The organism is Streptomyces sp. NPDC048416 (assembly GCF_043200435.1).
Lineage (GTDB): Bacteria > Actinomycetota > Actinomycetes > Streptomycetales > Streptomycetaceae > Streptomyces.
The window spans coordinates 1-57,396 of record NZ_JBICXU010000011.1; the positions used below are offsets into that span (position 1 = coordinate 1).

Genomic DNA, 57,396 nt, shown 5'->3' on the forward strand with positions numbered 1-57,396 from the left:
TAGCTCCGCTATCACGACGTTCCGGCGCCTTGCGATGCACCGCACCAGGCGCCGCACCCTGACCGACCCTGATCCACCAGACACCCCCTAGTGGCCGAGGGCCTGCCAGATGGCGAACGAGAGCGCGCCCACGGCGGCCAGCACGGTGAGGGCGGGGAGCGGCCACCTCAGATGTTCGAGGGCCGCCACCCGTCCCGCCGTCTCGGTCAGTTCACGCTCCGTCTGCTCGCCCCGCTGGGCGAGCAGCGCGAGCTGTCCGTCCATGTGGGCCATGCCGACTTCCAGGCAGCGGCGTAACTCCGCCAGTTCGTCGACGCTCGTCGAATGTCCCGAGTGGGTGGACACGGTTGCTCCTTAGTCCTGTTCCGGACGCGCCATGGATGTGCTGGCTCAGAGTCAACTCGCCGTGTTCCAGGGGCGGGAGCGTGTGCGATGGGCATATGCGGGCTCGCCGCGCACACCCGGTGTGCACGGCGCGAACCCGGCTCACGCCTTTGCGGCGTACACCCGCGTACACGGACGTACGCCGTCGCACTCAGGCGTACGAGTAGAAACCGGACCCGGTCTTGCGGCCGAGGCGTCCCGCGTCGACCATCCGCTGGAGCAGCGGGGGAGCGGCGTACAGCGGCTCCTTGAACTCGTCGTACATCGAGTCCGCGACCGAGGCGACCGTGTCCAGGCCGATGAGGTCGGACAGCTTCAGCGGGCCCATCGGGTGGGCGCAGCCCAGCTCCATGCCGTTGTCGATGTCCTCACGGCTCGCGATGCCCGACTCGAACATCCGGATCGCCGAGAGCAGATACGGGATGAGCAGCGCGTTGACCACGAAGCCCGAGCGGTCCTGGGCGCGGATCGCGTGCTTGCCGAGCACCTTCTCGACCAGGACCTGGGCGCGGCTGATGGTGCCCTCGGAGGTGGTGAGGGCCGGGATCAGCTCGACCAGCTTCTGCACCGGGGCCGGGTTGAAGAAGTGGATGCCGATGACCTGGTCGGGACGCGAGGTGGCGACCGCGAGCTTCACCAGCGGGATCGAGGAGGTGTTGGAGGCCAAGATCGCGTCCGGGCGGGTCACCACCTGGTCCAGGATCTGGAAGATCTCGGTCTTGACCTGCTCGTTCTCCACCACGGCCTCGATCACGAGATCGCGGTCGGCGAACTCGCCGAGGTCGGTGGTGAAGCTCAGGCGGGCGAGCGTCGCGTCGCGCTCCTCCTCGGTGATCTTGCCGCGCTCGGCGGCCTTCGAGAGGGAGTTGTGCAGCCGGGTACGGCCGATCTCCAGGGCTTCGCCGGTGGTCTCGGCGACCATGACGTCCAGGCCGCTGCGCGCGCACACCTCCGCGATGCCCGCGCCCATCTGGCCACAGCCCACAATTCCGACGCGTTCGATGTCGGTCACATCGTGCCTTTCGCTCTACTGCAGTCCCCGGCAGGTCCCCCGTGTGATTCCGGCGCCCGCCTCCGGCCCCTGACGTTACTCCGAACGCGCGCGTGCCCGTGGGGCCGGGGCGGGCCCGCCGTCCGGTAGACCTGGGCGCATGCGACCTGAGCGAGGGGCGAACGTGGGACGAATCACGCGGCGGGGCTTCGTGGCGGGCACGGCGGGAGCGCTGGGCGGCCTGATCGCGGCGGGTGGCGCGGGCGCCGCGGACCGGGCCGGGACGCCCCCGCCAACGGGGCCGGGCGCGGCGCCGTCCCCCGCCTTCGGCCGCGTACGGTCCGACACGGACCCCGAGCGGGACTTCCGCGGGGTGTGGCTCGCCAGTGTCGCCAACCGGGACTGGCCCTCGCGCCCGGGTCTGAGCGCCGCCGCCCAGCGCGCGGAACTCCTCGGGCACCTGGACACGGCGGCCGAGCGGCGGCTGAACGCGGTGGTCTTCCAGGTCCGCCCGACCGCCGACGCGCTCTGGGACTCCCCGTACGAGCCCTGGTCGCAGTGGCTCACGGGCGTCCAGGGCCAGGACCCGGGCTGGGACCCGCTGGGCACGGCCGTCGAGGAGGCCCACCGGCGCGGCCTCGCACTGCACGCCTGGTTCAACCCGTACCGGGTCGCGAACCACACCGACCCGACGCGCCTGGTCCCCACGCACCCGGCCCGCGTCCACCCCGACTGGGTCGTCCCCTACGGCGGGAAGCTCTACTACGACCCGGGCCTGCCCGAGGTCCGGCACTTCGTCCAGGACGCCATGCTGGACGCGGTCCGCCGCTACGACGTCGACGGCGTCCACTGGGACGACTACTTCTACCCGTATCCGGTGGCGGGCCGGAGCTTCGGCGACGACGCGGCCTATGCCCGGTACGGCGCCCACTTCGAGGACCGCGCCGCCTGGCGGCGCGACAACATCGACCTCCTGGTGCGCGAGACGGGCGCCCGGATCAAGGAGATCAGGCCCCGAGTCCGGTTCGGGATCAGCCCGTTCGGGGTGTGGCGCAACGAGGCGAGCGACCCGCGGGGCTCGGCGACGAAGGCCGGTGCCCAGACCTATGACGACCTCCACGCCGACACACGGATGTGGGTGCGCGAGGGCCTGGTCGACTACATCTGCCCGCAGCTGTACTGGAACATCGGGCTCGCCGCCGCCGACTACGCGGTCCTTGTGCCGTGGTGGGACGAGGTCGCCCGGGGCACCGGGGTCGACCTCTACATCGGCGAGGCCCTGTACAAGGCGGGCGACCCGGCGCAGCCCGCCGCCTGGCAGGACCCCGCGGAGCTGTCCCGCCATCTGACCCTGGCCCGGCGGTACGCCTCGGTCCGCGGCCACTGCTTCTTCGCCGCGAAGGAGGTCGCCGAGGACCACATCGGGGCCATGGCCCGCGTGGTGGCCGACCACTACACGAGCCGGGCGGGCGGCGCCTGATCTGCGGGAACGGGCCGACTGGGAGCGCTGCGAATCGGGCGGCCGGTCAGCAGGCCCATGGACGGCCGGGCGGTCAAGTGCCGTACGGTGTACGGGAGTCGGGCCCGCTCAGGTCCGGGCCCGCTGGGTCACCGCGATGCACACCAGGACACCCGCCGCGGCGAGCGGGGCGGCCAGAGTCAGCCGCTCGCCGAGCAGCAGTACCGACCAGACGAGCGTGAGCAGCGGCTGTGCCAGCTGGAGCTGGCTGGCCTTGGCGACCCCGATGGCGGCCATGCCCCGGTACCAGAGGTACAGGCCGAGGAAGGTGGAGGCGGAGGCCACCCAGAGCAGACCCACGACTCCGTGGACGGTGAGGCGCCAGGGCTCAAGGGTCAGTCCGATGACGGTGCCGGTCAAAGACAGCGGGACGCAGATCACCAGTGCCCAGCCGACCACGTGCCAGCCGGGCATCAGGCCGGACAGCCGCCCGCCCTCGGTGTATCCGGCCGCGCACAGGAGCAGCGCCGCGAACAGGTAGAGGTCCGCACGCGAGAGCGTGCCGCCGCTCTGCTGGACGGTGAAGGCGACCACGACCGCCGCGCCGGCGAGCGCCGCCGCCCAGAAGGCGCGCGAGGAACGGCGCCGGGTACGGAAGGCCGCGAGGGCGGCCGTGGTGAGCGGCAGCAGCCCCACCACGACGGCCGCGTGCGAGGTCGTCGCGGTCCCGAGCGCCAGGGTGGTCAGGACCGGGAAGCCGATCATCACTCCCGCGACGACCACCGCGAGCCCGGCCCAGTGCGACCGGTGGGGGAAGGGCACGCGGCCCCGCCACAGGAAGACCCCGGCGAGCAGCGCGGCGATCAGCAGCCGCAGCGACACCATCGACCACGGGCCGAAGCTCTCAAGCCCCCAGGCGGTACTGGGAAACGTCAGCGAGAACGACAGCACGCCGAGCAGGGCCAGAGCCGTGCCGCGCGGCCGTGCGGGGCGATGGTCGTCCTCGCGCGGCTCGGAGGGCCGGTGGCCGGCGTCGACCGCTATCGAGGCGAGGGGAGTAGCGCTATCCTGTGCTGTCATGCATGAGCGTAGCAGTGTGGCTGAACTGGCGGAATCCCTCCGGAACGAGATCAACCGCTACTCGGTGGGCGGAAAGCTCCCGTCGAGCCGGGCCCTCGTCGAGCGCTACCGGGTCTCACCGGTGACCGTCTCCCGCGCGCTCGCCCAGCTCGTCGCGGAGGGCCTTGTCGTCACCCGTCCCGGTGCGGGTGCCTACCGCGCGGAGCCGCGCACCGTCGCGGCCCGCACGGGCGACACGTCATGGCAGGAGGTCGCGCTGAGCGCCGACGGCGCCACCGATGCGGCGCCGCGCGCGGTGGACGCCGCCGGGGTGCTCGGCGCCATCGCCGTTCCGCCGACCGGAGTCATCGACCTCAGCGGCGGCTACCTCGACGCCGGGCTCCAGCCCGAGCGGGCCATGGCCGCGGCCCTCGGACGGGCCGGCCGCCGCCCCGGGGCCTGGAGCCGCCCGCCCGTCGACGGGCTCACCGAACTGCGCGCCTGGTTCGCCCGTGAGATCGGCGCCGCCGCCTCCGCCGCCGACGTCCTGATCACCGCCGGTGGCCAGGCCGCCCTGACCACCGCGCTGCGCGCGCTCGCCGCGCCCGGCGCCCCCGTCCTCGTCGAATCGCCCACGTATCCCGGCACGTTGGCCGTCGCCCGCGCCGCCGGTCTGCGGCCCGTCCCGGTGCCGGTCGACCCCGACGGCGTACGCCCCGAACTCCTCTCCCGCGCCTTCCGTGCCACCGGCGCCCGCGTCTTCTGCTGTCAGCCCCTCTTCCAGAATCCGACCGGCGCCCTCCTCGCCCCGGAGCGCGGCCGCGAAGTGGTCCGCATCGCGCACTCGTTCGGCGCGTTCGTCGTCGAGGACGACTTCGCCCGCAGGCTCGCCCACGAGGACGCGGGCCCGCTGCCCGCCCCGCTCGCCGCCAACGACCCCGACGGCGTGGTCGTGCACGTCTCCTCCCTCACCAAGGTGACCTCGCCGAGCCTGCGGGTCGGCGCCCTCACCGCCCGCGGGCCCGTACGGGAACGGCTGCGCGCCATCCAGGCCGTCGACTCGTTCTTCGTGCCGCGCCCCCTTCAGGAGACGGCCCTCGAACTGGTCGGCTCCCCGGCCTGGAGCCGCCATCTGCGCGCCGTCCGCGCCGAGTTGACCGCCCGCCGCGAGGCGCTGGCCTCCGCCGTCCTGCACCACCTCCCCGAACTCGCCCTGCCGCACATCCCCTCGGGCGGCTACCACCTCTGGCTCCGCCTGCCCGACGGCACCCCCGAGAGCGCCGTCGTCTCCGCCGCGCTGCGCGCGGGTGTCGCCGTCGCCCCCGGCCGGCCCTACTTCAGCGCCGAACCCCCGGCCGGACATCTGCGCCTCAGCTTCGCGGGCGTGACGGGCCGCACGGAGATCTCCGAGGCGGTACGCAGGCTGCGCGCAGCGCTCGATGCCCTGCGACGGCAGTCGTGAACGGCGGCCGCCCCGCGGCCCGGGGTGCCTGGCCCTCTCGGGCGGGTCGCGAGACGTGGCGCGGGGCCGCGGGCATCAGGAGTGGCGTGCGCCACTGACAGCGGGGGCCGCCGCCTGCCAGGCTCCGGCCATGAGCGAAGTGATCTTCCGCGAGTACGCGATGTCGAGCGACCCGGCCCGCCTCGACCGGGCGCGGGTGCACCACTGGCTCTCCACGGACGCGTACTGGGCGCTCGGCCGCACCCGGGAGAAGCAGGAGGCCGCCATCGCCGGATCGCTCAACTTCGGCGCGTACGACGTGAGTTCGGGCGAGCAGGTCGCCTATGCCCGGATCGTCACCGACTGTGCCACGTTCGCCTGGCTCTGCGATGTGTACGTCGAGCCCTCGGTGCGCGGCAAGGGCCTCGGCACGGCCCTCGTGGCGGCCGTACGCGATCATCTGGAGCCGCACGGCCTGCGCAGGATCCTCCTGGCCACGGCCGACGCCCACGGGGTCTACGAAAAGCTCGGCTTCCGCACCCTGGACAACCCCCAGAAGTGGATGGCGCTGGGCGTGCAGTAGCGGTTCCGCCGGGCCCCTGTCGTCACCCCTGGCCGGGCACGGGCACCGGCATTGGCCTGGACAGGGCCGACAGGGGCAGCAGGCTCCCGCTCCAGCGCGCCTCACCGTCCTCGGCGGGTGTCACGCGCAGACCGAAGGCGTTCTCCGCCAGACACAGGACGCTGTCCGTTCCGCGCTCGGCCTCCTCGGGTATCAGGCCGAGCGGGTGCATGAATGCGTCGAGGCGCGAAGGGTCGAGCCCGGTCGGCCGGACGCTGTCGAGGGTGTTGAAGTCGACGACGACGTCGCCGTCGACCGCGTACTTGAACCAGTGCATCGGCTTCTCGTTGTGATACAGCACGACAGCCTCCGTCCCCCGCGAGACCGCCGACACAATGCGCTCGTCCAGTCCGTGCTCGCCGCTCAGCTCCCATGCCCAGGCCCATGCGCCGTCGACGCCGGTGACCACGACCGGCTCGTCCTCGTCGTTGACGGACTCCCCGAAGTGCCCGTACACCTCCGCCGGATCGCGCAGCGCGAGGGTGTCGGGATCGGCTCCCATGCGGTACAGCAGTTCCGTGGGCGACAGCCCCTTGGCGAAGGTCAGCGTGTAGATCGGAATGTCCCCGCGGAACAGATCGAGTCCCGCCCCTGTGTGCGTCATACGGGAAATGCTGTCATGCGGGACTGACATTCCTGCCGGGCCGGACGCCCGGGCCTTCTCTGCCGGGTCGTACGCCCGGGCCGCGGCCGGAGGGGTCCGTCGCCGAAGCCCCACGTTGTCAGGACGACCGGACGACAGGCGCCCGCCAGGGGCGGATCGGGCTGCGTGCCCGGGGCGAAAGTGACACCCGGGTCATGCTCGTTGCGCTGCCGACGTGGCCCACGCGGCCTCGATCATCGGGAAGATCTCGTCGAGGGCGGCCTCGGGGTCGTCCGCCTCGCGGGCCACCGAGTAGGCGTCGATCACGAACCGGGCGATCGTCCGTGAGGCCGTGGCGGTCCGCCCCAGGCCGCGGTCGGCGGCGATGGCCGTCGCGAGCGAGTCCGCGTGGCGCAGCCTCATCGACTCCTCGTACTCCCGCAGGGGGGTCGACGCCTCGATCATGTTCCAGATCGGCGCCGCACCGTCCGCCGTGCAGTGCCGCACCAGGCCTTCGACCTCGCGGCGCAGCGCGGGGATGAGCGGGTCGTGCGGGGCCCGCTCGACGACCGCCCGCGTGAGGCGTTGCTCGAAGTCGTCGTCCTGCTCGAACACCAGGGCCTCCTTGGAGGCGAAGTGCGAGAAGAGCGTGGTGACGGCCACGTCGGCCTCGGCGGCCACGTCACGGATGCCCACTGCTTCATAGCCGCGCTCCAGGAAGAGCCGCAGCGCCGTCTCGGCGATCTTCTGGCGGGTCGCGGCCTTCTTGCGCTCACGGCGCCCGGACGGAACGGTCATGAGCTGACACTACCAAACCCTAAAACGCAACCGTTCCAAAACGCTATCGGTTAGTGCTACTGTCTCGGCATGAAGAAAGTGAGCTTCGCCGAGTTCGGCGGTCCGGAAGTCCTCCACCTCATCAATGCCGAGGAGCCCCATGCGGGCCCCGGCCGCATACGTGTCGCTGTGCGGGCGGCGGGTGTGAACCCCGTCGACTGGAGAGTCCGCGAGGGCCAGGTCCTTGGCGCCCATCCGCTCTCGCTGCCTGCCGGGGTCGGGCTCGATGCGGCGGGCGTGGTGGACGAGGTGGGTGAGGGCGTCGAGGGGGTCGAGCCCGGAGACCGGGTGTTCGGCGAAGGGGCGAGCACATACGCCGAGTTCGCCGTGCTGTCGGCCTGGACCCGGATGCCCGAGGGGCTGACGTTCGAGGAAGCGGCCGGTTATCCCTCCGTGGTGGAGACCGCGCTGCGCATCATCCGCGAGGTCGGCGTACGTCCCGGACAGACGCTGCTGGTCAGCGGCGCCTCAGGGGGAGTCGGATCGGCGGTGCTTCAGATCGCCCGCGAACGGGGCATCACGGTGATCGGCACGGCCGGCGCCGCGAACCAGGACTATCTGCGCAGCCTGGGTGCACTCGCCACGACATACGGCGAGGGCTGGGTCGAGCGGGTGCGGCAGCTCGGCCGTGTCGACGCGGCGCTCGACCTGTCGGGCTCGGGCGTGCTGCGGGAACTGGTCGCGCTGACCGGGAACCCGGACCGCGTGATCTCCATCGCCGATCTCGACGCGCCGACGTTCGGTGTCCGCTTCTCCGGCGTGGCCGGGAGCGTGCCGGACGCACTCGCCGAGGCCGTCGGCCTCATCTCGCGGGGCAGGCTCCACATCCCGGTCGAGAAGACGTACACGCTCGCCGAGGCCGCGGCGGCGCACATCGACAGCCAGGCCGGCCACACGCGGGGACGCCGAGTGATCGTCGTCTGACCCGCGCGGCCCGCCCGTGGGGCCGGCCCCCGTCGGCGCCGCGCCCTGCCGGGAGGCCCCGCGCCGTGGCCTCCCCGGGGGCGGCTGTCGGCTCGCGGCGCCTTCAAGTCAGGCGCGGCGCCCAGCAGTTGGCGTCCGGCAGTTGGCGTCCGGTAGTTGACGGGCGGCAGTTGGCGGGCGGCCCGGAGGTGCGGGCGGCCCGGAGGTGCGGGTGGGCCGGAGGTGCGGGTGGGCCTTACCCCTGCCGCGACCTCCCAGCCGCCCCGGCCCGCCCCGGGTGGACCTGTCGACGCCCCCCGCCGGAAGGTCCTCGCGGATGCCCGCGCGAACGTGGCGCGCCGGGCGGCCCGCAGCGCGGGACCCTTCAAACGCTCGGCATCGGCAAGCGCGGCACCGAACCGCGCGGCGTCCGCGTCCAGCATGACCCGGGCCGCGTCCAGCGTGACCTGAGCCGCGTCCAGCGTGACCTGAGCCGTACAGCCGTCCGTCGCGGTCGGCGCCCGCCGAGTGGCGGGCGTCGGCCACCTCACGGCCGCGCGAGTCGAGGACCGCGTCGTCAAGGAGGGGGTCGCCTCGCCAAGGGGCGGCGCCTCAGGGGGTCACTCCGGATGGAGCCCGTACTCCGCGAGCTGCCCGAGTACGTCCTGGCGCGTCGCGGCGACGAGGCGCCCGCCCGTGAAGCGGATGTCGTCGGTCACCTCTGCCACGCACTGCGGAGGAGGCATGAACGATCGCAGTTCCTCGTCGGTGGCGAACTCGGCCTCGGCGAGGACCAGTCCGCGCAGGTGGCCGTCGAAGACGTCGACGCCGAGCGGAGGGACGCTGAAGCGCGTCTTGGACAGGACGGAAGCCGGCAGCGAGGCGAGCAGGTCGTACTCGGCCCGCGACAGGTACGTATTCGTGATCAGGCCCTGGACACCGCCGGGGAGGGGAAGCGGCACCTTCTGGGTGAGCTTGAGTTCGCCTTCTCCGTCGGGGAGTTGGACGCGCCGCAGACGTAGACGTGTTCCCGTCAGATATCGGTCGGTGATCACACGGGTGGCCGTCACCGATGACGGCGCGGGCGGTTCGGCCAGCAGGAACCGCCTCTCCCGCTCGACCCGTGCGTACTTCCCCGGACGAACCGCCCCGCCCTCTGTCCCGCCAGTTCTGTCGCTCATGGGGACAGCATCACAGCTGGGGGCATCGAGACCATGGTGACGAGGGCGCTCAGCCCCCTGCGCGTCACCGAAAGCCGCGACGACCTGGTCACGGCCGACCGTCGACCGCCGCATCGGCGTGACGTTCTCGGACCGGGCCGGGAGCGCGCAACCGGCGGACGGGGTCGCCACCGGGGCCGCCGGTGAGCCAGGACCCGTCGCCGAGGGGCACCAGCTCGTACGGGTTGCTCGCCTCGACGCCGAGTTCGCCGCTGAGGGTGCCCGTGCGTACGTTTACCAAGTGGTGGCGGAACCACTCCTCCCCGTCCTGATCCTCACCGCCCAGGGTGACGATGGCCGTGTCCTCGGTCAGGTAGCCGCCGCTCCATTCCACGAAGGACTCCTCCGGGTCGTACCCGAAGGCTTCGACGGGGAGGGTGAAGAGCACGTCCCCGTCGGGGTGGTCGTGGAAGGCGACGTCCGCCTGGCCGTGGTCCACGGTCATGAACTGCTGCCCGGACGGAGCCAGGTCGATCAGACAGCGGTCCGACCACGGGTACGTGACGAACTCCGGCTCGCCGTCCGCCCCGCCCGTACCCCGGAGAATGACGGAGCCGTCCTGGCCCTCACCGATGTCGAGGTAGATGCTGCCGTCCACGGGATGCACGTGGTGAAAGGCACCGTGCCCGACCGTCTCCAGCTCCCGGCGGGCGAGAACCACACCGCTGTCGGCGTCGTGCACGACCCACTGGTCCCCGCCCCCGCGTTCCGCCATCGCATCCGGCCGGTAGACCCACACCGTCCGGCCGTCCAGAGACAGCGCACAGCCGGGCTGGTGGCCATGGCGTGTGTCGGAGTGCGGCTCGAAGTCCGAGGCCCACCTGAGGTCCCCGGCACGCGTGAGGCAGACGACTCCGTCAAGCGTCGTGTACACCACCCGCTCCAGATCCTGCCGGACCACCGACGCTACGACCTCGTCGCCATCGCGCGGCTGGAACACCGCTGCGGGCTCCAGAGTCCCGTAGACGCCGGCGCCCACGACGTAGGCGTGGATCCGCCCGTCGCGGTGATGTGTGATGACCTTCGGCGGCGGCTCAGGAATCATCCGATGAGACTAACGGCCAGGTCAGGCCGCTCAAGGCCGGGGGCGGTGCGCGCCGCCCCCGTGGCTTGCCCGAGCCGGTGCGGTGCAAGTCGCACGTCCGGTTCTGAGGGGAGCCGGGGAGCAGCAATGGTCTCCGGCCACCCGACCACAGCAACTGTGACCGAGGAAGCTAGTTGGCGGATCATGGTCCGCGCCGTGCAGGTCAGAAGAGCTTGGAGAATCCTTGTTGGCGGATCTTGAGAGGCGCAGTTGGCGGATCATGAGCCCGGATGCTCACTGTGCGTGAGTGTCGGAGTGTTGATGCCCCGCTCCGCACCTGAATCGATGTCCCAGGCGAGTCGCTGCGCGTATTTGGTGAGAACGCGGCGCAGATCCGCATAGTGAGGCAGCGGATCGGGGCGGGAGAACTGGAACCACGTGGTGTTTCGCCGCCCGGCCCATCGTCGCTGGATTTCGGTGGGTTGCGCGGCTTCGAGCGGGCGCGGAGCGAAGAGATGCTCGCCTCGCGTGACTAACGTCCAGATGAACACGGAGGCGTCCTGGCGCTTGCGGTCATCGGTCAGGGTTGGGAATCGGTAGAGGGTGGGCAGGAGTTCACTGCCCAGCGCATTCCAGACATCAATGCTCAGTGCCCACTCGTGAAGTGCTTGTCGCCTGCGCCAGTAGTCAACGGGTGGCTGACGTGGTGACTGCAGTTCCGAGGCGAGAGCGCGGAGAGCTCTGTCGAGCTCAAGTGGGTTGCAGCTCGTCCGTGTCGAGCGCCTGGTCTCGCGTCCGGTGAGTAGGCGTGTCTGGACTGGGGCGATCCCGAGGAACTTCGCGGCGTCGTCGTAGGCTCCGCCCATGGCCCACTGGACGAGTCGGACCGCGGCGGCCCTCCGCACGGTCTTGGATTCCGAGCCCGCGCAGCTGGCCAGATAGCGCTGGTACCAGACCGGCTCCAGGAATGCTGGGATGTGCTCGGCCTGGTAGCCGCTGAGGAGTGGTGCTCGTGTGCCCCCGCGGCCGTCGATTCGGGGAAACGCCCGGGTCGCGGGTTCAGCGACCCGGCGGAGCCGCTCTGAACAATCGTTCTTGTGCTTGTCATAGAGGACAGCCCACGGTGTTCGGCTTGAAGGGTTACCGAAGGTGGCGCGCGTAAATTCTGACAGGAGATCAGCCAGGTCGTCTCGCCCAAGCAGGTGATCTGCGGCCATCAGCAGAGCTCCGCAGGCAACGGGGTCACGCGGTGGCGCGTCTCGGGCTTGTGGGTTGCTTCTCCCGCCCGGATCGCCGTGCAGTTCCTGTAAGTAGGGGTCGATTCGCTCAGCTGCGTCGGCGTCAAGGAGGTGCCGGGCATGTGGCCATGTCGTGCTGATCAGCGCGGTGGTCAACCGGAGATCCGAGAAGTACTCGGACGCGTCCGTGATCCGCGTGGGTGACTGCAGGTGGCCACGGAGGGACAGCTGGAAGCGGAGGATGTCCGGAGTCGGTTGTGGCCGGTCATCACGCGAAGGGGCGATGTGGTGATCGAGTCTGCCGCCGCAGGCACGGGACTTCCGTTTCTGCATCTGAGCGTCGACCGTCCACCGGCATTGCGCTGGATGCAGCGTATGGTCGTTTGCCCGCTGAATCAGAGGCCCTTGTGCGTCGTGCGGCTGACCGCAGTGCGGGCAGTTGGCTTCCAGATAGATCCGATGCTTGGTGCAGGCGAAGACGATCGGCAGGTGCCAGAGTTTGAGCCATGGCCCGCCGTGCAGTTGCTGGGCCGGAGTGCCGTCGCCCGCCAGGCAGGAGGGGCAGAAGCGCGGCCAGCCGGTGTAGAGCCATGCGTCGGGCCTCATCCGTCCCGGGCCGGGCAAGGACCGGGCGATCGGCGGATATCGGTCCCGCCACTGCATCAACGTCAGTGCCGAGACATCCCTGGCCGTCTGTCCCGTGAGCCGGGCGAACGCTTCGGCCTGAGACTTGGGGAGATGCAGCAGCAAACTGCCTGGGACGTGATGAGCGTGCTCGGTCCAGCCTGCCGCACGGATCAGGTGCAGAGGCGAAAGGCCGAGACGGTGCCCAAGCCGAAGCAGGTAGCTGACCAGGGATTCTCCCTCCAGGGGCTCAAGACTCCGGGGCAGCGGATGCATCACTGCTCCGTCCCTCAGGTGCCCGCGCGCTCAGCCGGGCCATGGTCATCGAAAACGGTGTTCCGTGGTCGTTTCGCCCGTGTGGTCTTCTTGCCGGCGGTCGGTGCGTCGGCCGGGATCACAGGCTCATCTGGCGCCTGCTCGGGCCCGTCCCGCCGGAGCACGATCTCGTCCAGCAAGCTCTGGTCGATCAGTTCTTTCCCAGACTCCATGGCCTCCTGGGCACCATCCTCGAGCAGGCGCCCCAAAAGGCCGACAACGCCGCCGGTACGACGCATCAAGTATTCCGGCATAGTGCCGCCGGTGAGCATGCCCTCCTGCGCGTTCAGCAGCCGCAGGTGCTGCTCGATCCCCTCCAAGTGGTTGACGAAGGCCTGGATTTGCTTCGGGGTGATGTAGCGGAAGCGGTCGAGTTCGATGAGCTCGAAGCGGTGCTCTGTCTGGGTGATCTCCAGGCCGTGGATGCGGGTCGACTCCAGTGGTGGCATCTCCCACTGCCGGGTCTCCTTGTTCCACTTGGCCTCGCGCAGCAGTCCGATGCCGGGGATGTTCACGCCGGTCAGGATCAGGGTGACGTCCAGGCTCATGAAGGCCCGCATCAGGTCGAGGACGTCTTGGTCGTCGGCCCGGTGCATCCGTAGTCTGCTGATGTCGTCCAGGATCAGCGCTTTGACGCCGTGGTCGTGGAGTGAGTCGGCGACCTGCCGTACCAGTTCCGGCAGTGTGGCCGACCTGCGGGTCGGGGCTCGGAAGAACCCCAGGATCGACGCGCACAGGCTCTTGGGAGTCGCTGTCACCGGGGTCGAGACATAGACGACCGGCGCGTGGAGGTCACGTGTACCCGGCAGCGCCCCAGGGTTGAGGCAGCTGTGCAGGCGCAGCCACTGGTCTTCGAAGACAACCCCGGCTGAGCGGACGGAGGCGGTTTTGCCGTAGTTGCCCCAGCCGCTGATCATGACGCCGGCGCGTGTCGGGTCGTCCTTCTTCCTCGTGTTGCCGCTCAACCGGCGCCGGATCAGCTTGCCGACCTTGTCGTGCATCGGGGTGTCCTGCAGCGGGAGGTTCGCGTTCGTCAGCTCTCGGTAGAGGTCATAGTCGTACTGGCGGCTCTCGGGGAGCATCGACCACTGCTGCGGCGAGATCGTTGCAGCGGGGACGAGCAGACCGCAGTGGGTGCGGTAGTGCTGCCAGCCGACGTAGGTGTCGAGGGGCGGGCGGCTGCCCAGGATCAACTCGGCGATCCTGGCCCGTGCAGGCAGGCCCTTCGGCGGATCATCGTGAGAGAGAGCTCGGGTCACGTGGCGTCCTCCCGGACAGTCGTATCGGCTTCCGAGCTTTCGGGGGGCGGAAGCCGGAACATGGGGCGCCGGTTCAGAGCCTCGTGCAGCGTTGCCGGGGCAACGGGCCGGGTGCCCGCGAGGGCTTCTTCACGACGCCGGCGGCGGTCGGCGTCGATCGCGCGGTCGATTGTTCGGGCGTGTTCGGCCCAGACCGCGGGCATCTCAGCTGGAGCCGGCTCGTCCGCAGGGCGCGGTGTGGTGGGGCGGTCGGCTGCCGCAGCCTGTGCGCGGGCGATCTCGCGGGCGTGGGCGATGCGCTGCTTCTTCCCGGCCTTCTTCTTGGCCTGGCTGGGCCATTGGTCGACGGGGGTGACCGAGCCGAGGATCTCCAGCAGATGTTCCAGGAGCTCGCTCTCGGAGTGGATTTTGATGTTGTTCGCCTTCACGTGTGTCAGGAGAGCGTCGGCGGTCTTGTCTGAGAAGGCGGGAACTTCGCCCTCGGGCGGCAGTCCCCGCCAGCGCAGGGTGTGCCACGTCTCGTGGTCGGCCGGGTCCTGGAAGAACACCTGCCGGCGGTCCCTTCGGTCACTGCGGACCACCCAAGTGCCCGCGTGTTTGCCGCCTCGGGCGGAGGGCTGCAGGAAGCGTGGCTCGTCGAGGACCGGGTGGTGATACCAAAGCCCGAGGATCTTCACCCCGCGTCGCGGATGGATCTTCACGTGGTGCTTGCGCAGAACCTTGTAGTAGAAGCTCGGTTCCGGGAAGTCCAGGTCGAAGCCGCCCTGTTCCATCGCCGCGGCGAACAGGGTGTTGGGGCTGTGGTCCTCACCCGGCGCCCAACTCGGGGCGTATTCACCTAGCTTGCGGTTCTGCCAGACCCGGACGATCCAGGTCGCGATGATGTGCTCGGCCTGCGTGAGCGTGAGGCTCGCATCGCGTTCCGGGTCGGCCCCGCGATCCGCGACGTCCCCGCCGGTGAAGCCCAGCAGGTGCTCGAAGAGCATGGTCTGGAGGGTGAGGAACTGCCGCTCGACCGCGAATTTATCGGTCTGCCGCAGGACGCGGGCGGGCAGGATCCGGCAGCCGATCTCCTGCTCGGCCTCCACCAGGTCGTGGTTCTTGTAGGGACCGCCGTGGTCAGTGGTGACCGTCTCTGGGGCGAAGAACGGCAAAGCAGCGACCTTGTGCCCGGTGAATTCCGCGATCACGTCGGCCGGGACCCCGGCATAGGGCCATTCCATGTCCTCGCCCCAGCCGTCCCGCATCGGAAGCGGCACCATCACGTCCCGCAGCAGCATCGCGACGTCGACCGAGGTGTCGGACTGCAGCGTGAGCCGGAAGGCCGGCAGCCCATGCGTGTACAGGTCGAGTGCGAGCGTCAGTGTCGCGGTGACCGCGTCGCCGAACACGGTCTCGCGCAGCTTCACCGGCATCGGAGTCGAGTCCAGCACCAGAACCTGGCCCGGCCGGTGGACCACCATCCGGCCGGAGACCGCGGCCTCCGCGGCGGCCTCGGCCGTCCGCGCATAACGCGCGCGGGCTCCGCCGGGCCCGAACCACTCCTGCCAGACGTGCGCGAGCGTCCAGCGGGAAGGGACCTTCTCGGTCGGGAACGCCGGGAACCGCTCATGGATGTACTGGTGCATCAACCGGTGCTTTGCGGCCCAGCTCAGGTTGGCGCGTTCGCGACACTCGGCCTTGACGGCGAAGATCGCCTCACGGACCTCCTCGGTGATGCTGCGGTGCCCACTGAGCCGCCGTGTCCAGCGCCCGTCTGCGCAGGCCAGCATGAGGCTGTCGCCCGACAGACCCGATAGCCGCTCCAGGGTCCGGTAGCTGAGGTGCTGCAGACCGCACCGGACAGCCTCCGGACGGGGTATCGCCTTCGTCTCCGCCGCCTTCGCATGGCGACGCTGGGTCAGCGTCGTGCGGTCCGGATCGTACGCAGGCCGGGGCTCACCCGGCAGAGCCCGAGCCGGGTGGCCCTCCCGGAACCCCGTCTCAGCTTCCAGCACATGCGCAACCCGCAGCCGGGTCCGCTCCAACTGGTCCCCGGTCAGATCAGCCAATGTTCTTGGCTGCCGGGAGGCCGGCGCAGGCCGCCTCGATGCGTCGGCCTGCGGCAGGAGCCGCAGATCGGCATGGTTGATGAGCCAGCGAAACGAGCGGGTCTCCGCGCGGCCGTCGCCATCCATGAGGCTGAGCCGCCCAAGGTGGCCCTGTACGTCCTCGATCGTCCACTCGACGCCGTTGAGCTTGACCCGCCTGCCCGGCGCGATCTGCAAGAGTCCCCTCGCTGCCATCACACCCCCCAGACCAGTGAGCTGTCGCGCAACGGACTGCCCAGGTCAACGCCGAGTTCGCGTTGCCAGAGCAGCCGGACGATGTTCGCCCGGCCAACGGCAGGCACGCTGGTCGCATCCGCCAGCTCGGAGAACGTCATCACCCGTCCCGCCCGGTCGCCGATAGCGGTGAGCAACTGGTCCCGCATGCCCAGCAGGTCCCTCGTCGGCCGTCGACGCGAGGACAGGTGATCAAGGACACTCCACACATGCGGGCGCCAGCCCGCAACCACCGAGTAGCGCCAGCCGCAAGCCGCCGCCACCTCCCTGGCAGCCGCGAACTTCAGCGCGTCTTCATCAGCGATCAGGTCCATCGGGCGGACGTCCAGCAGCCACATGCCACCGCTGATCACGGCCAGGTAGTCTGGAATATGCCAGGACTTCCCGTCCCTATGCTCGAAGTCCACTCGGAACGGCTGCGACAACACCTCCGATGCCCGCAGGAAGTCCAGCGCGACCAGCAGCCGCAGCTCCTCCAGAGACTCGAAGCCGTGCGTCCAGCCCGTCGCCGCCATCACCTCAAGCCCGGGACGATGCCGCTGCTTCGCCCGCCACGTGAACCCCCGCATCGGCCGGGACGACAGCACGGGCACGTGAGCCATATCCCGGATCGGCCAGCAGACTTCGCCAGCACTCACCCGCCATGTCGCACTCCATCGACGAGGCCAGTCGCCCTCGAGCCGTAGCCGATTCCGCAGTTCGGTATCCCCGTCGTACGCCATGACCAACTGGTCAAGGTGGCTTGATTCCGACGGGATCTTTGCCTTCGCTGCGTCGCCCACTTACCCACGGCAGCACCTTTTGCCCGGCAACGGGGGCCATTGTTCTAAATTGATCGCAACACGGCGTGGCCAGACCAGGGTCCGCCATCTGACGTGGGCGTGTCAGTGACTCCGTGTAAGCCCTGGTGCTGACGTTGCTTGGGCTTAGTGCGGTGTTACTGGTTGTCGATGACGCGGTCGCCGTAGAAGCCGGCGAGGACGTTGATGGCTTCCTCGGCGCGAGCCGGCCGTCCGCGAGTTCATCCACCGCACCCGCACAGAACTCGGCGTCGCCGCCTGAAGCACCACCACCGCGATCGTGCGGCGCACTGTGTTCGCCGAGCCGGTCGCCGCGGGCGGCCAGAGCAGAGCCCGGCGGCCCGGGACGGCCGGGGGCCCGCTTTGCACGCATCAGGGCCCCTGCGCCCTCCTCTCCCGTCGCCCGGCATGAGGTCGCCGGCCGGCGCGTGGCTCCTCAGGCCACATCGAGCGGGCGCCACCATCGAAGCCGATACACAGCCCGCCCGTATCAGGGCAAAACGGCAGTGTTGTGTGCAGGGGCCGGACGGTAGGGTGAAAGCCGTTCTGCAGCGGATTCCGCGGCGCCGCAGTGCAGGTAGGGAGGGTCGGCGTGGTTCAGGAGTCGAGCGTGCTCGAAAGCCGGTTCACGGACCTGGCCGGCGCGTCAGCCAATTTCGGATTCCTCCTTCCCTACGAGCCGCTTCTTGTTCTTCACGGCGCGTCGTGTGAGGCGCGCGCATCTACCGCGCCTGCCGATGCGGCGGCGGCGGCAGGCCAGTTCGGCGAGGTTCTCGCCGCCGAGCTCGCCTACCGGGCCGGGGTGCGGCTGCCCGTGGGCGATCAGCCGGCCCGTCTGGCGGTCCTGGCCCGTGCCGGGATGCTCCCCGCGCCGGTCCTGGACGCGTTCAACGACCTTCACGGCTTTGACGGTGGTACACGTGAGGGTCAGGAGGCGGCGCACCTGGTCGAGCGCTGCTTCACCCTGGCCGCCTGGTTCTTCCGTGCCCTGACCGGCGACGCGGAGCCGATGGCTTTCGTCCCCGCCCAAGCGACCGATCTGAGCGTTCTGGAGCAGCGGGTCGCTGTGCTGGAAGGGGACCTGCCCCGTCTGCGCCGCGCATTCGACCTGCGCGTCGCGCCGGCGTCCCTGCCGGCCGCCGACCGTGAGCAGCTGATCGTCAGCGCGCGCGATGCCGCCTACGAGCCGCTGAGGGAAGCCGACATCGCCTCGGAAGTGCAGCGCAGGCTCGCCAAGGCGGGATGGGACGTCCTGGGCGCCGGTGAGGACGACGAGCTCAACCGCTCCCTCGGCTGCGTCCTGTTGGAACCCCGCCTGGCCGGCGGACAGCGCGCCGACATGCTCCTGACGGTCGGCGGACAGCTGGTCGGAATCATCGAGTGCAAGCGGGACGGCACGGATCTCACCGACGCCATGGAACAGGCCGGCGTACTGGCGAAGGCCGCCACGGGCTCCTCGCTGTGGCCCGTGTGGCGCTCGCCGCTGCCGTACCGGTATGTGAGCGATGGCCGGCGTCTGCTGTTCTGCGACGCCAATGACCCCGAACCTCGGCCTCGCTTCGTGAGCGGCTTCCACCAGCCCAGCACTCTGGCCCGCTGGCAGCGCGAGGCGCAGGCGGACAGGGCGGCGCCGACCTACCGGGCGCGACAGGCCGCCTACCTGCCCAGGGAGGGCGAGGGATTCGGGCAGCTCCGTGCGCCCCAGCGTCGGGCGGTCCGGGCGGTTGAACAGACCCTTGAGGCCGGTCAGCGACGTGCACTGGTGCAGATGGCCACCGGCACGGGGCAGAACTTCACCGAGGTGTTCACCGCCTACCGCCAGCTCAGGCACGCGCGCGCGGCCCGCATCCTCTTCGTGACCGACCGAAGAGTGATAGCGGATCAACTAACCTCTCAGCTACGCCAGTTCAGTATGCCGGACGGAGGCCGCAGTCTCGCCGACGTGTACCGGGTCCAAGAGCTGACCGCAGCCGGTCTAGCGCCGTCGACTTCCGTGGTCGTGGCCACGGTGCAGAGACTGTCGGCGATGCTCGCGGGCACGCCGGCCCCCGAGGACGGATCCGACCGCGTGTCGGCGTATGAGACCGCTGAGCGGCAGGCAGATGCGGACGCGGCGGCCCTGGAGGTGACCTACTGCGAGGCGCTGCCGCCCGATTCATTCGATCTTGTCATCGTCGACGACTGCCACCGCGCGCTCTACGGACAGCGGCGTGCCCTCCTTGAGTACTTCGACGCACCCCTAGTCGGCTTCAGCGCGACGCCGACCGCTACCGTTCTCGGCTTCTTCAACAGCAACCTGGTCGACTCCTACACCTACGAACAGGCCGTCGCCGATGGCGTCGCCGTGGACTGCTCCGTCTACGAGATTCAGGTCTCCGACTCCCGGCAGCCGGCGTTCGCCGCGCCCGTCGACGCTGTCGGTGTGGCGGCCAAGGGCTCGCGCCGTGCCCGCTACGAGGAGCTGGACGAGGAGCTGGCCCCCACCGGACCGAGCGGCCCCGCACGCGTTGTCGCCGCCGACCACCTGGCCACGGTGCTGACGGCGTTCCGTGACGCGCTGCCGACCATGTTCCCCGACAGGACGCAGCAGGGCGGCCTGCTCGGCGTGGTCCCCAAGACCGTGGTGTTCGCGCAGGACGGACCGCATGCGGATGAGGTCGTTGAGCGCATCCGCGACGTGTTCGGCGCCGGGGACGTCTTCTGCCGGCGGATCACGCACCGCGATGCTCATGCGGTGCACCTGCTGCGGGAGTTCCGCACGACACCGCAGTTCCGGATCGCGGTCGTGACGGATCTGATCTCCGGGTTCAGTGACATGCGGGCGATCGAGTGCCTGCTGATCCTGCGCGAGGTGCGCTCCGCCGCCTACTACGAGCAGCTGCTGGCCATGGGAACGCAGACCATCGCGTCCGCGGAGCTACGTGCCGTCACCCCGGGGGCGGTTGCCAAGACGCAGCTTGTGGTCGTCGACGCAGTGGGCGCTTCACGTCACCTCCAGCCGCTGGTGAATTTGACCGATACATCCGGGCAGTCGGGGCGGGCCGCTCTGGAGCGCCTGCTGAACCGCACCGTGGACGGCCTGGTGACGCCGCAAGAGACGGCCGAACTCGCCATCAGGCTCGCCCGGCTCACCCCCACGCTCAGTGACGCCGACGGCGCTGAGATCCGGAAACTGGCGGGCCAACCTCTGCAGGAACTGGTGACCCGCCTCCTCGACTCAGTCGACGCGGATCACCTGGCACCGCTGCGCCGGGCGGGAGGCAAGAGAGCCGTCGAGGACGAGCGGCGCGCGGCCCTCTACCCGCTCGCCGAGAACCCCGAACTCCAAGAGGCGCTGCTCGACCTATACGACCGGCCGGCCCCTTTGCGGGTGACGGCGTCCGGCAGGCGCGGCCGCACAGCGGAGACGGTGCGCCGGCGGCTCGCCGCGTTCACGCAGCGGACCGGGCCCTTCACCGAGGCCCAGCTGTGGTGGATCGAAAACATCGCGGACGCGACAGCTGCCGAGGGCCGCTTCGACCCGGTGTATCTGGACGGCGTTCCCTTCTCGGCGCGCGGTGGCACGGACGGTTTCCTCGACGCCTTCGGGCCCGACGCCGCGATCGACCTCCTGGACGAACTGCGCAGGGAACTGGCGTGATGAATGACCTGCCTGCCGACTGGAAGACCGTCCGGCTGGCCGATGTGCTGAGCGAACCCTTGGTCAACGGCCGGTCCCCGCGCCTGGGCGAGGACGGCGTGCCCGTACTGCGCCTGACGGCGCTTCGGACAGCGACCGTGGACTTCACTCAGACCAAGAGCAGCGACCGCAGCGACCACCTCGCGCTACTGGCGGCCGAACACGGGGACCTGTTGGTCGGCCGGGTCAACGGCTCACTCTCCCTGGTCGGCGAGGGCGCCCTGGTCAACGAGCCCCCGACCTCCACGGCCATACCCGACACCATGATCCGAGTACGGGTACGACGCGATGCGGTCGAGCCGCACTACCTCGCACACCTGTGGAAATCGCCGGTCATGCGGCGCCAGATCGAGGCACGCGCCCGCCAGGGCGGCGCAGCGATCTGGCGGATCAACCAGCGGGATCTGGAAGAGGTCATGCTCCCGCTGCCATCTGTGGTGGAACAGCGCCGGATCGTCGGCCTGTTGGAGGACCACCTCGCCCGCATCGACGCCACCACGATCCGTACCGGCAACGCCCTCGACCAGGCCGACGTCCTGAGCCGCACCCTGACCGCGCGGGCCGCACTCGGCGCTCTGTCCGCCACCGCGGGCGCCCCCGCCGGCCTGCCCCGGGTCGCCGGCGTCAGTGACGGGACACTGCCCCACCTGCCCGCGCACTGGCGATGGACCCGCCTGGACGACGTTACCGAGGTCACCCGCGGCATCACCGCGCCCGGCAAGCAGCAGTGGAATCCCGCCGATGTGGACGTCTCCTGCCTGCGGGTCGCCAACGTGCAGCGCGGCCGCCTCGACCTGGACGACGTACGCACCATCCGGCTGCCCCCATCACGGGCACAGGCAGCTCGGCTGCGGGCGGGTGATGTGCTGCTGACCGGCGGCGGATCGAGCGACAGCCTGGGCCGCGGCTGGATTTGGGAGGAGCAGGTGCCCCACTGCGCGCACGACAGCCACGTCTTCCGTGTCCGGATCAACGCCCGTCAGCTGCACCCCGTCCTGCTGGCCTGGCACGCCAACGGCTTCGGCCGCCAGTGGTGCAAACGCAACGCCACCCAGAGTGTGGGGCTGGCGTCCATCAGCCTGGGAAAGATCCGGCTCATGCCGGTCCCCGTCGCGCCCGCAGACGAGCAGCACCACCTGGTCACACTGATCCAGGCGCACACCACAGCCCTGACCGCGGCATCCGCGGCCGCCGAACGCGCGCTCGTTGTCGCCGGACGGCTGCGGCGCAACCTGCTGGAACGCGCCTTCACCGGTCACCTGTCCCATCCGCTCTCCCCGTCCGGGCAACAGGAGTTTGCACTGTGAACCCCACCGTCTCCTATCGCCCCAGACATGACCAGGCCCTGGTGGAACGGCTGTGGAACTTCGCCAACGTGCTGCGCGACGGCGGCACCTCGGGCCTGGAGTACATCGAGCAGCTCTCCAGCCTGATCGTCCTCAAGCGCGCCTACGAACAACACCAACGCCCCCTCAACTGGCAGCACGTACTCGGCTTCGACGCCTGGCCACGGCTCACCTCGGCCAAGCGCGACCACCTGATCACGGTGTACGAGCAGATCCTGGACGAGCTCGCCTCCCGGCCCGGAACGCTCGGGCTCCTCTTCCGCAGGGCACAAAACCGCATTCCCGATCCGGCGCTCCTCCACCGCTTGATCGTCGATGTGGTAGACCGCTACCAGTGGTCCGCAGGTGACACCGGTGTGGTCATCGAGGAGCTGCTGGCCCGCATGAGCACGGACACGAAGACTGGCGCCGGCCAGTACTTCACCCCCCGGCCGCTGATCGAGGCGATCGTCCAGTGCGTCCAGCCCGGCATCGACGACACCGTCACCGACCCGGCCTGCGGCACCGGCGGCTTCCTGATCAAAGCCTTCGACTACCTGGTCGACCACTTTCCCTCAGGTGTCACCGCGGCCCAGCGCCAACGGCTCAACGAGGGTGCCTTCTTCGGCACCGAGCTCGTCGACGCCACTGCCCGGCTGGCCACGACGAACCTCGTCCTGCACGGCGTCACCCGCGTCGACGAGGCCCACCCGTGCATCACCGTCGGGGACGCGCTGGCCCGCCCGCCGGTCAGGCGCGCGACGCTGGTGCTCACCAACCCCCCGTTCGGCCGCCGCTCCACCAGCGAGGAGCCCTACCGGGAGGACTTCTGGACCGCCACCACCAGCCGGCAGCTCAACTTCCTGCAGCATGTCCACAGCCTGCTGGAGACCGACGGCCGGGCGGCCGTTGTGGTGCCCGACAGCGTGCTGTTCGAAGGCGGGGCCGGTGAGCTGATCCGACGGCGGCTGCTGGCCGCGTGCGACGTGCACACCCTGCTCCGGCTACCCACCGGCATCTTCTACGCCGGCGGCGTCAAGGCCAGCGTCCTGTTCCTCGACAAGCCCGACCCGCACCCGGACGGCAGCCCGTCGACGAAACGGCTGTGGGTGTACGACCTGCGCTCCCCACACAAGGCCAAGTCCACGGCGCTTCCCGGCGTCGACTACGCCGGCTTCGTGTCCGCCTACCGGCCCGGACGGCCCCGCAGCGAACGAGCCGAGACACCCCTCTTCCGGTCCTTCACCGTCCAGGACCTGCTCGCCCGAAGCGGCGTCAACCTGGACCTTCAGGTCACCGAACCATCGGCCGAACCCTTCACGCTGGAAGAACCCGAGGCAGACCTGCACCGCATGGCGCAGGAGATCACATCTGAACTGAGCGCCGCCCTGGCCGAGTTCGCGGCCCTGACCGAGGCGCTGCGCCCCTACGGCGTGCACGCGGACGGCCCGGATCGTGAGGCGAAGCGGTGAATGCGACCAGGGGCACAACGACCGGGGGGATGACGTGCGGCTACTGCGACTGAGCCTTCCCTCCTACCGGGGCCTGCACAACTTCGAGCTGGATCTGACAGGCGCCCTGGACGGCGGCCACGCCATCGCCACCCTGATCGGCCCCAACGGCGGCGGCAAGTCCGGGGCCCTGCACGCGCTCGCCGAGATCTTCGGCGCCCTGCACCGGCCAGGGCACCGCGCGACGTTCGCCTTCGACCTCCTCTACGAGATGCACGGCACGACCGTCCAGGCCATACAGACCTCACCCGAAGCCTCCACCGAACTGACCGTGACCACCCCCCGGGGCTGGCCGAGACGCCTGGCCCGCGCGGAGTGGGCGCAGCATCTGCCCGATCATGTTTTCGGCTACCAGGCACACGCCCAGGCCCCCTGGACCAGCGAATTCGACCAGCACCGCCGCGCCGCCGCACGCCGCATCAGCCAATGGCGCCGGCAGTGGATGAACGACTTCGACCAGTGGCGCGAACGCCACTCACCGGACGAGGGAGAGCTGTGGAGTGAGCAGCTGACCCTGCCCATCAGCTGCTCCCTGTATACGCCGGTGTTCCTGTGTACGCCCGCGCATCTGCCGCTGTTGCTGCTCGCGCAGACCACCCACTGGTCGGACTCGTTCGGCACCTACCTGCGTCGCCACTCCTACCTCCAGCGGGTGACCTCTGCGGTCCTGCGGATCCGCGCGCCGCGCGCCGCACGCGCCCCGCACCTGGCCGCCCTGCCGTACTGGGGGTTGGGCGGGCCCGCCCGCACCCTGTTCGCGGCCGCCGCCGAGTCGGGGCGGTTCGGTCTCATCCCTGACGCCGACCCCATCGACGGCGCCGGAAGCCCCGCCGACGGGTTCCAGATTGACCTGGGCACCGCCGAGGACGTCCGCGCCTTCCGAAACCTCTTCGACAGTGACCTGTCGATGTTCGGCCTGCTGGCCACCCTGCTGGATGCCGGCTACCTCGCCGTCGACGTCCGCCTGGACAAGCCCGGCGCGCTCACCCTCGGCCTGAACGACCTGAGCTCGGGCGAGCAGCAACTCCTCACCATCTTGGGTCTGCTGCGACTGCAGCGGGCGCACGAGTCGCTGTTCCTCCTGGACGAACCCGACTCCCACTTCCACCCCGAGTGGAGCCGGCGCTGGTACTCCTCCGTGCGCAGCGTGCTGGGACCGCATCAGGACTCGCAGTTCCTCACCGCCACCCACGAACCGCTGCTGGTGGCCAACATGACCCGCGAGCAGATCCGCGTCGTCACCACCGACGAGGAGGGCCAGACCACCGCGGTGATACCCCGGGCCAACCCGCGCGGACAAGGCGCCGGCGGCCTGCTGACCACCGACTTGTTCGGCCTGCCCACACAACTCGACGAACATACCCAGGAACTGATCGACCGCCAGTACGCACTGCTCCCCGAGGCCGGCAGTGACCCGGTCAAACAGGCTGCACTGCGCGAGGTCACCGCCGAGCTGGAGACCATGGACTTTCCCAGCTCCGACCGCAATCCGCTCGTGGCGGCCTTCCTCGCCGAGCTCCACCGCAGACGCCTCGCGCTCCTCGAGTCCACCCGGGGCCACAACCCGCCCTCGCCCGAACAACTGCAGGCCCTGGTCGCCGAGCTGTTCCACGAGCGCTTCTCGTCGGTTATCTGACGCCGATGAGACACGTGGACATGAAAGGGATCACCGCCCCGCCGGCCTGGACCACCAAGACCCAGCTCACCCTGGACGCGGTCAGGGCCGCGATGGCCGCCAACATCAAGCGTGTCTTCACCACGCACTGGACCGAGGACGCCGTACGCAACCCGCTCCTCGACCTCGTCGGCGAAAAGTGCTGGTTCTGCGAGACCCTCATCGTGCGCGCGGACATCACCGTCGACCACTTCCGGCCGAAGTCCGAGGTACTCGAGGCGCCCGACCATCCGGGCTACTGGTGGCTGGCCTACGACGTGACGAACTACCGCATCGCCTGCAAGCACTGCAACAGCGGCGGAGCCCGGTACAACGGTGTGCGGGAAGGCCGCGCCAAGGGAAGCCAGTTCCCGCTCCTGGCCGGCACACGCGCCCGCACCTCACTCGACGATGTGGAAGACGAACAGCCGCTGCTCCTGGACCCGGCCGACAAGGACGACCCCGGCCTGCTCGGCTTCGACGCCGGCGGCTACGCCCGGCGTAGCAACACCCCCTACTCGCAAGCCGAAGCAGACATCGGGCTGTGCCGCGCCGACGAATCCATACGGATCCTGGCGCTCAACGACTCCCGGCTCGTCCCGCTCCGCAGCCGCCTCATCCGGGACGTCAGCGTGCTCGCCCGCTACGGGGACGCACCCGGCATCCAGCAGTTGATCGACGAAAGGGTGGAGCCCCAAGCGCAATGGAGCTCGGCAGCCGCCATGGCCCTGGCTCTGCGGCGCGCCTGTGACCAGCCCACCGCCGTGCCCGCCCCGGCCGCAACAACGCCCGGCCCTGCACCGGGCATCGGCCCGGCACGCTCAAAAGTGGACCTGCGAGACCTGCTGCACCATCTGGACCCGGACGACCTCAAGGCCGGCATCACCCTCACCGGCCGGCGCGGCAAGAAGGAACACCACGCGGTCCTGACCGACGAGGGCCAGATCAAAGTCCTGGGCCGCCCCTGGAATACCCCGCACCGCAGCCAGGGCCGCGACCGGCAGCAACAAGATCGACGGCTGGGATTTCTGGCGGCTGACCATCGCCGGCGTGGAGCAGACCCTCGCCGAATTCCGCGCCCGGCACGTCCCGCCCATCGCGCCCATGTGAGACACGGGTACCGGCGGCGAGCACGAAGACGTGCCCCATGGCCGCTGCACGATCCCAACCACTCCCAGCGGCGGCCGTCGGTCGCCATCGCGCTGTCGGCGCGTGGACAGGCGCGAACCGGCCACCTGTCCATCGCCTCACTGAAGTCCCAGACCGCTGCACGGAGTTGATGCTTCACTTGCAGCTGAATGCGTAGATATCAGCGGGAGGGGGCACCGTGGATCCAACACTCATCACCTTGGCCAGTGCCGGTGGTGCGGCTCTGGTCTCGGCCATGGCGGCCGATGGATGGAGCGCGTTCCGTACGGGCGTCGTCGCCCTGTGGCGTCGCTTCCAACCGGAGACCACGGATGCTCTCGAGCGGGATCTCGACACGACCCGCCAGACGCTGCTCGCCGTCCCGGAAGGCGAGAGGCAGCAGGTCCGCGATGCCCTGCAGTCGGTGTGGCAGGGGCGGATGCTGACGCTCTTCCTGGATGACCGCACCGCAGCCGCCGAGTTCGAGGAACTGCTGGCGCGGCTGGCGCCGGCCGATACGTCCCATCCGCACATCAGCTTCCGTGCCGAAGTCCACGACAACGGGCGCGTCTACCAGGCAGGCGGCAATCAGTTCATCCACGAACAATGACCGACCCGTATGACAACGATGCGTCCTGGCAGATGAACGCGAGCGCCGAGGACGAAGGACGCGTCTACCAGGCGGGCGGCGACCAGCACATCACCGAATACCACTATCACGGCGCAGAGCCCGTACTGGACGACGACGAGGATGACGACGAAGACGAGGACGACGACGAAGGGGGCTGGTACTACGAGCCGGCGGACGTCTACTTCCTCAACGGGCTGGGCGATCTCCTCGCCCTCGTCCTGCTTCCCTTGGCCCCGATCATCCCGCTCGCGATCTCCGGGGCCAGTGTGCGGGCCACCTGGACCGCCGACCGCGGCCCGTCCCTGTGGTGGTCCACCCTCTACACGCTCGGGACCGTGGCTCTGGCAGCGTTGGTGTTCAGGATCCTTCGCATGGTGCTGCCTCACCGGGCGGACGTCTACTCCTGGTGGTACCTGCCCCTCGGCGTCGCCGTGTTCGCCTACTACGTCGTACGGGCCCCGGAGAAGGTCGCCTTCGAGGTGATCGCCGACCTGGGCCAACAGATGGCGCAGGTCATCGGCCCGTTGTGACCGCCTCGCGTCGAGAGGTGAACGGCGGCGAGGGCGCCGTACGCGGGGGCAGCGCACCGTCGCCGCGACGGTCATTGAGACGGCCCTGGTGGACGGCGGAGCCGAACGGTGAAGATGCAGGTCGCAGACCAGTGCGCAAGGCGCTTTTGTGGTCAGGTCTGGCGCTAGGAGGTCGCGGCGCCGGTCCAGTTGCTCCAGGCGTCTCCTGCGGGTTTGACGTGGACGCGGATCTCGACCTTGGCGTTGACGACGAAGCAGACGCAGGTGGTGCTGCCGATTTCGATAGGGCCCGTGGTGGTGCGGCGGGGGACGAGGGTGCGTCCGTTGCCGATCTTGACTCAGTGGCCTCCGGAGACGACGCGGAAGAAGGCTTCGTAGTCGATGGAGTCTGCCGTCGACACCAACCCGGCCTGCGCCGCGAACCAGGCCGTGACCCGGGACGTCCCCGAGGCGCGCGCCGAGGACGTCGAGTGGGCCGATGTGGTGGTCTTCGGGACCCCTACGCGGTTCGGGAACGTCTCGGCCCAGCTGAAGCAGTTCATCGACACGCTCGGCGGGCTGTGGAGCGAGGGCAAGCTCGCGGACAAGGTCTACAGCGGCTTCACCTCGTCCACCACCCCGCACGCGGGCCAGGAACCCCCCTCATCTCGCTGTACACGATCAACCACCACTTCGGCGGACTCGTGGTCAGCTCCGGCTTCACCGACCCGCTGAAGTTCACCGGCGGCAACCCGTACGGCACCTCGCACGTCGACGGCCAGGGCGCGACCCCGGTGGACGCCACCACCCGCTACCAGGCGCAGCGTGCACTGAGGATCGCCGCGCGCCTCAAGGCGGCCTGACCCCGGTGCGGTCGGTGCCTCCTGTCTGCTCCCCGTCCGGTTTGGTGTGGTCGCGTCCGGTGAACGGCCTGTGTGTCAGCGTTTGCGCCGCTTGCGGCCCTGCTGGCGGGAGGTCTGCTTGCGGGGCCGCACAGCGTCCCACTCGACGAACGCGGCTGTCAGCATCCCGGAGGTGGCCGCCGTGTGGAAGTGCTCCGCGAAGGCCTGCGGGGAAGCGAACGCCAGGCGCCGCTCGGGTGGCTCCTCCAGGGTGAATCCGAATCCGTAGACCACCAGGACCCGTTTGCTGGCGGCGGCCGCATCGTTCCACCGGGGCGGCAGGCTGGTCAGGGCGCGGGCCCAGACGGTGCCCTCTGGGTCACGCAGTTCCATGCGGTTGCCGCGCTGGCACAACCGCCATCCGGGAAGGAAGGGGACGGACGGGGCCTCGGGGATCATCCGACGAAAGCCTGCGCTGCTGATCCGGTGGACTTGGTACTCCATGGCGGGCGCCCCGACCGCGGCCATGGCGGTGAGCATGTGACGCGGCTCCATCAGCACGATGGGGGTCCTTGGAGGGCGCGCCCCGTCGGCGACGGTGCGCGGATCGCGGATGACGCCGATCGCCTGGAGGGGGGCCTGCCCGCTGAGGGCGCAGTGCACATCGGCCACCGCCGCTTCGACGATCTGGCGGAGGTACGCGCGCTGTTCGGGGAGGATGCGCTTTTCGTCGAAGAGTGCCTCGCCGGCTGCGTGGGCATGGTCGTGGATCTGCTTGCTGGTCATGGCCGTGACCCGTTTCAGCAGCGCCATCATGAGACGCCCCCAGGGCGCGGTCGGATTGATGCCGTCGGCGTCGAAGGACTTGTCGCGCAGCTCGACGGTCAGGGCGATGAAGGCGTCGGCGTCGTGGTGGGCGGCGGCGTCGATCGCCTTGAGGAGGGTGAACCGGGCCCGCTCGTGCTCGCGCAGTGCGGCTTCGAGATGCTCGATGCCGCACTCGGTCAGCACGCGGCGCAGCAGCGCCGCGGCGTGGTCGTCGGTGGATTCGATCCATGCCAGGGCGCAGGCGAGCCCGATGTTGTGGACGAAGTCCTGGACAGAGGAGCGGTACAGCGAGCGGGGCCCGGTGTAGGGGAGGAAGGACTCAAACTCCGCTTCGGCCTCTGCCCAGCGGCGCTGGTAGACGAGCGCTTCGATGAGGTGGCGCTGGATCTCGGCGGCGTGGAAGGAACGGGCGTGGGTGTGGTGGGGAGGGGGGAGCTGGTCGCGGGCGGCGTGTTCGACACCCTGCAGATCGCCGTCGCCGAACAGGCGGGCGATCCGCTCGGCTCCGAGCCGCTCGCTGACCGCCGAGGTCTGGGGCAGCTGGTCGGACAGTCGGGTGAAGGCGTCCAGCACGGGCTGTAGGTGAGGGTTGTCGGGGCGGGAGTCGGCAAGGTTGTGCAGGAGGATGCGGGCCTGCGTCGCCAACAGTGCGGCCGCGTTCTCGCCATCCTGCTCCCCGGGCAGCTGCTCGACGTATTCCACGAGCGGCGACAGCAGGCTCACCACCTGCTCCACCGGATCGGAGATGCTGTGGTGCGCGTACATCTGGGCCAGCGAGATGCGGGTCTGCGCGATCAGGAGCTTGTTGGGGTCGGCCAGTTCCTGAAGCCAGTCCAGTTCCAGATGCAGCAGCCGCGTCGCCTGGGCCATCTGCCCCTGGATGTAATCGAATCCGGCGAGGTTGCCGATCAGGAGCGCGGTGTCGTTGTCCTTGACCTGCATGTCCTGGATGTGGCCGGCCAGGGCCGCCGCGTGCGGGGCGATCTCCCAGGCCCGGTCGGCGTCGTCGAAGTCGAGGGCCGCGCCGAGCCAGCGCGCGGTGTGGAAGGCGCTGCGGGAGAGTGCCGTCTCCACCTGGGCGCCGTGGGCAAGGTGCTGGCGCAGCAGATGCTGCAGGACGGTGTTCATCGACACGGTGTCGTCGCTGCCGGCGAACTCGGAATGGCGGGAGGCGAGCGGCTCGTCGTAGCGGACGAAGGACACCTGGATCAGCGACCGGATCATCTCCCTGACCGGGACAGTGGCCTCGTCCACGACGACGGCTTCCTTGCCCGCGGGGACGAGGTCGGGCGGGATGAACGCGCAGGCCATCGCTAGGTGCACCGGAATGCGCTGGGCGGCGAAGTTGCACAGGAACCCGAGGAGTTCCCGCACCGGGAGGGAGAACTCGCTGTCGTCGGCGGTGTTGCGGGCCAGTCGCTCCAGGCTCAGCTCGACGGTGGCTGCCAGGGTCCGCGGATAGCCCGACGGCTTGGATCTCTTGTCGGCCAGGGCCCGATCGAGCAGGAGGGTACGGAAGGTGCCCAGTCGTTCGACGGGGATCTGGCAGGTGCGCATGTATCCGCAGGCCAGCTCGATGGCCAGGGGCCACCCCTCCAGCGTTTCGGCCAGAGCGTCCAGGTCTTCCCGGTGAACGGCCGCGGTGTCGGCGTTCAACCGGAGGCGACGGGTGAGGAGTTCGACTGCCTGGGCATGGTCCATCGGTGACAGGTCGACGCGGGGCAGGGTGTGCCAGCTGGCGCTGTCGATGGACGTGAACAGCACATCGCCACGCCCCAGCCGCGGGATCCACGCATCGACCCCGTCGGGGGTGGCGTCGTCGAAGACGAGCAGCCAGCGTCCGGGCAGCGCCGCGAGCAGCTCGTGGACCTGTTCGCGCAGGTACGGGGTGCTCGCGCCGGCGGGGGTGTCGTGCGCCTGCCTGTTCAGGTGCCCCCAGATGCGCCGAAAGGAGCCGGCCAGGGACTCTTCCGTGGCGGCCTCGGCCCACAGGACGAGGTCGTAGGCGTCGGCGTGTGCGGCCACATACGCGGCGGCCGTGCTCGATTTCCCGATCCCCGACAGACCGGACAGGACACAGGAGTTGACCGAACGGTCGCGCGGATCGGACGGGGCCAGGGCTTCGGTGATGTCGGCGAGAAGGTCAGGACGGGGTACGTCGGGTACGGGCGCGAGCGGGCCGAACACGCAGCCCCAGTCCTGGCGCCCCAGCGCGCGCACCAGCACGTCGTCCTCGACGAGCGCGGCGTCGGTGAAGTCGGCGATGCTCCAGTACGCCTGGCGGGGGTCGGCCGCGCGGCGCATAATCTCGGCGAGAAGATGCCCTGTGATCAGGCCCGCGGAGCGGCTGCCGAGGCCGACGCGATGGCGGGCCCGCCGCTCGCGCAGCCGCTCATGCAGGTCTTGGCGGATGCCCTCCACGTCCCGGGCGTCGCACACCACCCGCGCGCGGGCAAGACGCTCCAGGTCCGGCCCGGTCAACGCCTCGAGGCGGGCCGCTGCGGAGGGAGCCCGCTGCAACACCTGCGCCAGCTGCGACTTGAGCTGATCGGTGTCAGCGGGCGGCGCATCGAGGATCTTGGCCAGTGTCCGGCAGTTACGGTCGGGCAGCGCAGCCGTGATCAGCTCGTACCGCTCGGCCTCGACCTTGCATACCAGCTCGGCCAGAATCGTGAAGGCAGTCGGGGCGCTGACCTGGCGTCCCGGCGAAGCGCTCTTGACCTGCGCGGCGAGCAGGCAGTCACCGTCCTGGTCGACGAGATCGAAATCGACCACGTCGATCGCGGAGGCCGCCGTGGTGTCCGCGGGGCCCTCGATGCGGCAGCCGTGGACCCGCACCTGATCGGACGCAGTCAGCATCGCCTCGAGCGTGCGCAGGTACTGGTACTGAAACCCGCGGGCAGCTACCCGGCCGCCATCCATCCGCACCATCGAACCCCCAGTTCGCCCAACACCATCCAGATCTAGCGAGGTTAGCGAGCGCCACTGACAGTCGCCCGTACGGTTTGCGACACACACCATCGGCGATGTCCCCCGTCGCGGCGCGGACGAGCTGCCTGCGGCCTGTCGCACCGATCATCGGCATCACAGCGGCGCGAGCGGTGTCCGAAGGCAACACCGCGGCCGCCAGGAGACTCCGGCCCGGCGCTCGCTGTTCGCCCGCCGCCATGAGGCGGCGGCGGTCACAGTGACTCGACCCACTCGCCGGGCTCTTCCAACCCGTGCGGAGCCACCGGCGCCGACGGGCTCGGAGTGGTCGGTCCGCACGGCGGAAGGGGTTCGGGGACGGTCGCCGCTTGGGGGATCGCGGTCGCGCAGGCGGCGCAGGCGTCGGCAAGGTGCCAGGTCCGGCCATGGTCCGCGCGGATCAGCACCAGCCCCAAGGGGCCGTTGCACTGGCCCTGGCGCCGGTGCCAGACGCAGGACCGCTCGCGGCACTGACACGTCCGCAGATGGGGCTCCAGACCGGATTCCCGCACATGGCGCGCCAGATGCCGTCGCAGCTGCTCCCCTCGCGGGACGCCCGACGTGGGGTCCGGGCCGGGGCAGGCGCTGCACACCAGCACGGGCCGCCCGGCTGGACAGCTGATGGTGACCGTCCAGGCGCGCGCAGGCAGGGCGGTGGTCATCGGATCCCTCCTAGCGGTCATCAGATCGTCCCCGGCGCTCGACCTGGGCGACGCGCCGAGAGGGTAGTGCAGACCTCTGCCCTCGCGGGATGTCGCCGTACCGGCACAAATAGGGCAGAGGTCTGCACTGTCAGGGCAGGGGTCTGCACCGTCCGATGGTCGAGTGACGATCTTCCCGCCGCCGGACCCCGACCCGACGGCACTCCGGCAGGCCCTCGCCCGGCTCCGCGCCGAGCGGGGCTGGAGCTATGACGAGCTCGCCGCCCGCAGCGGCCTGTCGCGCCGCACCCTCATCGAGGTCGAGCAGGGCCGCACCATCGGATCGCTGGGCACCTGGCACGCCCTGGCCCACGCCTTCGGCATTCCACTGGGCGTACTCCTGGACCCCTTGTGTACGGGCCACGAGCGTCCGGGACTGGAGGGCTGACCCAGGCGCCAAGCCTCACCCGAAGGGGACGCGACGTTCGGGCACCTGTGCCGCATTCGAGTGCCTGATCCTTTCCTGCCGCCGCCCACAGGCGAGGAACAGGCGCAGGCCGGGGCAAAGGCGGGCCTTACTTCCGAACCTGCCCGGTGCCGGCATTCTGTGCCCGCCCCAGGTGGCTTGGGAGGTTCCGCGCCCGGCCGCCTCGTACGCCGGGGCCGCGGTCGGGTAGGCCGAGAGGCCGGCTACCAGGGGACGTTGCGGAGCGAGGGCGCCTCGCCGTGCGCGGGCGTGCGGGGTTGGAGCCGGCCGAACCAGATGCGCCAGGTGAAGGGCAGGCACGCGATTCCCGGGACGCAGAACGCGAGCCACACCAGCCACGCCGGAGGGAAGTGACCGGGCAGCGGCCAGGCGTCGTGGAACAGGGCACCCATGCACACGTCCATGATCACGACGAGTGGCGGGCCGATCCAGGTCGCCCCGGCTGTCCAGTCCAGCCGGCCGCTGCCCCAGTACGCGGCGAAGATCATGCTGAAGCCGACATGCGCAGGGATGTAGAGCCAGCCGGCCCATCCGTCGCCCAAGCCGTTGGAGTAGGCGACACCGACCGTGGAGGCGGTGATGGCCAGCAGGTAGAGCATGCTGACCGTGGTGAACAGCAGCCGGACCTGCCGCTTCACGACCGGTTTGACCATGATGTAGTCGCGGCGGTCCAGCGACCTGCCGCCGCCCGACGGCTCGGCGTCCCCCATGACCGTGCCGGTGTTGGTGTTGTCGAGGAGTGTGGTGGGGCTGGTCCCGGCGGCCACGCAGTCCTGAGCACGCCGCACCAGGTCGGCCGCCCGCTCATAGACGGCGGTGTCCGCGCCGGGCTGGGCTGCGCGGACGCTGACCGCGTGCCGGGTTCCGTCCAGCCAGTGGGCTGCATCGTCGGTGTCCAGTTCGGCGGCGGCCCGGACGGCCAGCGGCAGCAGCTCGTCGGGGGCGGTGGCCACCGCGCGGTGGGCGCCCTCGGCGAGCGCCGGGTCCTCGGTGCTGACACGCGCGACGACGTGGAGGGTCTGGGCGCGCTGCTCGGGCTTGAGGGTTTCGTGCTGAAGGAACTGCTCGACGAATTCGTGCCCGCTGTCGGTCTCGACCTCGGTGAGCAGGGCTGCGGCCAGCGGCTCGCCGACCGCGCCCCAGTGGGCGCCGTCGGTGCTGGGGTAGGCGGCGGTGAGGATGTCATCCAGCGCGGCGAGGACTCGCCGGTCGGGTGCGGCCGAGGGGCCGTAGCCGCTGTGATGGGCGTCGTACCCGGCGCGGATGACGGCCTGCCCGTCGCGGGCGGTGGCCGCCCCGGCGAGGAACTGGGCGGTGATCAGGCTGCGGATCAGTTTGGTGTCCACCGCACCCTGCGGGAGGCGGGCCTCGGAGATCTTGCGGACGTAGTTCTCCTCGTGCGCCAGGAGCACGTCCAGGGGGTGGTCGCGGTCGGCGAAGGTGGGGTTGGCGTGGACCAGGACGTCGGCGAGTGCAGCGATGTGGTGGTAGATGACCGGATGCGGGCCCGAGTTCGCGAGGCGGGCGCCGTACTCGTTGGGCGCATCCGAGAGCGTGCACTCGCGCCAGCTCTCGTCCGCCTGCCCGGCGAGGCGGAGCTGTTCGATCCGGTGCGCGAAGTCCGCCTTCGCACTCTCGTAGATGTCCGCACTGGACCGGCCGTCATAGGCATCGTCGGGGGAGACGGCGAAAGTGTGGGTGACGGGGCCGGCGTGCAGGGCGCGCAGTTCGCGCTGTTTGGACGGCCACCAGCTGTCCCGGCGGCGGGCCAGGAGCAGGATGCGCACCGTGTGGCCGTCGTGCTGCGGGGTCAGGGCCGCGAGCAGGTCGGCGAGTTGACCATCCCGGCTCTCGGCCAGGTCCACGATCACCAGCAGCGGATAGCGGGAGGATCCGAGCAGGCGGTAGCCGGTGGAGGGCGGCCGGTCGGTGAGGAAGCCGCCGCTCCACGGACGCCGGTCAGCGTCCTCGGGCAGTGGGGTGGCCAGGCGCTGTAACACCTCGGCGAGCAGCCGGGTTTTCCCGGTGCCGCCCAGCCCGGTCAGCGCGGCGACGTCCACCCGGTGTGCCGTGCGGCACCAGGCGGCGATCTCGTCGATCAAGTGGGACATGCCGGTGAGGGCGACGGTACGGGTATGCGGGTCGAGCAAGTAGGAGGAGGACAGCACCGGCTCGGGCGGGCCGTGCAGCAGCGGCCGAAGGTCGGCGGCCTGAAGCCGGGGCAGCATGCCGGTGTGCTCGACCACCGCGTTGGAGAAGCCGTCGGCGGACAGCAGCTGGGAGGCCGGCAGGGCCATCAGGCTGCGATCCCACTGCTTGTCGACCGTACGCACCTGCCCGACCAGCAGCCCCTGGCAGGTGACCCCGGCCCCGGACAGCCCCTGCCAGTTCTCGTAGAAGCGGGGCAGCGCCCCCGACACCTCGAGCCCGTACAGCATCGAGCGTGATCCGGTGTGCGGTGCGATCGTTCCGTCGACCGTTTTCAGGTCGTCGACGAAACGCTCCGGATCCGCGCCTGCTTTGCGGCGCATGGCCTTGGGGAAGCCCGACATGGTGCAGTGCGGGCGGTGGCCCGGATCGCTGCACACCAGCTCGCCGAACCGCATCGTCGTCATCCCCGCGCCGACCAGGTCGCGGTCCGCCTCCAGCAGCGCCGCATCCAGGCGAGGATCGCTCCACACCACGTGGGCCTCCGTGAACTCGGTGTGGACCAGGTCGCGCACCGCCACCTGGCGGGGTGTGGGCTGAGCGACGTGCAGAGCGGTCAGGACCAGGCCGGGGGCGATGAGGTAGCCGGTGCCGTAGGACTCCTCGCCGCTTGCGGTGCCCTGTACTTCGACGGTGCGCCGTTCCGATCCCCCGATCATCGGCATGGCGTCTAGTCCAGGCCCAGTCCGGCCAGGGACCCGCCGCGGCCGCCCGCCGTGTCCCCGATCTCCAGGTCGTTCCCGTCCGCGTCGGGGGCGACGCTGAGGGTGACCGTCATGCGGTGGGTGGCTGTCTGCGACCGTTCCCCTTTCGCGTCCGCGGAGACGACGAACGCCTTCACGCCGCCGCCCGCCGACGCGGTGTGCCGCAGCTCGATTCCCAGGTCGAGGACGACGTCCTTGACGGTGAACCGGATCGGCGAGCCCGCCCCGTTGCGCTGGGCCGCGACCAGCCCGTCACGCACCGCCATGATCGCATCCGACAGCTCGGTCGGCCCCAACTCCATAGATCCCCCTGATCGTTGACGCGCTGCGCCAGTGTGCCCCCGAAGGAGGTGGTGCGAAAGTGCGCCGCCAGCCGAATACCGCCCGCCGCCGACACGATCCCGCCCAGCCCCCGCCGGGTCCGCGCTCCTTTGGCCGCGGCGGGCGGCAGGAGCGCGGACCGGGCCACGATACGCCGGGCTGGCGCGGCATCGCACCGACTCACCGCCGAGCGGGCACCCCGGCCGGACTCCGCATGGCCGTGCGGTCGAGTTCCTTGAAGATCTGCTCACGCAGCCGGGTGCGTGAGCCGGGGATCTGCAGGCGCCCGTAGCGCGTCTCGAACCGGGCCAGGTGCGTGCGGATGCGCTGGTAGAGGTCGGGGTGGCGGCGTACGAGCTCGTCGTAGGCCTGATCGCCGGCTCTCTTGAGCAGGGCAGGGCTGGGATCGGCGCGCTCGGCCAACGACAGGCCGTCGTTGAGCGCGGTGATCAGGCGTACGGCCTCGGCGCGGCGCTGCAACAGCGCCGCGAACAGCCGCCGTCGTGCGTGGAGTTGCTCCAGCTGCGCGGCAGTGCGAGCAGTGGGCGAGCGGGTCAGGTCGGTCAGGTTCTTGGTGTGAGGGTTGCCCGCGCTGGGGGCGACCGCGCGCAGAACGTTGTTGAGCTGATCGCGCCAGCGGTTGAGCACCAGCGGATGGCACAGCACGTCATCGCGTTCGTCCTGGCCGTCGGCATCGGCGAGCAGCCGCTTCGCGAACGCTGGCTCGTCGAGTGCGAGAACGACGCGGACGGCGTCGTTGAGCGGGGCGATGAGCCACCCGTTGTCGATGCAGCGGGTGACCTTGTCCTGGATGGAGCGGATCGGCGCGGCCGCCGCGGCGGGCACCCCTGCCGCGGTCGCGATCTCAAGGACCAGGGCGTCCCTCTCCGTACTGAGGTAGCGGCCCAGCCAGGCACGTGCCACGCGCCGGGAGTCATCGGTGGCGGCAGGGAAAGGCAGCACCCCCGCAGCGGTGAGCTCCTCGACGCGCTGGGCTTTCAGGCGCCGCTCCGCCTCCCGCAGCCGCTGCCAGACCGCATCCTGCTGAGCCTTCAAAGACTCGGCGCTCTCATCGCGCCGGCCGGACAGGACCCGCATCTCGCGTCTGATCTGCCGGTCGTACAGCGCGTAGGTGAGGGCGTCGATGCTCTGCTCGATGCGGTCCGGGCCGTACAGCAGCTCGTCGAGACCGGTGCGGCGCAGCCCGCACGCCTGCGCGGTCACTACTGCCGCCAGGTCCAGGAAGCTGACGTTGATCAGGTCTGACAGTTCCGGCAAGGGCAGCCGCCACGGCTGCGGATGCGGCACCCGCACGGCGCGCGGGCCCGCCCCGTCAAGGCCCAGGCCGCTGCGCCGCTGCGCGGCCCGGTGGTGGGGTTCGGGCAGGTCGAGGGCGAAGCGGGCGTTGAGGTAGCGCAGGGTGCGGCCGCGGTGCAGCGCCGTGGTCGGACGGTCTCGCAGCGTGCGGCAGGGGGAATGGCGCGGGGCGTCGCAGGTCGGGCACGCGATGGTCGCGATGTCCGACGAGGTCACGTTCCACAGGGCCCGGCGCACCGGCCCCGAGGGCCACCTCTGCTCGTCGAAAGCTGCGTCACTGAGTCGGGAAGGCATGCGCCGCAAACTGCCAGCCGCCCCGCCGCCGCCCACGCGAACGCATCTGGCACGTCCCACACACGGGTCACGCGCCGCGTGCGGATGTTCTCTTCCGGGCTGCGTGTTCGGAGGCTGGGTGTGCCACGAAGCGGTGCGGCCTCGATGGCGTCATGGCGCCGGGGCCGCGGGCCCTGGCAGGGGGTGCAAACCGGATGCCGCGCTGGCCGTGCCGCCCGCGCTGATGCTGGGCGCGCCTGCCGCACGGGCCGATTCCTGGGGTACCCCGGTGACCGTCAACCCCTGGAACAAGATCAGCGGAAGGTGGACCACCGACAACGAGCTGGAGACGTACATGCCGGACCGCCGGTGGGACCGAGATGGTGGCGGGGCGGGGCTGCTGGAGGAGCTGAGCGCCTCAGTTGGCGAGAAGGTTTCCCGCGTCGATGTCCCTGGCGAGCTTTTGCCCGTGATCGACGAGCACTTTCCGGAGGTCAGCGTAGTGACCCATCGGATCGGAGCGGCGGAGTTGGAACCATGTGGTGTTCCGGCGCCGCGACCAGTCTTGCTGGATGGCCGGCGGTTGTTCGGCTTCAATGGGGCGAGGCGCAAACAGATGCTCACCATGGGTGACTTGGGCCCAGATGAACACGGAGGCTTCCTGGCGCTTACGGTCATCGAGGACGGGCCGACGGCCGTGCGCGCGCTGCAGCTGGCTGGTGAGGTCCTGCCAGGTGCCGGGGGTAAGAGCCCAGCCGAGTAGGGCGTCGCGGCGATATTGGTAGTCGATGAGCCCCTCGGCCTGGCGATGTAGTTCGATGGCGAGGTTCTGCAGCGCTCGCCCGAAGTCCTGTACCTCGTTAGGTGAGTTGAGCCAGATGCGGATGTTGTCCTCGACGTTGTGGGGCATTTTGCTGGTGTCAATGCCCAGGTAGCGGGCCGCTTCGGCGAGGGAGTCTTGGGTGGCCCACTGGACGAGTTGAATGGCTGCGACGCGCCGCAGGGTCTTGGACTCGGTGTGGCCGTCGAGATCGCGGAGATGGCGGTCGTACCAGCTCTGCTCCAGGTGGGCGGGGATGTGTTCAGCCCGGTAGCGGGTCGGGCGGAAAGTGGTCCAGCTGCGAGTTCTGGCGTAGGTGCGGATGAGGGGTGTTGCCGCAGTGCGCAGACGCTGCGAGCAGGACCTTTCATACTTGGCGAAGATCCGGGCCCAGCCGGCGCGGGCGGGCGTGGTTGTGTGCTCGGATTCGAAGGACTTGGCGAGGACGTCGCCAAGGCGATCGGTCTTCAGCAGGGAGTGGGCGGCGCCGAGTATGGCGCCGCAGGCCATGGAGTTGGTGGGGGCGGCGTCGTGGACCCGCAGCGTCCCGAAATAGCCTCGGGCTCGGGTCTCTGCGTCTACAGCGGACACGAATGCAGAGTCGACTCGGTGTCGGCTGTAGGGCCAAGAGGCTGTGACGAGCACAGCAAGGAGGTGGAGGTCGCTGAAGTACTCGTTCGCTTCGCTGTTGCCTTCCCGGGAGTCGAGAAGGCTGAGGAGGTCATGCTGCAGTCCGAGTAGCTGCGGGGTGGGCCGCATAGCGGGAAGAGGGGCCAGGTCAAGGCGGGCTCGGCAAGGCAACCGCTTGCGCTCCCCGGCCCTGGACGGCGAAAGATAGCGGCACTCTGCCGGGTGCAGATCGTGGAATCCGTCGTAGGGGATCAGTCCGGTGGGTTCCAGGGCGTTTGCTGCCGGATGATGACACTGTGGGCACTGGTGTTGGAGAAAGCACTCGTGCCGTAGGCAAGCGAACACGACGCCGAGGTGCCATTCCTTCTTCCACGGCCCGCCGTACCTATGTTGGACGAAACTCCCATCCCCGGCCAGACATAAGGAGCAATATCGAGGAAAGCCACCCAAGAGCCACTTGTCCATCGAAGGTGATTGAACGAGTCGAGTTGGCGACGACCGACGGATCGGCTGGTAGTAGCGTTCCCAGGCTCCCAGAGTGAGCCCGCGGGCTTCATCGCGTGAGAGCCGGGTGGTCTGGGCGAACTCGTCGAGCGACGAACCGGGCAATTCCACGAGAAGTTTACGCATGAGATGGCCACTGCTAGAGGGCAACAGGCCGGTGAAGCGTCCAAGTTCGGCGGGGCTCAGGCCGAGCCGAAACGACAGGCGCAACAGGTATCCAGGCAGGGACTCGCCAGGCAACGGGTCAAGGCTCCGGGGAAGGGGATGCATCCGCGTGCTTAGCTTCTCCGTGTCCGCGGCTGCTGGGCCGTGGTTGTCGAATGCAGTGCTTCTGGGTACGTACTTTTGGCCGAGCAAGGGCCCGTGGCGGATCCGCTCCTGATCACGGGATGGCGGGACTTCTCCGGCTCCGGAATCATGGGCGCCGTCTCCGTCGACGATGATCTCGCCGACACGCCACCGCCGCCTTGGCGTACGGCGCGACGAGGTCGGCCAGCGCGAAGCTGCGTGACCACGCCGGCCGAGATGCGAATTCCGGCGTACGGGGGTGAAACCGTCATGCCTCCAGCACAGCCTGTGGCGCGGACTGCAGCACGACTTCCCGGCAATCCGGAGCACGTGAACGGCACGGCCGCTATCTTGCCCGCTCGGCTCCGCCGGACCGGCCGCTTGGTTACTTAGCGTTGCGAGCTCAAGATCCGCCACCTAGTGTGCTCGCCCGCCAGCTAAAACCCTCGGTCACAGCAACACCGGAGGACCGGATCGCGGCCTTTGCATAACACTGCATGCCTGCGTATAGTCATGCCATCACCGAGGAGGATGCGATGGCGGCGGTACGGGCGGCAGTGGCGGGGGCCAGTGGGTATGCGGGTGGGGAACTGCTGCGCCTGCTGGTCGGGCATCCCCGGGTCGAGATCGGGGCGCTGACCGCCAACACCAACGCCGGGCAGCTGCTCGGATCGCTTCAGCCGCATCTCGTTCCGCTCGCCGGGCGCATCCTGGAGCCCACCACCGCTGAGGTGCTGGCCGGGCACGACGTCGTGTTTCTCGCGCTGCCGCACGGACAGTCCGCCGCGGTCGCCGAACAGCTCGGCGACGATGTCCTCGTCGTCGACATGGGGGCCGACTTCCGGCTCAGGGACGCCGCCGACTGGGAGACGTTCTACGGCTCGGCGCACGCCGGTTCCTGGCCCTACGGGCTGCCCGAACTGCCGGGCGCGCGGGCCGCGTTGGGTTCGACGCGGCGCATCGCCGTGCCGGGCTGCTACCCGACGGCCGTCTCCCTCGCGCTCTTCCCCGCGTACCAGGACGGGCTCGTCGAGCCCGAGGCCGTGATCGTCGCCGCGACCGGCACGTCCGGCGCGGGCAAGGCGCTCAAGCCGCACCTGCTCGGCAGCGAGGTGATGGGCTCGATGTCCCCGTACGGCGTGGGCGGCGGGCACCGGCACACCCCCGAGATGATGCAGAACCTCGGCGCGGTCGCCGGCGAGAGCGTCAGCGTCTCCTTCACGCCCACCCTCGCGCCGATGTCCCGCGGCATCCTCGCCACCTGTTCCGCCAAGGCGAAGCCCGGCGTCAGTGCCGAGAGCGTACGGGCCGCGTACGAGAAGGCCTTCGCGGACGAGCCGTTCGTCCACCTGCTCCCCGAGGGGCAGTGGCCCGCCACCGCCTCCGTGTACGGCTCCAACGCCGTGCAGGTGCAGGTCGCGTACGACGAGAGCGCGGGGCGTGTCATCGCGGTCGGCGCCATCGACAACCTCACCAAGGGCACCGCCGGCGGCGCGGTGCAGAGCATGAACATCGCCCTGGGGTTCGACGAGACCCTGGGCCTGACGACGATCGGAGTTGCGCCGTGAGCGTGACGGCAGCCAAGGGGTTCTGGGCGTCGGGCATCGCCGCCGGGATCAAGCAGAACGGCAACCCGGACCTGGCCCTCGTGGTCAACTCCGGGCCCCGCATCGCCGCCGCGGGCGTCTTCACATCGAACCGCGTCAAGGCCGCCCCGGTGCTGTGGTCCGAGCAGGTGCTCAAGGGCGGCGAGGTGAGCGCCGTCGTCCTCAACTCCGGTGGCGCCAACGCCTGTACCGGGCCGAAGGGGTTCCAGGACACGCACGCCACCGCCGAGAAGGTCGCCGCCTCGCTCAACACGGCCGGGTACGACGGCGCCGGCGGCCATGGCGCGGGCACCGTCGCGGTCGCCTCCACCGGGCTCATCGGCACCCTGCTCCCCATGGACAAGCTGCTGCCCGGCGTCGACACGGCGGTGGCCCAGCTCACCGTGCACGGCGGTGAGAAGGCCGCCATCGCCATCAAGACCACCGACACCGTGCACAAGACGAGTGTCGTCACCCAGGACGGCTGGACCGTGGGCGGCATGGCCAAGGGTGCGGGCATGCTCGCCCCCGGGCTCGCCACCATGCTCGTCGTGCTCACCACCGACGCCGACCTCGACGCGGCCACCCTCGACAAGGCGCTGCGCGACGCCACGCGCCAGACCTTCGACCGGGTCGACTCCGACGGCTGCATGTCCACCAACGACACCGTGCTGCTCCTCGCCTCCGGCGCCTCCCAAGTCGTCCCGGAGTACGCCGAGTTCGCCGAGGCGGTGCGGAGCGTCTGCGACGACCTGGCACGCCAGCTCATCGGCGACGCCGAAGGCGCGTCCAAGGACATCCGCATCGAGGTGATCAACGCCGCGAGCGAGGACGACGCCGTGGAGGTCGGGCGGTCCATCGCCCGCAACAACCTCCTCAAGTGCGCCATCCACGGCGAGGACCCCAACTGGGGCCGGGTGCTCTCCGCCATCGGCACCACGCAGGCCGCCTTCGACCCGGATCGGCTCAACGTCGCCATCAACGGCGTGTGGGTCTGCAAGAACGGCTCCGTGGGCGAGGACCGCGACCTGGTCGACATGCGCTTCCGCGAGGTCAAGATCACCGCCGACCTCGCCGCCGGAACCGGCGAGCCCGTCGTCATCTGGGCCAACGACCTCACCGCCGACTACGTCCACGAGAACAGCGCGTACAGCTCATGAGCGCCCGCCCGTCTCCCACCACCACCCTGCCAAGGAATGGGCCGCGCCCATGAGTACCCGTAAACACACCGCTCTGCCCAAGGCGAAGATCCTCATCGAGGCGCTGCCCTGGCTCACCCGGCACCACGGCAAGACCGTGGTCATCAAATTCGGCGGCAACGCCATGGTCGACGAGGAGCTGAAGGCCGCCTTCGCCCAGGACGTGGTGTTCCTGCGCCAGTCCGGCCTCAAGCCCGTCGTCGTGCACGGCGGCGGACCGCAGATCAGCGCGCAGCTCGACAAGCACGGCCTGGTCAGCGAGTTCAAGGCAGGACTTCGGGTCACCACGCCCGAGGCCATGGACGTGGTGCGCATGGTGCTCGCCGGGCAGGTGCAGCGCGAGCTCGTCGGGCTGCTCAACCAGCACGGGCCGCTCGCCGTCGGCATGACCGGCGAGGACGCCCACACCATCACCGCCACCCAGCACCGCCCGGAGATCGACGGCGAGCTCGTCGACATCGGCCGGGTCGGCCAGATCACCGCGATCGACCCGGGCGCGATCCAAGCGCTCCTGGACGACGGCCGGATCCCGGTCATCTCCTCGATCGCCCGCTCCCAGGACGACGGACATGTCTACAACGTCAATGCTGATACGGCGGCTGCGGCACTTGCGGCTGCGCTGGGCGCCGAGACCCTGATGGTCCTCACCGACGTCGAGGGGCTGTACGAGGACTGGCCCAACAGCGACGACGTGATCAGCAAACTGACCGCCGCGCAGCTGGAGAAGCTGCTGCCCGAGCTCTCCAGCGGCATGGTGCCCAAGATGGAGGGGTGCCTGTTCGCGGTGCGCAACGGGGTCAACACCGCGCGCGTGATCGACGGACGGGTGCAGCACTCCATCCTGCTGGAGATCTTCACCGACGAAGGCATCGGCACGATGGTCGTGCCGGACGGACGAGACGCCCAAGGGGGAGCGCGGTGAGTAACCAGGAACTCGCACAGCGCTGGCAGCACGCCATGACGGACAACTACGGCACGCCCAAGCTGTCGTTGGTGCGCGGCGCGGGCGCGACGGTCTGGGACGCCGACGGCGCCCAGTACACCGACTTCGTGGGCGGCATCGCGGTCAACGCGCTCGGCCACGCCCACCCCGCCGTCGTCGAGGCGGTGAGCCGGCAGGTCGCCACGCTTGGCCATGTCTCGAACCTGTTCGGCGCCGAGCCGCCGGTGGCGCTCGCCGAACGCCTCCTTCAGCTCTTCGGACGCCCCGGACGCGTTTACTTCTGCAATTCCGGCGCCGAGGCCAACGAGGCCGCCTTCAAGATCGGTCGGCTGACCGGGCGCACCCACATGGTCGCCACGCACGGCGGATTCCACGGCCGGACCATGGGCGCGCTCGCGCTCACCGGACAGCAGGGCAAGCGGGAGCCGTTCCTGCCGCTGCCCGGCGACGTCACCCACGTACCGTTCGGCGACGTCGAGGCGCTGCGCGCGGCCGTCACCGAGGAGACCGCCTTCGTCATCATCGAGCCGGTCCAGGGCGAGATCGGCGTGGCCGTCCCGCCGGCCGGCTATCTGACCGCCGCCCGGGAGATCACCCGCGCCACGGGAACGCTGCTCGTCCTGGACGAGGTGCAGACCGGCATCGGGCGGACCGGCGCCTGGTTCGAGTACCAGCGGCACGAGAGCGTCGAGCCGGACGTCGTGACCCTGGCCAAGGGGCTCGGCGGCGGACTGCCGATCGGCGCGACGGTCGCGTTCGGCGCGGCGGCACAGCTGTTGAGGCCTGGAATGCACGGCACCACCTTCGGCGGCAACCCGGTCGCCTGCGCCGCCGGACTCGCCGTGCTCGACACGCTGTCCGCCGACGGCGCGCTCGACCAGGTCAAGCGCACCGGCGAGAAGCTGCGGAGCGGAATCGAGGCGCTGGGGCACCCGCTGGTCTCCCATGTCCGTGGTGCGGGGCTGCTGCTGGGTATCGTGCTCAACGAGCCCCTTGCACCTCGGGTGCAGCAGGCGGCTCAGGACGCCGGCTTCCTGGTCAACGCGCCCGCCCCCGATGTCGTACGGCTCATGCCGCCCCTGATCATCGGTGACGCGGAGGTGGACGCGTTCCTCCAGGCGCTGCCCGGCGTCCTCGATGCAGTCGGCGGGGATGGACGATCCGGAGAATGAGACGACGATGACCGACGAGGCGCAGGACTTCGAGCCGGGCGGCCCCGCCGTACCGCAGACCCGCACCGCCCGCCACCGCCGGATCGTGGACATCCTCAATCGGCAGCCGGTGCGGTCCCAGAGCCAGCTCGCCAAGCTGCTCGCGGACGACGGACTGAGCGTCACCCAGGCGACGCTCTCGCGTGACCTCGACGAGCTGGGCGCGGTGAAGATCCGCAACACCGGCGGCGAGCTGATCTACGCGGTGCCAAGCGAGGGCGGCTTCCGCACGCCCAAGGCGCCGCTGGGCGAGTCGGCCAAGGAGGAGCGGATGCGCCGGCTATCGGCCGAGCTCCTGATCTCCGCCGAGGCCTCCGCGAACCTGGTGGTGCTTCGCACTCCGCCCGGCGCCGCCCAGTTCCTCGCCTCGGCCATCGACCAGGCCGAACTGCACGACATCCTCGGCACGATCGCGGGTGACGACACCCTGATGCTGATCAGCCGTGACCCCACGGGCGGCCAGGCGCTGGCCGATCATCTGCTGCGGCTCGCCCAGAACGACCACCGCTGACGGTGCGCGGGGGCCCGGGCCCCCAACCGCCGTACGGATCCGGCGGGTTCAGTAACGGGTGATCGCGGTGGGTCCTTCGGCCGTGCCGATCGCGATGTGCGGGTGGCGTGCCGGATCCGCCCACGCCAGCACCCGGTCCATGGCGTCGGCGGCCACCGACACACAACCGGCCGTCGCGCCCCGCCCGTTGACGTGCAGGAAGATCCCGGCGCCACGGCCGCGTACCGGGCGTTCATAGTTGAACCCGATGACCAGCGCCCGGGCGTACTGGCTCGCGTACGCCGTCAGGTGCTCGGACTCGGCCGCCCGGCAGTCCGCGGGCAGGCCTTCCACCCACCGGTTGTAGGCGCGGGACTCGTTGTCCTCGCACCACCAGGACCGGTCGGTGGCGTGCCGGTAGGGGTAGCGGATGCCGGACGGCGCGGCTGCCACCCCGAAGGCGTACGGCAGCGCGTACAGGCCCGTCGGGGTGGTGTCGGTGCCCTGGACGCGCACGTTCCCCTCGGCCAGCCCCTTCGCGCCGAATCTGGCGGGCGCGGACCCCACCGCCACCCAGTGCCCTTCGCGCCGGTCCCACCAGGTGAGCTTGCCCGTGGTGGCCCCGACGGCGGACGCCTCCGCGGTCAGAAGCTGGCTTCCCCCACCGGTGCGGGCCATCTGCTCGGGCAGCGGCGCGGCGGGGGCGGGCGAGGCGAGCGGGACCAGGAGGGACGCGAGGAGCAGGGCAGCGAGGTGCATGTTCCGGACCGTATGCGCCACCGCGGGGCCCGGCCGCCCGAAGCGGCCAAAGTTGCTCCGTACGCGGGATGCGACCGGGCCACGGCCGGGGCCGGTCCATGCGTTCGCAGGTCTTTCCCGTCCGCCGGATGATCCGCGCCTACGCCGTGAAGGGGGCGGTGATGCCGCTCGTGGGGCGCGGTCGTCCCGGCTCGTGGCCGACGGGAAGCGCGTTGACAGAACATACGGAGCACTGCATAGTTATGCCTCACGGCGAGATCGTCGCCGGGCGCGACTTCAGGTGGGCGCGACTCGTTGGACGACCGTCTCCCCGCTCCTTCGCCGGTGCGGGAAGCGGCGGCACATCACTTCTGAGGAGCTTGAGCTGTGAGCAGCAACAACGGTGACGTCCGGCTCTGGGGCGCCCGGTTCGCCGACGGTCCCGCCGAGGCGCTGGCGAAGCTGTCCGCGTCGGTCCACTTCGACTGGCGGCTCGCCCCGTACGACATCGCGGGCTCCCGCGCCCACGCCCGCGTGCTCCACACGGCGGGACTGCTCACCGCCGACGAGCTCCAGCGGATGCTCGCGGGCCTCGACCAGCTGGCGGGCGATGTCGCGGACGGCACGTTCGTCGGCACCGTCGCCGACGAGGACTGCCACACCGCCCTGGAGCGCGGCCTCCTGGAACGCCTGGGCCCCGACCTCGGCGGCAAACTCCGGGCCGGCCGGTCCCGCAACGACCAGGTCGCCACGCTCTTCCGGATGTACCTGCGCGACCATGCCCGCATCATCGGCGGCCTGATCGCCGACCTCCAGGACGCCCTGGTCGGTCTCGCCGAAGCGCACGCGGACGTCGCCATGCCGGGCCGTACGCACCTTCAGCACGCCCAGCCCGTCCTGTTCGCCCACCACATGCTGGCCCACGTCCAGCCGCTGGCGCGCGATGCCGAGCGCCTGCGGCAGTGGGACGAGCGGACCGCCGTGTCGCCGTACGGCTCCGGCGCGCTCGCGGGCTCCTCGCTGGGGCTCGACCCGGAGGCGGTCGCCGCCGACCTCGGCTTCGAGCGCGGCTCGGTCGGCAACTCCATCGACGGCACGGCCTCGCGCGACTTCGTCGCCGAGTTCGCCTTCATCACCGCCATGATCGGGGTGAACCTGTCGCGGATCGCCGAGGAGATCATCATCTGGAACACGAAGGAGTTCTCCTTCGTGACCCTGCACGACGCCTTCTCGACCGGCTCCTCGATCATGCCGCAGAAGAAGAACCCGGACATCGCCGAGCTTGCGCGGGGCAAGTCGGGCCGCCTCATCGGCAACCTCACCGGCCTGATGGCGACCCTGAAGGCGCTGCCGCTCGCGTACAACCGTGACCTCCAGGAGGACAAGGAGCCCGTCTTCGACTCCTGCGACCAGCTGGAGGTGCTGCTGCCCGCGTTCACGGGGATGATGGCCACGCTGACCGTCAACCGGGAGCGGATGGAGGAGCTGGCTCCGGCCGGGTTCTCGCTCGCCACCGACATCGCCGAGTGGCTGGTCAAGCAGGGCGTGCCGTTCCGGGTCGCGCACGAGGTGGCGGGGGAGTGCGTCAAGGAGTGCGAGGCGCACGGCATCGAACTCGACGAGCTCACCGACGACCAGTTCGCGAAGATCTCCGAGCACCTGACCCCCGAGGTCCGCACGGTCCTCGACGTCAAGGGCGCGCTGGCTTCCCGCAGCGGCCGCGGCGGCACGGCTCCCTCGGCGGTGGCCGTCCAACTCGCCGAACTGAAGGCCGACTTGGTGGTCCAGCACGCCTGGGCGGACGCGAAGAAGTAGCGGCACGACGAGGTCGCAGAGCGGGCATGATCCGCCAGCCCCGATGAGACACGATTGTCTCATCGGGGCTAGGGTTGTCTCATGACCGTGGACCGAGACCAGGTACTCCGCACTGCCGCCGCCCTCCTCACCCGCAAGGCCACCGCCACCATGGACGAGGTCGCCCGCGCGGCGGGAATCGGCCGCGCCACCCTGCACCGCCATTTCGCCGGACGGGAAGCCCTCGTCAGAGCGCTGGAGGAGCTGGGCATCCGGGAGCTGGAGAGCGCCCTGGACACGGCTCGGCTGGAGGAGGGCGCCGCATCGGACGGGCTGCGCCGCATGGTCGCCGAGGTCGAACCCGTGGCGGGCCTGCTCGCCTTCCTCGTCACCGAGAACCAGCTCTTCGAGGGTGAGCAGATGAACGCGGGCTGGGCCCGCATCGACGCCCGTGTCTCCGCCCTCTTCCGGCGCGGCCAGGCGCAGGGAGAGTTCCGCATCGACCTCACCCCCGCCTGGCTCACCGAGGCCCTGTACGGGCTGATCGGGGCCGGCGCCTGGTCCGTGCAGGACGGCCGGGTCGCCGCCAAGGACTTCCAGTACATGATCGTCGAGTTGCTGCTCGGCGGGGTACGACGGAGCGTGGAGAAGTGACCGCAACGCAGCAACGCACGCCCCGGGCCGCCGGACCGATGGGCCGCTGGCTCGCGCTCGCGGTCCTCGTACTCGCCGTCCTGCTCGTCGCCGTCGACGCGACGGTGCTCGGTCTGGCCACGCCCTTCCTGAGCGAGGACCTCAAGCCGTCCGGCACCCAGCTGCTCTGGATCGGCGACGTCTACTCGTTCGTCATCGCCGGACTCCTCGTCTCCATGGGCAGCCTGGGCGACCGCATCGGCCGCAAGAAGCTCCTGCTCTGCGGAGCCGTCGCCTTCGGCGCGGTGTCGGTGCTCAACGCCTACGCGTCGAGCCCGGAGATGATGATCGTCGCGCGGGCGCTGCTCGGCATCGCGGGCGCGACCCTGATGCCGTCCACGCTCGCCCTGATCCGCAACATCTTCCACGACCCGAGGGAGCGCAGCCTCGCCGTCGGCATCTGGGGCGCCGCCGCCTCCGCCGGCACGGCGGTCGGGCCGGTCGTCGGCGGCTTCCTCCTGGAGAACTTCTGGTGGGGCTCGGTCTTCCTCATCAACCTGCCGGTCATGGCCGTCCTCGTCCTGGTCGGCATGAAACTGCTGCCCGAGTCGCGCGACCCGGACCCGGGGCCGTGGGACCTCGTCAGCGTGGGGCTCTCGCTGGTCGGCGTGGTCGCCGTCGTGTACGCGGTGAAGGAGGCGGCGGTCAACGGGTTCCGCTGGGACATCGCGGTCGCGGCCGTGCTGGGCGTCGGCGCGCTGATCTGGTTCGTGCGGCGCCAGCGCAGGCTCGACTCGCCCCTGCTGGACATCCGGCTCTTCCACCACCGGGGCTTCTCCGGCGCCGTACTCGCCGATCTGCTGACCATTCTGGGCCTGTCCGGCCTGGTGTTCTTCCTCTCCCAGTTCCTTCAACTGGTCCAGGGACGTTCGCCGTTGGAGGCCGGGCTCATCGAACTGCCCGCGGCGGTGGGTGCGGTGGGCACCGGACTCGCGGCGGGCACGATCGCCCGCCGTACCTCGGTGCGCGGCGCGGTCGCCGGCGGTCTCGCGGCCGTCGGGCTCGCCCTGGCCGCATGTGTCGTGCTCGGCGCGGACACCGGGATCGTCTCGCTGGGCATCGCCCTGTTCGTGGGCGGACTCGGCGCGGGCCTCGCGTTCACGGTGACGGCCGACGTCATCCTCTCCAGCGTCCCCAAGGAGCAGGCGGGTGCGGCGTCGGCCGTCTCCGAGACGGCGTACGAACTCGGCGCGGCGCTCGGCATCGCGCTGCTCGGCTCGGTGGTGACGGGGATCTACCGGGGCTTCGAGGTTCCGCCCGGCGTCCCCTCCTCGATCGCGACCGAGGCGCACGATTCGCTCGGCGGCGCGGTGGAAGCGGCGGGGCAGCTTCCGGCGGACCAGGCGCGCGTGATGCTCGATGCGGCGCGGGATGCCTTTACGTCTGGGTTCCAGACGGCTGCGGGGGTGGGGGCGGTGGTGCTGTTCCTCACGGCGACGGCGGCCTGGTTCCTCCTCCGAGGCCAACACCTGGCCAACGGCCCCGACCATTGACCCCCTCTGCGAGGTGCCTTGGCGTGAACGCCGCGGAGGGCTGGGTGCGCCTGGGCGTGGACGCCGCGGACGGCGGGGGGTTTGCCTCTGCGAGGTGCCTTGGCGTGGACGCCGCTGAGGGGCGCGGGGAACTGCGCGACCGGCCCGCCACGGTCCGCGGACGGCGGGGGGTTTGCCTCTGCGAGGTGCCTTGGCGTGGACGCCGCGGACGGCGGGGTTTGCCTGGGCGAGGTGCCTTGGCGTGGACGCCGCTCAGGGGCGCGGGGAACTGCGCGACCGGCCCGCCACGGTCCGCGGACGAAGACGCATGGACCCCAGCGGGCTGAAGGTTCGGGTGCGGGCCGTGCGTGGCTCGTCGCGCAGTTCCCCGCGCCCCTGGCGGGGTTGCTGCCGAGCGGAGCCGAGTATGACCCCAGCGGGCTGAAGGTTCGGGTGCGGGTCGTGCGTGGCTGGTCGCGCAGTTCCCCGCGCCCCTTAGCGGGGTCGGGGCAGGCCCGTAGGTGGTGCGGGGTGTTGGGGCGTGAGCCCTGGCGGGGTCGGGGCAGGCCCGTTGGTGGTGTGGGGTGTTGGGGCGCGAGCCCTGGCGGGGGCGGGGCAGGCCGATTGCCCGTGCGGGGTGTTGGGGCGGGAGCCCTGGCGGGGTTGGGGCTAGGCGGCCTTGGCCTTCGTGGCGTACATGTCGACGTACTCCTGCCCGGACAGCCGCATGACCTCGGCCATCACCGAGTCCGTGACAGCCCGCAGGACATAGCGGTCCCGGTCCATGCCCTCGTAGCGCGAGAACTCCATCGGCTCACCGAACCGCACCGTCACCTTGCCGGGCCGCGGCATCCCCGCACCCCCCGGCTGCAGCTTGTCCGTGCCGACCATCGCGAAGGGGACGACGGGCGCCCCCGTCATCAGGGTGAGCCGTGCGACGCCCGTGCGGCCGCGGTACAGACGGCCGTCGGGGGAGCGGGTGCCCTCGGGGTAGATGCCGAACATCCGGCCGTCCTCCAGAATGCGACGGCCGGTCATCAGCGCCGCCACCCCGCCGTTCGCGCCGTCCCGGTCGACCGGGACCATGCCGACCCCGGTGAAGAACCAGGCCATGAGCCGGCCCTTGAGCCCCTTGCCCGTGACGTACTCGTCCTTGCCGATGAAGGAAACCTGCCGGTCGCACACGATGGGCAGCACGATCGAGTCGATGAACGTCACGTGGTTGCCGGCGAGGATGACCGGCCCGGTGCCCGGGATGTTCTCGGCGCCTTCCACCTGTGGGCGGAACATCAGGCGCATGATCGGTCCGAGCACTGCCTTGATGAGCGCGAAGCGGGACAACGGGCCCTCCGGGGTCGTCTGGGTGGATGTCGGATGTCTGTGCAGGTGAGGACGATACTCGCGGCGCACGTCTGATCGCACATCGGGTTCACGAAGTGGATACGCGTCATTGACACTTGTTTCCGCCAGGTTCGGCCCTCCTTGGCCCTCGCGTACCCCCAAAGCATCCCGCTCTTCAGCTCGGTCCGCCTACGCTCGTCTCCCCGCTCCGGCAGGCGCGGGACAGGACGAAAACAGCAGCAATATCCGGCGATGACTGAGACGACTGAGATCACTGAGGAGTGTTCATGACTGAGGGTGAACGGATGGGTCCCGGACGGCGCACCGTGCTGGGCGTGGCGGGCGCGGCCGTGCTCGGTACCGCGGCCACCGGCCTCGCGAGCGCGCCGGCGTCGGCGGCGCAGGCGCGGAACGGCGGCCGGGACGGCTACCGCGACCTGCCCGTTCCGTACGTCATCGGGCACCGCGGCACCGCCGGATACCGCCCGGAGCACACGCTCGGTTCCTACCAGCACGCCCTCGACCTCGGCGCCCACGTCATCGAGCAGGACGTCGTGCCCACCAAGGACGGCCACCTGGTCTGCCGGCACGAGAACGACATCTCGGCCACCACCGACGTCTGCGCGCACCCCGAGTTCGCGTCCCGCAGGACGACCAAGAGCATCGACGGGAGCGCCGTCACCGGCTGGTTCACCGAGGACTTCACACTCGCCGAACTGAAGACGCTGCGCGCCAAGGAGCGCATCCCCGGCAACCGGCAGCACAACACGCTGTACGACGGCCGCTGGGACGTGCCCACCTTCGAGGAGGTGCTGCGCTGGGCGCAGGAGCAGGGCCGCCGCCTCGGCCGCCGGATATGGCTGCACACCGAGACCAAGCACCCCACCTACTTCCGCGGCATCGGGCTGCCTCTGGAGAACCGGCTCGCGACCCTTCTGCGCCGCTACGGACGCCACCGCGCCGACTCCCCGCAGTTCCTCCAGTCCTTCGAGCCGAGCAGCATCCAGCGATTGTCGAAGCTGGTCGACACGCCGTCCGTGGTGCTGCTCTCCAACGCGGGCACCAAGCCCTGGGACTTCGTCGTCAGCGGTGATCCGCGCACCGTGGACGACCTGGTCGAGCCGGCCGGCCTGACGTGGATCGCCTCCTACGCCCAGGGCATCGGGCCCACCCTCGACCTGATCATCCCCAAGGACGCCGACGGAAAGCTGACCCGGCCCACCACGCTCGTACGCGACGCCCACGCGCGGGGCCTGATCCTGCACCCGTACACGATGCGCAACGAGAACACCTTCCTGCCCGCCGACTTCAGGCGCGGCACCGACCCCAACGCCTACGGGGACGCCTTCGGCGCGTTCCGCACCTACTTCGCGACCGGCATCGACGCGGTGTTCTCCGACAACGCGGACACCGCGCTGCTCGCCGCGGCCGACTTCCGGGGCCGCTGAGCCCGGCCGGTTCCCTCCCCGTACGAGTGAGAAGTGCCCGCCGCGGAAACCGGGTTCCGCGGCGGGTGCGTCCCGCCCGGCATGGATCTCGTCACAGAGCTCAGCCCGCTCCTCGCCGCCGAGGCCGCGGCGGAGGCGTCCGGTACCGGTGTCGACGCCGCCGACCTCGAACAGGCCGTCTGGCTGCGGCTGTTGGAACAGCAGCCGTCGGCCTCGGCGGTCCCGGCCCGCTGGGTCCGCACCGCCGTGCGGGCCGAGGCACGCCGGGCCCGCAGGCTGCGACGCCAGGAGAGCCCGTACGCCGGCGCGCCCGCCGCCGACCCCGGCCCCGGACCCGAACTGGCCGCCCTCACCGCGGAGCGGCGCCGCATCCTGCACGCGGCGGTCGGGCGTACGCCCGGCAACTGCCCCCGGCTGCTCACCGCGCTGCTCTCGCCGAAGGACCCCACCTACCGGGAGATCGCGGGGGAGTTGGACATCTCACAGGGCAGCCTGGGGCCCATGCGTTCCCGTTGTCTGGGGTGTCTGCGCAGAATGCTGGCGGCGGAGGTTGCCGCTCCTGAACGCGGGGGAAAGGAGCGGTAGACAAACCGGGGACCAGTTGAGCGAGAGGCATGCACACATGGGCATGAGCGTGACCATCTCTGCGGCCGGCGCACAGGATGCCGAGCAGATACTGAAGTTGCAGTACCTGTGCTACCAGAGCGAGGCCGAGCTCTACGGCGACTACTCGATCGAGCCGCTGACCCAGACCCTTGAGGGACTGCGGGGTGAACTGGCCACGGGATACGCCCTGGTGGCCCGGCTGGGCGAGGAGGTCGTCGCCTCGGTGCGGGGCAGGGTGGACGCGTCGGGCACCGGCCGCATCGGGAAGCTCATCGTGCACCCCCGGATGCAGGGACACGGTCTGGGCGGCCGGCTCCTGAACGCCATCGAGGCCCACTTCGCGGCCGAGCTCGCCGCCAAGCGCTTCCAGCTTTTCACGGGCCACCGCAGCGAGTCGAACCTGCGGCTGTACCGCAGGCACGGGTACGCGGCCGTGGCCAGGCAGACCGTGAGCGCCCGCCTGTCCGTGATCACCCTCGAAAAGGACGTGGCGGCACAGGAGTTCGTCGCCAGCGCGTAGGCGCTCCGCCGGGCGCGCGCCGCAGCGTTCGGCGAGCCTCGGCGCCTGGCGAGCCCTCGGCGTTCGGCGAGCCTCAGCGTTTGGCGCGCCTCAGCCACAGCATGCCGAGGACCGGCAGGATCACCGGGATGAAGAGGTAGCCCATGCCGTAGTCCGACCAGACCGTCTTGTCGGGGAACGCGGAGGCGTCCGCCAGGGTCCAGGTGCCGACGATCAGGACGAACAGGAGCTCCGCCGCGCAGCACACCAGCGCCGCACGGCGGGCCTTCTCTCCGCCGCGCACCAGCGAGTACGTGATGAAGCCGTACACACAGGCCGCGATCGCGGACAGGACGTACGCCAGCGGCGCCTTCCCGAAGTCCACGACGATCTGGACGATGGAGCGGGACGCCGCGGCCACGGTGAACACCCCGTAGAACCAGACGAGCACCCTGCCGGGCCCCGAGCCGAGCGTGGGGGCGGGCGTGGTGTCAGTGGCGGACTCGGTCACGGTCAGCTTCCCCAGATGTCGTAGAGACGCACTTCGAGCACGGCGAGCACGACGGCGCCGGCGGACACCGTCACCGAGCCCCACTTCGTCCGCTCGGACAGCGACAGGAGCCCGGCCGCCGGCACGGCGGCGAATGCTCCGGCCAGATACGCGATGAAGATCGCGACGCCCTGTTCGGGCCGCTCGCCGCGGCCGAGCTGAACGAGCCCGACCACCAGCTGGGCCAGCGCGAGGACGGCGACCACGGCCATGCCGATGAAGTGCCAGTCCTTGGTGGCCTGGTCCCGGTAGGCGGCGAATCCGCACCAGGCGGCTAGGGCGAGCGCGGCGGCGGCGACCGCGACCGTCAGGGCATCGAGCATGGGGTCGAGGGTATTACGCGCCGAAAGGCCCGATGCGCTCGCCCCCGCGCGTGACCGCCCTCCGGCCGCCGCGCCGCTCGCCGTGTCCACCCTGCTCGCGGGCGGGCGCGCGGGCGGGGTCGCGGGCGGCGCGCGGGCCGTGGTCTTGGCCACAGCGCACCGCGTCGTCGCGTACGTCGAGGAAGCGGCCGGGAAGACCCGCGAGCCGTATGTGCGCAGGCCACCGGCGGGTGGCGGGGGCCACCGAGGCGGAGGGGATCCGTCCGTATGGCAGTCCAGGGCCGTCCGGTATGCGGACAGCCCTGATCCGTCCAGGACCGGTTCTGCTTTACTTGCCGCATGACCACGACGAGCAGCCGCACCCTTGCGACCGAGGCGAAGATGACGCCCGGTGCTCGTTGTATGTGTCGAATGTGCGACTTCTGAGGGCCCCCGCCTGAGCCTCGCGCCCCGAAGCGAGACCACGTCGGCCGCGCCCGGAACCGAACCCCACGGATCCGGCCTGCCCCCGCGCACACCGCGCCCCCGGTATCCACCGATGAGGCCGAGCCGCGCCCCGAACACGTTTGCCCCGTGCCCGGCATACCCCGCGCCGCGCACTCGACAGTGACGGAAATCCTGTGATCACCACAACGGGCCTGACCAAGGTCTACCAGTCGCGCGGCCGAGACGTCACCGCGCTCGACGGCGTCGACCTGCATGTCCGCGAGGGCGAGGTGTACGGCGTCATCGGCCAGAGCGGCGCCGGCAAGTCCTCCCTCATTCGCTGCGTCAACCTCCTGGAACGCCCCACCTCCGGCGCGGTGACCGTCGACGGCGTCGACCTCACCGCGCTCGCCGGCCGCGGCCGACGCGCCGGCAAGGACCTGCGCGGCGCCCGCTCCCGCATCGGCATGGTCTTCCAGCACTTCAACCTGCTGTCCTCGCGCACCGTGCAGGACAATATCGAGCTTCCGCTGGAAATCCTCGGCGTCAGCGGCAAGGAGCGCTCCCGCAAGGCCCTCGACCTGCTCGACCTGGTGGGCCTCGCCGACAAGGCCAAGGCGTACCCCGCCCAGCTCTCCGGCGGCCAGAAGCAGCGCGTCGGCATCGCCCGCGCCCTGGCCGGCGACCCCAAGGTGCTGCTCTCCGACGAGGCGACCAGCGCGCTCGACCCGGAGACCACCCGCTCCATCCTCCAGCTCCTTCGCGACCTCAACCAGCAGCTCGGCCTGACCGTCCTGCTCATCACCCACGAGATGGACGTCGTCAAGACGGTCTGCGACTCGGCCGCGCTGATGCGCAACGGACGGATCGTCGAGTCCGGCACGGTCAGCGAACTGCTCGCCACCCCCGGCTCCGAGCTCGCCGCCGCACTGTTCCCGGTGACCGGCGAGGCCACCGGCCCCGAGCGCACCGTCATCGACGTCACCTTCCACGGCGACGCGGCCACCCAGCCGGTCATCTCCCAGCTGTCGCGGACGTACAACATCGACATCTCGATCCTCGGCGCCGCCATGGACACCGTCGCCGGCAAGCAGATCGGCCGGATGCGGATCGAACTGCCCGGCCGCTACGAGGACAACGTCGTGCCCGTCGGCTTCCTGCGCGAGCAGGGCCTCCAGGTGGACGTCGTCGACGAGAACGTCACGAACGACGGCCGGGCGCTCGACCTGGTCAAGGAAGGTGCCAAGTGAGCTGGTCGGACATGCAGCCGCTGCTGTCGCAGGGTACGTACGACAGTTTTTACATGGTGTTGTGGGCGACCCTCGTCACCATCGGGCTCGGGCTCCCGCTCGGTGTGCTGCTCGTGCTCACCGACAAGGGGGGTCTGCTCCAGAACCGCCCGGTGAACAAGGTCATCGGCGTGATCGTGAACATCGGCCGCTCGCTGCCCTTCATCATCCTGCTGATCGCCCTGATCCCCTTCACCACCTGGGCCGTCGGCACGTTCATCGGGCCCAGCGCCATGATCGTGCCGCTGTCCATCGGCGCCATCCCGTTCTTCGCGCGGCTCGTGGAGACCTCCGTGCGCGAGGTCGACCACGGGCTGGTCGAGGCCGTCCAGTCCATGGGCGGCGGCATCCCCACCATCGTGTGGAAGGTGCTGCTCCCGCAGGCGCTGCCCTCGCTCGTCTCCGCGATCACCACCACCGTGATCACGCTGGTCAGCT

The 57,396-nt window shown here is 70.3% G+C and carries 46 protein-coding genes and 2 pseudogenes (1 of these 48 only partly in view); 26 read left to right on the forward strand and 22 right to left on the reverse strand.

Annotated elements, in window-relative coordinates; genetic code table 11:
• Positions 1 to 87: 87 nt before the first annotated feature.
• Both ACGFW5_RS16285 and ACGFW5_RS16290 read right to left on the reverse strand, forming a co-directional pair.
• Complete coding sequence (locus ACGFW5_RS16285; protein ID WP_393834888.1) at positions 88 to 345, reverse strand: hypothetical protein; 258 nt, start codon at positions 343 to 345, stop codon at positions 88 to 90.
• Positions 346 to 535: 190 nt separating this feature from the next.
• On the reverse strand, positions 536 to 1,396 hold the full coding sequence (locus tag ACGFW5_RS16290) for a 3-hydroxybutyryl-CoA dehydrogenase (RefSeq protein WP_328313876.1): 861 nt from the start codon (positions 1,394 to 1,396) through the stop codon (positions 536 to 538).
• 139 nt (positions 1,397 to 1,535) lie between these two features.
• On the opposite strand from ACGFW5_RS16290, the gene ACGFW5_RS16295 reads away from it, so the two are divergent.
• Complete coding sequence (locus ACGFW5_RS16295) at positions 1,536 to 2,855, forward strand: glycoside hydrolase family 10 protein (RefSeq protein WP_393834889.1); 1,320 nt, start codon at positions 1,536 to 1,538, stop codon at positions 2,853 to 2,855.
• A 108-nt stretch (positions 2,856 to 2,963) separates the two neighbouring features.
• Here the strand turns inward: ACGFW5_RS16295 and ACGFW5_RS16300 are convergent, their stop codons facing one another.
• Entirely contained in the window at positions 2,964 to 3,914 is a 951-nt protein-coding gene (locus ACGFW5_RS16300; RefSeq protein ID WP_393834890.1) for a DMT family transporter, read from the reverse strand.
• Here ACGFW5_RS16300 and ACGFW5_RS16305 point away from each other — a divergent pair.
• Both ACGFW5_RS16305 and ACGFW5_RS16310 read left to right on the forward strand, forming a co-directional pair.
• On the forward strand, positions 3,913 to 5,355 hold the full coding sequence (locus tag ACGFW5_RS16305; protein WP_393834891.1) for a PLP-dependent aminotransferase family protein: 1,443 nt from the start codon (positions 3,913 to 3,915) through the stop codon (positions 5,353 to 5,355). The two genes, ACGFW5_RS16300 and ACGFW5_RS16305, sit on opposite strands and share 2 nt — an antisense overlap.
• Positions 5,356 to 5,485: 130 nt before the next feature.
• On the forward strand, positions 5,486 to 5,917 hold the full coding sequence (locus tag ACGFW5_RS16310) for a GNAT family N-acetyltransferase (protein WP_393834892.1): 432 nt from the start codon (positions 5,486 to 5,488) through the stop codon (positions 5,915 to 5,917).
• 22 nt (positions 5,918 to 5,939) lie between these two features.
• Here ACGFW5_RS16310 and ACGFW5_RS16315 read toward each other — a convergent pair whose 3' ends face one another.
• Together ACGFW5_RS16315 and ACGFW5_RS16320 are read right to left on the reverse strand one after the other, a co-directional pair.
• Positions 5,940 to 6,560: a DUF6461 domain-containing protein gene (locus ACGFW5_RS16315; RefSeq protein WP_393834893.1), complete on the reverse strand. Its 621-nt coding sequence runs from the start codon at positions 6,558 to 6,560 to the stop codon at positions 5,940 to 5,942.
• Between the two features lie 192 nt (positions 6,561 to 6,752).
• Positions 6,753 to 7,337: a TetR/AcrR family transcriptional regulator gene (locus tag ACGFW5_RS16320; RefSeq protein ID WP_393834894.1), complete on the reverse strand. Its 585-nt coding sequence runs from the start codon at positions 7,335 to 7,337 to the stop codon at positions 6,753 to 6,755.
• Positions 7,338 to 7,406: 69 nt separating this feature from the next.
• Between ACGFW5_RS16320 and ACGFW5_RS16325 the strand changes: the two genes are divergently transcribed.
• The gene (locus ACGFW5_RS16325) at positions 7,407 to 8,300 is read left to right on the forward strand and encodes an NADP-dependent oxidoreductase (protein WP_393834895.1); all 894 of its coding nucleotides are present in this window, start codon (positions 7,407 to 7,409) and stop codon (positions 8,298 to 8,300) included.
• Between the two features lie 599 nt (positions 8,301 to 8,899).
• On the opposite strand, the gene ACGFW5_RS16330 is transcribed toward ACGFW5_RS16325, so the two are convergent.
• The 6 genes from ACGFW5_RS16330 to ACGFW5_RS16355 all read right to left on the reverse strand — a co-directional run bounded on the left by ACGFW5_RS16330 (position 8,900) and on the right by ACGFW5_RS16355 (position 17,065).
• The gene (locus ACGFW5_RS16330; RefSeq protein ID WP_393834896.1) at positions 8,900 to 9,460 is read right to left on the reverse strand and encodes a hypothetical protein; all 561 of its coding nucleotides are present in this window, start codon (positions 9,458 to 9,460) and stop codon (positions 8,900 to 8,902) included.
• Positions 9,461 to 9,548: 88 nt separating this feature from the next.
• Positions 9,549 to 10,544 (reverse strand): hypothetical protein, encoded by a 996-nt coding sequence (locus tag ACGFW5_RS16335; protein ID WP_393834897.1) that lies wholly within the window; start codon positions 10,542 to 10,544, stop codon positions 9,549 to 9,551.
• Between the two features lie 257 nt (positions 10,545 to 10,801).
• Positions 10,802 to 12,661, reverse strand: a complete 1,860-nt coding sequence (locus ACGFW5_RS16340; protein ID WP_393834898.1) for a TniQ family protein — start codon at positions 12,659 to 12,661, stop codon at positions 10,802 to 10,804.
• A gap of 14 nt (positions 12,662 to 12,675) precedes the next feature.
• Entirely contained in the window at positions 12,676 to 13,959 is a 1,284-nt protein-coding gene (locus ACGFW5_RS16345; RefSeq protein WP_393834899.1) for a TniB family NTP-binding protein, read from the reverse strand.
• Positions 13,956 to 16,244, reverse strand: a complete 2,289-nt coding sequence (locus tag ACGFW5_RS16350; protein WP_393834900.1) for a transposase — start codon at positions 16,242 to 16,244, stop codon at positions 13,956 to 13,958. The genes ACGFW5_RS16345 and ACGFW5_RS16350 overlap by 4 nt, the downstream gene beginning before the upstream one ends.
• Entirely contained in the window at positions 16,244 to 17,065 is an 822-nt protein-coding gene (locus tag ACGFW5_RS16355) for a TnsA-like heteromeric transposase endonuclease subunit (protein WP_393834901.1), read from the reverse strand. The genes ACGFW5_RS16350 and ACGFW5_RS16355 overlap by 1 nt, the downstream gene beginning before the upstream one ends.
• A 610-nt stretch (positions 17,066 to 17,675) precedes the next feature.
• Between ACGFW5_RS16355 and ACGFW5_RS16360 the strand changes: the two genes are divergently transcribed.
• From ACGFW5_RS16360 to ACGFW5_RS16395, 8 genes and pseudogenes are all read left to right on the forward strand, one after another.
• Positions 17,676 to 20,723: a DEAD/DEAH box helicase family protein gene (locus tag ACGFW5_RS16360; protein WP_393834902.1), complete on the forward strand. Its 3,048-nt coding sequence runs from the start codon at positions 17,676 to 17,678 to the stop codon at positions 20,721 to 20,723.
• A complete protein-coding gene (locus ACGFW5_RS16365) occupies positions 20,723 to 22,069 on the forward strand; it encodes a hypothetical protein (protein WP_393834903.1) in 1,347 nt (448 codons plus the stop codon). Before ACGFW5_RS16360 ends, ACGFW5_RS16365 begins: the two co-directional genes overlap by 1 nt.
• Positions 22,066 to 23,559, forward strand: a complete 1,494-nt coding sequence (locus ACGFW5_RS16370) for an N-6 DNA methylase (RefSeq protein WP_393834904.1) — start codon at positions 22,066 to 22,068, stop codon at positions 23,557 to 23,559. The genes ACGFW5_RS16365 and ACGFW5_RS16370 overlap by 4 nt, the downstream gene beginning before the upstream one ends.
• A gap of 34 nt (positions 23,560 to 23,593) precedes the next feature.
• Positions 23,594 to 25,234 carry an AAA family ATPase gene (locus tag ACGFW5_RS16375; protein ID WP_393834905.1) on the forward strand — a complete coding sequence of 547 codons (1,641 nt, stop codon included), beginning with the start codon at positions 23,594 to 23,596 and terminating at the stop codon, positions 25,232 to 25,234.
• A 20-nt stretch (positions 25,235 to 25,254) separates the two neighbouring features.
• Positions 25,255 to 26,532 (forward strand): HNH endonuclease, encoded by a 1,278-nt coding sequence (locus tag ACGFW5_RS16380; protein WP_393834906.1) that lies wholly within the window; start codon positions 25,255 to 25,257, stop codon positions 26,530 to 26,532.
• A gap of 47 nt (positions 26,533 to 26,579) precedes the next feature.
• Positions 26,580 to 26,990, forward strand: coding sequence for a hypothetical protein (locus ACGFW5_RS16385; RefSeq protein WP_393834907.1), 411 nt, complete (start codon positions 26,580 to 26,582; stop codon positions 26,988 to 26,990).
• Positions 26,987 to 27,541 carry a hypothetical protein gene (locus tag ACGFW5_RS16390; protein WP_393834908.1) on the forward strand — a complete coding sequence of 185 codons (555 nt, stop codon included), beginning with the start codon at positions 26,987 to 26,989 and terminating at the stop codon, positions 27,539 to 27,541. Before ACGFW5_RS16385 ends, ACGFW5_RS16390 begins: the two co-directional genes overlap by 4 nt.
• A 384-nt stretch (positions 27,542 to 27,925) precedes the next feature.
• Positions 27,926 to 28,383: pseudogene (locus tag ACGFW5_RS16395) on the forward strand (NAD(P)H-dependent oxidoreductase); the annotation flags it as partial.
• A gap of 75 nt (positions 28,384 to 28,458) precedes the next feature.
• Here the strand turns inward: ACGFW5_RS16395 and ACGFW5_RS16400 are convergent.
• Together ACGFW5_RS16400 and ACGFW5_RS16405 are read right to left on the reverse strand one after the other, a co-directional pair.
• Positions 28,459 to 32,049, reverse strand: a complete 3,591-nt coding sequence (locus ACGFW5_RS16400) for a hypothetical protein (RefSeq protein WP_393834909.1) — start codon at positions 32,047 to 32,049, stop codon at positions 28,459 to 28,461.
• Between the two features lie 323 nt (positions 32,050 to 32,372).
• Positions 32,373 to 32,819 carry a hypothetical protein gene (locus tag ACGFW5_RS16405; protein WP_362721743.1) on the reverse strand — a complete coding sequence of 149 codons (447 nt, stop codon included), beginning with the start codon at positions 32,817 to 32,819 and terminating at the stop codon, positions 32,373 to 32,375.
• A gap of 163 nt (positions 32,820 to 32,982) precedes the next feature.
• Here ACGFW5_RS16405 and ACGFW5_RS16410 point away from each other — a divergent pair, with 163 nt between their 5' ends.
• Positions 32,983 to 33,246, forward strand: a complete 264-nt coding sequence (locus ACGFW5_RS16410; protein ID WP_362721741.1) for a helix-turn-helix transcriptional regulator — start codon at positions 32,983 to 32,985, stop codon at positions 33,244 to 33,246.
• 242 nt (positions 33,247 to 33,488) lie between these two features.
• On the opposite strand, the gene ACGFW5_RS16415 is transcribed toward ACGFW5_RS16410, so the two are convergent.
• The 5 genes and pseudogenes from ACGFW5_RS16415 to ACGFW5_RS16435 all read right to left on the reverse strand — a co-directional run.
• Entirely contained in the window at positions 33,489 to 36,158 is a 2,670-nt protein-coding gene (locus tag ACGFW5_RS16415) for a hypothetical protein (protein WP_393834910.1), read from the reverse strand.
• A 5-nt stretch (positions 36,159 to 36,163) separates the two neighbouring features.
• On the reverse strand, positions 36,164 to 36,499 hold the full coding sequence (locus ACGFW5_RS16420; protein ID WP_393834911.1) for a trypco2 family protein: 336 nt from the start codon (positions 36,497 to 36,499) through the stop codon (positions 36,164 to 36,166).
• 199 nt (positions 36,500 to 36,698) lie between these two features.
• Positions 36,699 to 38,129: a hypothetical protein gene (locus tag ACGFW5_RS16425; RefSeq protein WP_393834912.1), complete on the reverse strand. Its 1,431-nt coding sequence runs from the start codon at positions 38,127 to 38,129 to the stop codon at positions 36,699 to 36,701.
• Between the two features lie 397 nt (positions 38,130 to 38,526).
• On the reverse strand, positions 38,527 to 39,519 hold the full coding sequence (locus ACGFW5_RS16430; protein WP_393835088.1) for a hypothetical protein: 993 nt from the start codon (positions 39,517 to 39,519) through the stop codon (positions 38,527 to 38,529).
• A 363-nt stretch (positions 39,520 to 39,882) separates the two neighbouring features.
• Positions 39,883 to 40,332, reverse strand: a pseudogene (locus tag ACGFW5_RS16435) (TniQ family protein); the annotation flags it as partial.
• 554 nt (positions 40,333 to 40,886) lie between these two features.
• Here ACGFW5_RS16435 and argC point away from each other — a divergent pair.
• Genes argC through ACGFW5_RS16460 form a run of 5 tightly spaced genes read left to right on the forward strand, consistent with a single transcriptional unit; the run spans position 40,887 to position 45,800 of the window.
• Positions 40,887 to 41,918 (forward strand): N-acetyl-gamma-glutamyl-phosphate reductase, encoded by a 1,032-nt coding sequence (gene argC / locus ACGFW5_RS16440; protein ID WP_393835076.1) that lies wholly within the window; start codon positions 40,887 to 40,889, stop codon positions 41,916 to 41,918.
• Positions 41,915 to 43,096: a bifunctional glutamate N-acetyltransferase/amino-acid acetyltransferase ArgJ gene (gene argJ / locus ACGFW5_RS16445; protein WP_393834913.1), complete on the forward strand. Its 1,182-nt coding sequence runs from the start codon at positions 41,915 to 41,917 to the stop codon at positions 43,094 to 43,096. The genes argC and argJ overlap by 4 nt, the downstream gene beginning before the upstream one ends.
• 49 nt (positions 43,097 to 43,145) lie before the next feature.
• A complete protein-coding gene (gene argB, locus ACGFW5_RS16450) occupies positions 43,146 to 44,057 on the forward strand; it encodes an acetylglutamate kinase (protein ID WP_393834914.1) in 912 nt (303 codons plus the stop codon).
• Positions 44,054 to 45,250 carry an acetylornithine transaminase gene (locus ACGFW5_RS16455; RefSeq protein ID WP_393834915.1) on the forward strand — a complete coding sequence of 399 codons (1,197 nt, stop codon included), beginning with the start codon at positions 44,054 to 44,056 and terminating at the stop codon, positions 45,248 to 45,250. Before argB ends, ACGFW5_RS16455 begins: the two co-directional genes overlap by 4 nt.
• A gap of 7 nt (positions 45,251 to 45,257) precedes the next feature.
• Complete coding sequence (locus tag ACGFW5_RS16460) at positions 45,258 to 45,800, forward strand: arginine repressor (protein ID WP_350229389.1); 543 nt, start codon at positions 45,258 to 45,260, stop codon at positions 45,798 to 45,800.
• 48 nt (positions 45,801 to 45,848) lie between these two features.
• On the opposite strand, the gene ACGFW5_RS16465 is transcribed toward ACGFW5_RS16460, so the two are convergent.
• Positions 45,849 to 46,538 (reverse strand): L,D-transpeptidase, encoded by a 690-nt coding sequence (locus ACGFW5_RS16465; RefSeq protein WP_393834916.1) that lies wholly within the window; start codon positions 46,536 to 46,538, stop codon positions 45,849 to 45,851.
• 366 nt (positions 46,539 to 46,904) lie between these two features.
• On the opposite strand from ACGFW5_RS16465, the gene argH reads away from it, so the two are divergent.
• From argH to ACGFW5_RS16480, 3 genes are all read left to right on the forward strand, one after another.
• Positions 46,905 to 48,332: an argininosuccinate lyase gene (argH, locus tag ACGFW5_RS16470; RefSeq protein WP_393834917.1), complete on the forward strand. Its 1,428-nt coding sequence runs from the start codon at positions 46,905 to 46,907 to the stop codon at positions 48,330 to 48,332.
• An 81-nt stretch (positions 48,333 to 48,413) separates the two neighbouring features.
• Positions 48,414 to 48,965, forward strand: coding sequence for a TetR/AcrR family transcriptional regulator (locus ACGFW5_RS16475; RefSeq protein ID WP_393834918.1), 552 nt, complete (start codon positions 48,414 to 48,416; stop codon positions 48,963 to 48,965).
• Between the two features lie 38 nt (positions 48,966 to 49,003).
• Complete coding sequence (locus tag ACGFW5_RS16480) at positions 49,004 to 50,497, forward strand: MFS transporter (protein WP_393835077.1); 1,494 nt, start codon at positions 49,004 to 49,006, stop codon at positions 50,495 to 50,497.
• A gap of 648 nt (positions 50,498 to 51,145) precedes the next feature.
• Here ACGFW5_RS16480 and ACGFW5_RS16485 read toward each other — a convergent pair.
• Positions 51,146 to 51,766, reverse strand: coding sequence for a lysophospholipid acyltransferase family protein (locus ACGFW5_RS16485; protein WP_393834919.1), 621 nt, complete (start codon positions 51,764 to 51,766; stop codon positions 51,146 to 51,148).
• Positions 51,767 to 52,104: 338 nt separating this feature from the next.
• Here ACGFW5_RS16485 and ACGFW5_RS16490 point away from each other — a divergent pair, with 338 nt between their 5' ends.
• From ACGFW5_RS16490 to ACGFW5_RS16500, 3 genes are all read left to right on the forward strand, one after another.
• The gene (locus tag ACGFW5_RS16490; protein ID WP_393834920.1) at positions 52,105 to 53,265 is read left to right on the forward strand and encodes a glycerophosphodiester phosphodiesterase; all 1,161 of its coding nucleotides are present in this window, start codon (positions 52,105 to 52,107) and stop codon (positions 53,263 to 53,265) included.
• A gap of 81 nt (positions 53,266 to 53,346) precedes the next feature.
• Positions 53,347 to 53,850: a sigma-70 family RNA polymerase sigma factor gene (locus ACGFW5_RS16495; RefSeq protein WP_393834921.1), complete on the forward strand. Its 504-nt coding sequence runs from the start codon at positions 53,347 to 53,349 to the stop codon at positions 53,848 to 53,850.
• A 37-nt stretch (positions 53,851 to 53,887) separates the two neighbouring features.
• On the forward strand, positions 53,888 to 54,391 hold the full coding sequence (locus ACGFW5_RS16500) for a GNAT family N-acetyltransferase (protein ID WP_393835078.1): 504 nt from the start codon (positions 53,888 to 53,890) through the stop codon (positions 54,389 to 54,391).
• Between the two features lie 73 nt (positions 54,392 to 54,464).
• Here the strand turns inward: ACGFW5_RS16500 and ACGFW5_RS16505 are convergent, their stop codons facing one another.
• Together ACGFW5_RS16505 and ACGFW5_RS16510 are read right to left on the reverse strand one after the other, a co-directional pair.
• Positions 54,465 to 54,881 (reverse strand): hypothetical protein, encoded by a 417-nt coding sequence (locus ACGFW5_RS16505; protein WP_393834922.1) that lies wholly within the window; start codon positions 54,879 to 54,881, stop codon positions 54,465 to 54,467.
• Between the two features lie 2 nt (positions 54,882 to 54,883).
• On the reverse strand, positions 54,884 to 55,243 hold the full coding sequence (locus ACGFW5_RS16510; RefSeq protein ID WP_393834923.1) for a hypothetical protein: 360 nt from the start codon (positions 55,241 to 55,243) through the stop codon (positions 54,884 to 54,886).
• A 620-nt stretch (positions 55,244 to 55,863) separates the two neighbouring features.
• Here ACGFW5_RS16510 and ACGFW5_RS16515 point away from each other — a divergent pair.
• Complete coding sequence (locus tag ACGFW5_RS16515) at positions 55,864 to 56,919, forward strand: methionine ABC transporter ATP-binding protein (protein WP_393834924.1); 1,056 nt, start codon at positions 55,864 to 55,866, stop codon at positions 56,917 to 56,919.
• Positions 56,916 to 57,396, forward strand: partial view of a methionine ABC transporter permease gene (locus ACGFW5_RS16520; protein WP_393834925.1) — the 5' portion only. The gene runs 188 nt beyond the window's last position; only the first 481 of its 669 coding nucleotides appear in the window; the start codon lies at positions 56,916 to 56,918; the stop codon falls past the right edge of the window. Before ACGFW5_RS16515 ends, ACGFW5_RS16520 begins: the two co-directional genes overlap by 4 nt.

What these genes read in the sequence shown, in the direction of transcription:
- ACGFW5_RS16415 (WP_393834910.1), bottom strand. Translation starts at nt 36,158, where the DNA reads ATGCCGATGATCGGGGGATCGGAACGGCGCACCGTCGAAGTACAGGGC.
- ACGFW5_RS16465 (WP_393834916.1), bottom strand. Translation starts at nt 46,538, where the DNA reads ATGCACCTCGCTGCCCTGCTCCTCGCGTCCCTCCTGGTCCCGCTCGCC.
- ACGFW5_RS16405 (WP_362721743.1), bottom strand. Translation starts at nt 32,819, where the DNA reads ATGACCACCGCCCTGCCTGCGCGCGCCTGGACGGTCACCATCAGCTGT.
- ACGFW5_RS16325 (WP_393834895.1), top strand. Translation starts at nt 7,407, where the DNA reads ATGAAGAAAGTGAGCTTCGCCGAGTTCGGCGGTCCGGAAGTCCTCCAC.
- ACGFW5_RS16485 (WP_393834919.1), bottom strand. Translation starts at nt 51,766, where the DNA reads ATGTTCCGCCCACAGGTGGAAGGCGCCGAGAACATCCCGGGCACCGGG.
- ACGFW5_RS16500 (WP_393835078.1), top strand. Translation starts at nt 53,888, where the DNA reads ATGGGCATGAGCGTGACCATCTCTGCGGCCGGCGCACAGGATGCCGAG.
- argB (WP_393834914.1), top strand. Translation starts at nt 43,146, where the DNA reads ATGAGTACCCGTAAACACACCGCTCTGCCCAAGGCGAAGATCCTCATC.
- ACGFW5_RS16340 (WP_393834898.1), bottom strand. Translation starts at nt 12,661, where the DNA reads ATGCATCCGCTGCCCCGGAGTCTTGAGCCCCTGGAGGGAGAATCCCTG.
- ACGFW5_RS16300 (WP_393834890.1), bottom strand. Translation starts at nt 3,914, where the DNA reads ATGACAGCACAGGATAGCGCTACTCCCCTCGCCTCGATAGCGGTCGAC.
- ACGFW5_RS16490 (WP_393834920.1), top strand. Translation starts at nt 52,105, where the DNA reads ATGACTGAGGGTGAACGGATGGGTCCCGGACGGCGCACCGTGCTGGGC.
- ACGFW5_RS16495 (WP_393834921.1), top strand. Translation starts at nt 53,347, where the DNA reads ATGGATCTCGTCACAGAGCTCAGCCCGCTCCTCGCCGCCGAGGCCGCG.
- ACGFW5_RS16310 (WP_393834892.1), top strand. Translation starts at nt 5,486, where the DNA reads ATGAGCGAAGTGATCTTCCGCGAGTACGCGATGTCGAGCGACCCGGCC.
- ACGFW5_RS16350 (WP_393834900.1), bottom strand. Translation starts at nt 16,244, where the DNA reads ATGGCAGCGAGGGGACTCTTGCAGATCGCGCCGGGCAGGCGGGTCAAG.
- ACGFW5_RS16330 (WP_393834896.1), bottom strand. Translation starts at nt 9,460, where the DNA reads ATGAGCGACAGAACTGGCGGGACAGAGGGCGGGGCGGTTCGTCCGGGG.
- ACGFW5_RS16390 (WP_393834908.1), top strand. Translation starts at nt 26,987, where the DNA reads ATGACCGACCCGTATGACAACGATGCGTCCTGGCAGATGAACGCGAGC.
- ACGFW5_RS16320 (WP_393834894.1), bottom strand. Translation starts at nt 7,337, where the DNA reads ATGACCGTTCCGTCCGGGCGCCGTGAGCGCAAGAAGGCCGCGACCCGC.
- ACGFW5_RS16475 (WP_393834918.1), top strand. Translation starts at nt 48,414, where the DNA reads ATGACCGTGGACCGAGACCAGGTACTCCGCACTGCCGCCGCCCTCCTC.
- ACGFW5_RS16295 (WP_393834889.1), top strand. Translation starts at nt 1,536, where the DNA reads ATGCGACCTGAGCGAGGGGCGAACGTGGGACGAATCACGCGGCGGGGC.
- ACGFW5_RS16335 (WP_393834897.1), bottom strand. Translation starts at nt 10,544, where the DNA reads ATGATTCCTGAGCCGCCGCCGAAGGTCATCACACATCACCGCGACGGG.
- ACGFW5_RS16425 (WP_393834912.1), bottom strand. Translation starts at nt 38,129, where the DNA reads ATGCCTTCCCGACTCAGTGACGCAGCTTTCGACGAGCAGAGGTGGCCC.
- ACGFW5_RS16480 (WP_393835077.1), top strand. Translation starts at nt 49,004, where the DNA reads ATGGGCCGCTGGCTCGCGCTCGCGGTCCTCGTACTCGCCGTCCTGCTC.
- ACGFW5_RS16305 (WP_393834891.1), top strand. Translation starts at nt 3,913, where the DNA reads ATGCATGAGCGTAGCAGTGTGGCTGAACTGGCGGAATCCCTCCGGAAC.
- ACGFW5_RS16510 (WP_393834923.1), bottom strand. Translation starts at nt 55,243, where the DNA reads ATGCTCGATGCCCTGACGGTCGCGGTCGCCGCCGCCGCGCTCGCCCTA.
- argC (WP_393835076.1), top strand. Translation starts at nt 40,887, where the DNA reads ATGGCGGCGGTACGGGCGGCAGTGGCGGGGGCCAGTGGGTATGCGGGT.
- ACGFW5_RS16365 (WP_393834903.1), top strand. Translation starts at nt 20,723, where the DNA reads ATGAATGACCTGCCTGCCGACTGGAAGACCGTCCGGCTGGCCGATGTG.
- ACGFW5_RS16380 (WP_393834906.1), top strand. Translation starts at nt 25,255, where the DNA reads ATGAAAGGGATCACCGCCCCGCCGGCCTGGACCACCAAGACCCAGCTC.
- ACGFW5_RS16315 (WP_393834893.1), bottom strand. Translation starts at nt 6,560, where the DNA reads ATGACGCACACAGGGGCGGGACTCGATCTGTTCCGCGGGGACATTCCG.
- ACGFW5_RS16420 (WP_393834911.1), bottom strand. Translation starts at nt 36,499, where the DNA reads ATGGAGTTGGGGCCGACCGAGCTGTCGGATGCGATCATGGCGGTGCGT.
- ACGFW5_RS16460 (WP_350229389.1), top strand. Translation starts at nt 45,258, where the DNA reads ATGACCGACGAGGCGCAGGACTTCGAGCCGGGCGGCCCCGCCGTACCG.
- ACGFW5_RS16400 (WP_393834909.1), bottom strand. Translation starts at nt 32,049, where the DNA reads ATGCTGACTGCGTCCGATCAGGTGCGGGTCCACGGCTGCCGCATCGAG.